This window comes from Brachyspira sp. G79, assembly GCF_002379365.1.
In the GTDB taxonomy this organism is placed as follows: domain Bacteria; phylum Spirochaetota; class Brachyspiria; order Brachyspirales; family Brachyspiraceae; genus Brachyspira.
This window is the reverse complement of the sequence record NZ_JQIU01000008.1, coordinates 1,340,909-1,398,579: the sequence shown is the minus strand read 5'-3', so window position 1 is coordinate 1,398,579 and position 57,671 is coordinate 1,340,909. Positions and strand designations below refer to the sequence as shown.

Annotated in this window: 52 protein-coding genes and 4 pseudogenes (1 of these 56 cut by a window edge); 22 read left to right on the top strand and 34 right to left on the bottom strand. The window is 28.7% G+C overall.

What is annotated here, in order from left to right; genetic code table 11:
* Positions 1 to 1,319, bottom strand: a pseudogene (locus KQ44_RS07555) (phosphoribosylformylglycinamidine synthase) (it extends 2,439 nt beyond the left edge of the window).
* A gap of 230 nt (positions 1,320 to 1,549) precedes the next feature.
* Here KQ44_RS07555 and KQ44_RS07550 point away from each other — a divergent pair.
* From KQ44_RS07550 to KQ44_RS07525, 6 genes are all read left to right on the top strand, one after another.
* Entirely contained in the window at positions 1,550 to 1,933 is a 384-nt protein-coding gene (locus KQ44_RS07550) for a VOC family protein (protein WP_096736899.1), read from the top strand.
* A gap of 10 nt (positions 1,934 to 1,943) precedes the next feature.
* On the top strand, positions 1,944 to 3,635 hold the full coding sequence (locus tag KQ44_RS07545) for an amidohydrolase (protein WP_096736898.1): 1,692 nt from the start codon (positions 1,944 to 1,946) through the stop codon (positions 3,633 to 3,635).
* A gap of 79 nt (positions 3,636 to 3,714) precedes the next feature.
* A complete protein-coding gene (gene cdaA / locus KQ44_RS07540) occupies positions 3,715 to 4,497 on the top strand; it encodes a diadenylate cyclase CdaA (protein ID WP_096736897.1) in 783 nt (260 codons plus the stop codon).
* The gene (locus KQ44_RS07535; protein ID WP_096736896.1) at positions 4,494 to 5,510 is read left to right on the top strand and encodes a CdaR family protein; all 1,017 of its coding nucleotides are present in this window, start codon (positions 4,494 to 4,496) and stop codon (positions 5,508 to 5,510) included. Before cdaA ends, KQ44_RS07535 begins: the two co-directional genes overlap by 4 nt.
* Before the next feature lie 3 nt (positions 5,511 to 5,513).
* Entirely contained in the window at positions 5,514 to 5,876 is a 363-nt protein-coding gene (locus KQ44_RS07530) for a NusG domain II-containing protein (protein ID WP_096737798.1), read from the top strand.
* A 9-nt stretch (positions 5,877 to 5,885) separates the two neighbouring features.
* On the top strand, positions 5,886 to 6,416 hold the full coding sequence (locus KQ44_RS07525) for a Gx transporter family protein (RefSeq protein WP_096736895.1): 531 nt from the start codon (positions 5,886 to 5,888) through the stop codon (positions 6,414 to 6,416).
* Between the two features lie 700 nt (positions 6,417 to 7,116).
* Here KQ44_RS07525 and KQ44_RS07520 read toward each other — a convergent pair.
* From KQ44_RS07520 to KQ44_RS07455, 14 genes are all read right to left on the bottom strand, one after another.
* Positions 7,117 to 7,605, bottom strand: coding sequence for a peptidylprolyl isomerase (locus KQ44_RS07520; RefSeq protein ID WP_096736894.1), 489 nt, complete (start codon positions 7,603 to 7,605; stop codon positions 7,117 to 7,119).
* 34 nt (positions 7,606 to 7,639) lie between these two features.
* Complete coding sequence (locus KQ44_RS07515) at positions 7,640 to 8,215, bottom strand: peptidylprolyl isomerase (protein WP_096736893.1); 576 nt, start codon at positions 8,213 to 8,215, stop codon at positions 7,640 to 7,642.
* An 81-nt stretch (positions 8,216 to 8,296) separates the two neighbouring features.
* A complete protein-coding gene (locus KQ44_RS07510; protein ID WP_096736892.1) occupies positions 8,297 to 9,805 on the bottom strand; it encodes a LysM peptidoglycan-binding domain-containing protein in 1,509 nt (502 codons plus the stop codon).
* A 62-nt stretch (positions 9,806 to 9,867) separates the two neighbouring features.
* Positions 9,868 to 10,458, bottom strand: a complete 591-nt coding sequence (locus tag KQ44_RS07505; protein WP_096736891.1) for a hypothetical protein — start codon at positions 10,456 to 10,458, stop codon at positions 9,868 to 9,870.
* Between the two features lie 217 nt (positions 10,459 to 10,675).
* Positions 10,676 to 11,137 carry an META domain-containing protein gene (locus KQ44_RS07500; RefSeq protein ID WP_096736890.1) on the bottom strand — a complete coding sequence of 154 codons (462 nt, stop codon included), beginning with the start codon at positions 11,135 to 11,137 and terminating at the stop codon, positions 10,676 to 10,678.
* A gap of 142 nt (positions 11,138 to 11,279) precedes the next feature.
* A complete protein-coding gene (locus tag KQ44_RS07495) occupies positions 11,280 to 11,714 on the bottom strand; it encodes an ankyrin repeat domain-containing protein (RefSeq protein ID WP_096736889.1) in 435 nt (144 codons plus the stop codon).
* A 142-nt stretch (positions 11,715 to 11,856) separates the two neighbouring features.
* The gene (locus KQ44_RS07490; RefSeq protein WP_096736888.1) at positions 11,857 to 13,392 is read right to left on the bottom strand and encodes a bifunctional UDP-sugar hydrolase/5'-nucleotidase; all 1,536 of its coding nucleotides are present in this window, start codon (positions 13,390 to 13,392) and stop codon (positions 11,857 to 11,859) included.
* 279 nt (positions 13,393 to 13,671) lie between these two features.
* Positions 13,672 to 15,213 carry a bifunctional UDP-sugar hydrolase/5'-nucleotidase gene (locus KQ44_RS07485; RefSeq protein WP_096736887.1) on the bottom strand — a complete coding sequence of 514 codons (1,542 nt, stop codon included), beginning with the start codon at positions 15,211 to 15,213 and terminating at the stop codon, positions 13,672 to 13,674.
* A 242-nt stretch (positions 15,214 to 15,455) separates the two neighbouring features.
* Positions 15,456 to 21,206, bottom strand: a complete 5,751-nt coding sequence (locus KQ44_RS07480; RefSeq protein WP_096736886.1) for an Ig-like domain-containing alpha-2-macroglobulin family protein — start codon at positions 21,204 to 21,206, stop codon at positions 15,456 to 15,458.
* Between the two features lie 176 nt (positions 21,207 to 21,382).
* A complete protein-coding gene (gene hemH, locus KQ44_RS07475) occupies positions 21,383 to 22,375 on the bottom strand; it encodes a ferrochelatase (RefSeq protein WP_096736885.1) in 993 nt (330 codons plus the stop codon).
* A gap of 711 nt (positions 22,376 to 23,086) precedes the next feature.
* Complete coding sequence (locus tag KQ44_RS07470; RefSeq protein WP_096736884.1) at positions 23,087 to 23,662, bottom strand: ankyrin repeat domain-containing protein; 576 nt, start codon at positions 23,660 to 23,662, stop codon at positions 23,087 to 23,089.
* 32 nt (positions 23,663 to 23,694) lie between these two features.
* Complete coding sequence (locus KQ44_RS07465) at positions 23,695 to 24,402, bottom strand: ABC transporter permease (protein WP_020004192.1); 708 nt, start codon at positions 24,400 to 24,402, stop codon at positions 23,695 to 23,697.
* A gap of 16 nt (positions 24,403 to 24,418) precedes the next feature.
* Positions 24,419 to 25,426, bottom strand: coding sequence for an ATP-binding cassette domain-containing protein (locus KQ44_RS07460; RefSeq protein ID WP_096736883.1), 1,008 nt, complete (start codon positions 25,424 to 25,426; stop codon positions 24,419 to 24,421).
* Positions 25,427 to 25,637: 211 nt separating this feature from the next.
* Positions 25,638 to 26,363, bottom strand: coding sequence for a HEAT repeat domain-containing protein (locus KQ44_RS07455; RefSeq protein ID WP_096736882.1), 726 nt, complete (start codon positions 26,361 to 26,363; stop codon positions 25,638 to 25,640).
* Positions 26,364 to 26,639: 276 nt separating this feature from the next.
* On the opposite strand from KQ44_RS07455, the gene dhaK reads away from it, so the two are divergent.
* From dhaK to KQ44_RS07435, 4 genes are all read left to right on the top strand, one after another.
* On the top strand, positions 26,640 to 27,635 hold the full coding sequence (gene dhaK / locus KQ44_RS07450) for a dihydroxyacetone kinase subunit DhaK (protein WP_096736881.1): 996 nt from the start codon (positions 26,640 to 26,642) through the stop codon (positions 27,633 to 27,635).
* Between the two features lie 42 nt (positions 27,636 to 27,677).
* On the top strand, positions 27,678 to 28,292 hold the full coding sequence (gene dhaL / locus KQ44_RS07445; RefSeq protein ID WP_096736880.1) for a dihydroxyacetone kinase subunit DhaL: 615 nt from the start codon (positions 27,678 to 27,680) through the stop codon (positions 28,290 to 28,292).
* Positions 28,293 to 28,328: 36 nt separating this feature from the next.
* A complete protein-coding gene (gene dhaM / locus KQ44_RS07440) occupies positions 28,329 to 29,780 on the top strand; it encodes a dihydroxyacetone kinase phosphoryl donor subunit DhaM (RefSeq protein WP_096736879.1) in 1,452 nt (483 codons plus the stop codon).
* Between the two features lie 79 nt (positions 29,781 to 29,859).
* Positions 29,860 to 30,333 carry an ankyrin repeat domain-containing protein gene (locus KQ44_RS07435; RefSeq protein ID WP_096736878.1) on the top strand — a complete coding sequence of 158 codons (474 nt, stop codon included), beginning with the start codon at positions 29,860 to 29,862 and terminating at the stop codon, positions 30,331 to 30,333.
* A 42-nt stretch (positions 30,334 to 30,375) separates the two neighbouring features.
* Here KQ44_RS07435 and KQ44_RS07430 read toward each other — a convergent pair whose 3' ends face one another.
* Positions 30,376 to 30,615, bottom strand: coding sequence for a hypothetical protein (locus tag KQ44_RS07430; RefSeq protein ID WP_013114642.1), 240 nt, complete (start codon positions 30,613 to 30,615; stop codon positions 30,376 to 30,378).
* A gap of 258 nt (positions 30,616 to 30,873) precedes the next feature.
* Between KQ44_RS07430 and KQ44_RS07425 the strand changes: the two genes are divergently transcribed.
* Both KQ44_RS07425 and KQ44_RS07420 read left to right on the top strand, forming a co-directional pair.
* Positions 30,874 to 31,311 carry a PepSY-like domain-containing protein gene (locus KQ44_RS07425; protein ID WP_096736877.1) on the top strand — a complete coding sequence of 146 codons (438 nt, stop codon included), beginning with the start codon at positions 30,874 to 30,876 and terminating at the stop codon, positions 31,309 to 31,311.
* Positions 31,312 to 31,537: 226 nt separating this feature from the next.
* Positions 31,538 to 31,976: pseudogene (locus KQ44_RS07420) on the top strand (PepSY-like domain-containing protein).
* 73 nt (positions 31,977 to 32,049) lie between these two features.
* On the opposite strand, the pseudogene KQ44_RS07415 reads toward KQ44_RS07420, so the two are convergent.
* The 4 genes and pseudogenes from KQ44_RS07415 to KQ44_RS07400 form a co-directional block, all read right to left on the bottom strand.
* Positions 32,050 to 32,894: pseudogene (locus KQ44_RS07415) on the bottom strand (hypothetical protein).
* Between the two features lie 8 nt (positions 32,895 to 32,902).
* Positions 32,903 to 33,703 carry a hypothetical protein gene (locus tag KQ44_RS07410; protein ID WP_096736876.1) on the bottom strand — a complete coding sequence of 267 codons (801 nt, stop codon included), beginning with the start codon at positions 33,701 to 33,703 and terminating at the stop codon, positions 32,903 to 32,905.
* 16 nt (positions 33,704 to 33,719) lie between these two features.
* On the bottom strand, positions 33,720 to 34,493 hold the full coding sequence (locus KQ44_RS07405) for an outer membrane beta-barrel protein (protein WP_096736875.1): 774 nt from the start codon (positions 34,491 to 34,493) through the stop codon (positions 33,720 to 33,722).
* A 48-nt stretch (positions 34,494 to 34,541) separates the two neighbouring features.
* Positions 34,542 to 35,327, bottom strand: a complete 786-nt coding sequence (locus KQ44_RS07400) for a hypothetical protein (RefSeq protein ID WP_096736874.1) — start codon at positions 35,325 to 35,327, stop codon at positions 34,542 to 34,544.
* 255 nt (positions 35,328 to 35,582) lie between these two features.
* On the opposite strand from KQ44_RS07400, the gene KQ44_RS07395 reads away from it, so the two are divergent.
* Positions 35,583 to 37,253 carry a sulfatase gene (locus KQ44_RS07395; protein ID WP_240516536.1) on the top strand — a complete coding sequence of 557 codons (1,671 nt, stop codon included), beginning with the start codon at positions 35,583 to 35,585 and terminating at the stop codon, positions 37,251 to 37,253.
* A 90-nt stretch (positions 37,254 to 37,343) separates the two neighbouring features.
* Here KQ44_RS07395 and KQ44_RS07390 read toward each other — a convergent pair whose 3' ends face one another.
* Both KQ44_RS07390 and KQ44_RS15575 read right to left on the bottom strand, forming a co-directional pair.
* Positions 37,344 to 38,768, bottom strand: coding sequence for a sodium/glutamate symporter (locus tag KQ44_RS07390; RefSeq protein ID WP_096736872.1), 1,425 nt, complete (start codon positions 38,766 to 38,768; stop codon positions 37,344 to 37,346).
* A gap of 50 nt (positions 38,769 to 38,818) precedes the next feature.
* Positions 38,819 to 39,638 (bottom strand): annotated as a pseudogene (locus tag KQ44_RS15575) (ElyC/SanA/YdcF family protein).
* A 435-nt stretch (positions 39,639 to 40,073) separates the two neighbouring features.
* On the opposite strand from KQ44_RS15575, the gene ilvB reads away from it, so the two are divergent.
* The 9 genes from ilvB (at position 40,074) to pgeF (ending at position 49,192) form a co-directional block, all read left to right on the top strand.
* Complete coding sequence (gene ilvB / locus KQ44_RS07380) at positions 40,074 to 41,747, top strand: biosynthetic-type acetolactate synthase large subunit (RefSeq protein WP_096736871.1); 1,674 nt, start codon at positions 40,074 to 40,076, stop codon at positions 41,745 to 41,747.
* Positions 41,748 to 41,766: 19 nt separating this feature from the next.
* Positions 41,767 to 42,294 (top strand): acetolactate synthase small subunit, encoded by a 528-nt coding sequence (gene ilvN / locus KQ44_RS07375; RefSeq protein ID WP_096736870.1) that lies wholly within the window; start codon positions 41,767 to 41,769, stop codon positions 42,292 to 42,294.
* Positions 42,295 to 42,329: 35 nt separating this feature from the next.
* Positions 42,330 to 43,322 carry a ketol-acid reductoisomerase gene (gene ilvC, locus KQ44_RS07370; protein ID WP_346426134.1) on the top strand — a complete coding sequence of 331 codons (993 nt, stop codon included), beginning with the start codon at positions 42,330 to 42,332 and terminating at the stop codon, positions 43,320 to 43,322.
* Between the two features lie 343 nt (positions 43,323 to 43,665).
* Positions 43,666 to 45,165 carry a 2-isopropylmalate synthase gene (locus tag KQ44_RS07365; RefSeq protein ID WP_096736868.1) on the top strand — a complete coding sequence of 500 codons (1,500 nt, stop codon included), beginning with the start codon at positions 43,666 to 43,668 and terminating at the stop codon, positions 45,163 to 45,165.
* Positions 45,166 to 45,233: 68 nt separating this feature from the next.
* A complete protein-coding gene (gene leuC, locus KQ44_RS07360) occupies positions 45,234 to 46,481 on the top strand; it encodes a 3-isopropylmalate dehydratase large subunit (RefSeq protein WP_096736867.1) in 1,248 nt (415 codons plus the stop codon).
* A gap of 44 nt (positions 46,482 to 46,525) precedes the next feature.
* Positions 46,526 to 47,014 carry a 3-isopropylmalate dehydratase small subunit gene (leuD, locus tag KQ44_RS07355; protein ID WP_008727503.1) on the top strand — a complete coding sequence of 163 codons (489 nt, stop codon included), beginning with the start codon at positions 46,526 to 46,528 and terminating at the stop codon, positions 47,012 to 47,014.
* Positions 47,015 to 47,020: 6 nt separating this feature from the next.
* Positions 47,021 to 48,109: a 3-isopropylmalate dehydrogenase gene (leuB, locus tag KQ44_RS07350; RefSeq protein ID WP_096736866.1), complete on the top strand. Its 1,089-nt coding sequence runs from the start codon at positions 47,021 to 47,023 to the stop codon at positions 48,107 to 48,109.
* Between the two features lie 143 nt (positions 48,110 to 48,252).
* Positions 48,253 to 48,489 carry a hypothetical protein gene (locus KQ44_RS07345; RefSeq protein WP_013114667.1) on the top strand — a complete coding sequence of 79 codons (237 nt, stop codon included), beginning with the start codon at positions 48,253 to 48,255 and terminating at the stop codon, positions 48,487 to 48,489.
* Positions 48,482 to 49,192, top strand: a complete 711-nt coding sequence (gene pgeF / locus KQ44_RS07340) for a peptidoglycan editing factor PgeF (RefSeq protein WP_096736865.1) — start codon at positions 48,482 to 48,484, stop codon at positions 49,190 to 49,192. Before KQ44_RS07345 ends, pgeF begins: the two co-directional genes overlap by 8 nt.
* Before the next feature lie 439 nt (positions 49,193 to 49,631).
* On the opposite strand, the gene KQ44_RS07335 is transcribed toward pgeF, so the two are convergent.
* The 12 genes from KQ44_RS07335 to KQ44_RS14575 all read right to left on the bottom strand — a co-directional run bounded on the left by KQ44_RS07335 (position 49,632) and on the right by KQ44_RS14575 (position 57,498).
* On the bottom strand, positions 49,632 to 50,129 hold the full coding sequence (locus KQ44_RS07335; RefSeq protein ID WP_096736864.1) for an NAD(P)H-dependent oxidoreductase: 498 nt from the start codon (positions 50,127 to 50,129) through the stop codon (positions 49,632 to 49,634).
* Positions 50,126 to 50,812, bottom strand: coding sequence for a DUF4405 domain-containing protein (locus KQ44_RS07330; protein WP_096736863.1), 687 nt, complete (start codon positions 50,810 to 50,812; stop codon positions 50,126 to 50,128). Before KQ44_RS07330 ends, KQ44_RS07335 begins: the two co-directional genes overlap by 4 nt.
* 45 nt (positions 50,813 to 50,857) lie before the next feature.
* On the bottom strand, positions 50,858 to 51,532 hold the full coding sequence (locus tag KQ44_RS07325; RefSeq protein ID WP_096736862.1) for a flavodoxin: 675 nt from the start codon (positions 51,530 to 51,532) through the stop codon (positions 50,858 to 50,860).
* A gap of 38 nt (positions 51,533 to 51,570) precedes the next feature.
* Positions 51,571 to 52,404, bottom strand: coding sequence for an SDR family oxidoreductase (locus KQ44_RS07320; protein WP_096736861.1), 834 nt, complete (start codon positions 52,402 to 52,404; stop codon positions 51,571 to 51,573).
* 11 nt (positions 52,405 to 52,415) lie between these two features.
* Positions 52,416 to 53,030: a flavodoxin gene (locus KQ44_RS07315; protein ID WP_096736860.1), complete on the bottom strand. Its 615-nt coding sequence runs from the start codon at positions 53,028 to 53,030 to the stop codon at positions 52,416 to 52,418.
* Between the two features lie 111 nt (positions 53,031 to 53,141).
* Positions 53,142 to 53,579 carry a cyclophilin-like fold protein gene (locus KQ44_RS07310; RefSeq protein WP_096736859.1) on the bottom strand — a complete coding sequence of 146 codons (438 nt, stop codon included), beginning with the start codon at positions 53,577 to 53,579 and terminating at the stop codon, positions 53,142 to 53,144.
* 102 nt (positions 53,580 to 53,681) lie between these two features.
* Positions 53,682 to 54,239: a flavodoxin gene (locus KQ44_RS07305; RefSeq protein WP_096736858.1), complete on the bottom strand. Its 558-nt coding sequence runs from the start codon at positions 54,237 to 54,239 to the stop codon at positions 53,682 to 53,684.
* 119 nt (positions 54,240 to 54,358) lie between these two features.
* Complete coding sequence (locus KQ44_RS07300; protein ID WP_096736857.1) at positions 54,359 to 55,201, bottom strand: carboxymuconolactone decarboxylase family protein; 843 nt, start codon at positions 55,199 to 55,201, stop codon at positions 54,359 to 54,361.
* Positions 55,202 to 55,220: 19 nt separating this feature from the next.
* Positions 55,221 to 56,066, bottom strand: a complete 846-nt coding sequence (locus tag KQ44_RS07295; protein WP_096736856.1) for an aldo/keto reductase — start codon at positions 56,064 to 56,066, stop codon at positions 55,221 to 55,223.
* Positions 56,067 to 56,179: 113 nt separating this feature from the next.
* On the bottom strand, positions 56,180 to 56,608 hold the full coding sequence (locus KQ44_RS07290; RefSeq protein WP_096736855.1) for a cyclophilin-like fold protein: 429 nt from the start codon (positions 56,606 to 56,608) through the stop codon (positions 56,180 to 56,182).
* Between the two features lie 38 nt (positions 56,609 to 56,646).
* Positions 56,647 to 57,168 carry a cupin domain-containing protein gene (locus KQ44_RS07285; RefSeq protein WP_096736854.1) on the bottom strand — a complete coding sequence of 174 codons (522 nt, stop codon included), beginning with the start codon at positions 57,166 to 57,168 and terminating at the stop codon, positions 56,647 to 56,649.
* Between the two features lie 141 nt (positions 57,169 to 57,309).
* Positions 57,310 to 57,498 (bottom strand): hypothetical protein, encoded by a 189-nt coding sequence (locus KQ44_RS14575; protein ID WP_205676556.1) that lies wholly within the window; start codon positions 57,496 to 57,498, stop codon positions 57,310 to 57,312.
* Between the last annotated feature and the right edge of the window lie 173 nt (positions 57,499 to 57,671).

Genomic DNA, 57,671 nt, shown 5'->3' with positions numbered 1-57,671 from the left:
CTTACTGGAACAGCCCCTACAACTGCACCTACTTCAAGCCTTTTTGCTTTATATCCTTCATCATATATTTCATTAACTAAACAAGTTGTAAGTCCTATTTGGTTTCCGTAAGAAGAATATCCTGCTGCTGCAGTAGTTGTAATTTTCTTTTGAGGAAGTTTTCCAGCCAAAGTATCTTCTAATTTTTCTAAAGGGTTGGCACTTCCTGTAACTCTTATTGCCTGATATACATAGCTTCTTCCAGATAGAGGATCCCTTATAGCACCTCCCAAACAAGTAGAAGCTCCTCCAAAAGGCTCAATCTCTGTAGGGTGATTATGAGTTTCATTTTTAAACATTAATAAATATTTTTCTGTTTTGTTTTTTCCATTTTCATCTATAGCATCAACATCTATATAAATAGAACATGCATTTATCTCATCTGAAATCTCTAAATCTTCAAGTTTACCTTTTTTCTTTATATATTTTGCTGATACTGTTGCCATGTCCATTAAGTTAATATCTCTTTTACTGTCAACATCTTCACCGTAAAGCTCTTTTCTCATATCATAGTATCTATTAATAGCGTTAAGTACAATTTCTGCAAAATTACTTTTATTTTCTTTTAATGATTCTTCTAACTGCACATCATTAATTTTTGTCATAAATGTTGTGTGTCTGCAGTGATCTGACCAATATGTATCAAGAACTTTTATTTCTGTTTCTGTTGGGTTTCTTTTCTCTTCATTTTTAAAATAATTCTGTACGAACTCTATATCTTTATATGTCATAGCCAAATCAAGATTATTTCTATACTCTGATAGTTCATCACTGTTGAAATTAATAAAGTTTTCTACATCTTTTATATCATCAGCTTTTTGAGATTCTTCTATTTCTAATTTGCTTAAATCTTTTTCTCTGCTTTCAACTGGGTTAATATAGAATTTTTTTATTTTTTCTATAGTGATTTCATCAATATTGCCTTCAAAAACTATTACTTTACCGCTTACTATAGAAACATTTTCAATATTATTATATATTAATTTAAGGCATTGAACTGCTGAATCTGCCCTTTGGTCAAACTGTCCTGGTAAATATTCAACTGCAAAATGTTTTAAGTGTTCAAAGTCTTTCTTTTCAACAATTTTATCAGTAGGGGGTTCTGAAAATATTACTTTAATAGAGTTTTGTAACTGACTTTCTTCTATATTAAATATATCATAAACATTAAGAAGTCTTATACTAGATTTTATTTTAAAATTTTCTTTTAATTGATTTTCTAATCTTTTAGCTTCCAAATTAAAGCCGTCTTTTTTTTCTATAAAGATACGATAATTCATTGATATAATTTCCTAATTAATTTTTTTAATATTATATATGCAATAGTTATTATATCAATAGTTTTGAAAAGTAGTTTTTGTTATAATTATTATTAATAGAAAATTTTATATAATTTTTAATCAATAGTTCATTATTTTTTATCTAATTACTCATATAAAAAGAAAATAACTATTTTTAATTTTTATATTAATGTTATAATAATATAAGAATTTTATTATGAGGCTATAAAATGAAAATATCTCATATTGCTGTTTGGGTTAAAGATTTAGAGAGCATTAAAAATTTTTATATTAAGTATTTTAATTGTAAATGCAATGATAAATATGTTAATGAAAAAAAAGGTTTTGAATCATATTTTCTTACATTTGAAGATAACTGCCGATTGGAAATAATGACTAGGAATAATGTAAAAGAAAGAAACACTAACGATGACATATACGGATTTGCTCATATTGCCTTGTCTGTTGGAAGCAAAGAAAAAGTTGACAGCCTCACAAAAGAATTGGAGAGTGACGGATTTAGAATAGCGTCATATCCAAGAACTACAGGAGATGGGTATTATGAGAGTGTAATACTTGATAATGAAAATAATAAAATAGAAATAACAATATAAGGGGATAAAAATGAAAAATATATACTTCTTTATCTTTTGCTTACTAATAGGCTTTATTATTAACTCATGTTATGATAAAACATCGCATAAAATAAAAGTTTATCATAACGGCAATATACTTACTATGAAAGGAGATGAAGCTTCTTATGCTAAGGCTATTGAAGTAAGAGATAATACTATTATGAAAGTAGCGTATACAGAAGAAGATAAAAAAAGTTTAGTAAATAATGTATATGCTGAAATAGTAGACTTAAAAGGAAAAACTTTAATGCCTTCTTTTATAGATGCTCATAGTCATATGGTGAGATTTGCTCAGTCACTTACTACAGTAGATTTAACAGGCTCTACTAATATGCTTGAGATTGCTCAGAAAATCACTAATTATATAGAAGTTAATAAATTAAAACCAGATGCTTGGGTAGTTGGTTTTGGATATGATAATAATTTACTGCCAAATAAAAAAAATCCAGACAGAGATGACTTGGATAAAATCTCAACTACTCACCCAATATTCATAACTCATGCTTCAGGACATGTCGGAGCTATGAACTCAAAGGCATTAGAAGAGTTTGGAGTTAATGAAAATACTCCAGATATACCCGGAGGTGTAATAGCAAGATATCCTAACAGCAGAAAACCTACTGGATATATGGAAGAGGCTGCATTTATGCATTATGCACAGAGTATCAAATTTTCTTTTACAGATGAGGATTTGATGAACTTTATTAATCAGGCAGAAGATGTTTATTTAGGATACGGCATTACAACAGCACAGGATGCATTAATTTCTACAGCAGAATTTCCTCTTATAAATAATATGATAACTAATAACAGATTTAGAATTGATGTTATAGGTTTTATAGATTTGAAAAATTCTTATTCGCTAGCCAAAACTAATAGCGATATGATAGGTAATTATAGCAACAGATTTAAGATAGGCGGATATAAAATATTTTTGGACGGTTCTCCTCAGGCAAAAACCGCATGGCTTGAACAGCCTTATGTAAGCGGTCCCGCAAGATACAGAGGATATGGAATATATAGTAACAGCGATGTAGAAAAATTTGTAGAAACCGCATTAGATGATAAAATGCAGCTTCAGGCTCATTGCAACGGAGATGCAGCAGCAGATCAGTATATCAATGCATTCAGCAATGTTATGATAAAAAGAGATACTACTAATAATTACAGGGCAGTTTTAGTACATAGTCAGATAATAAGAGAAGAGCAGTATACATCTATGTCAAACCTTAATATTATACCTTCTATATTTGTAGCACATGTATATTATTGGGGAGATGTTCATTTGGCAAATTTAGGTATGGAAAGAGCTTCTCAGATTAGTGCCTCAAAAACTGCATTAAACAATAATTTGGGCTTCACATATCATCAGGACACTCCAGTAATTAAGCCTAATATGCTTGAAACTATTTGGTGTGCAGTTAATAGGGTTACAAGAGACGGAGTACTTTTAGGAGAGAATCAGAAAGTTACTCCTTATGAGGCTTTAAAGGCTATCACGATTAATGCAGCTTATCAAAACAAAGAAGAGGATATAAAAGGAACTATTGAAGAGGGTAAATTGGCAGATTTTGTAATATTAAGCGATAATCCTCTAACATGCGAGCCTATGAAAATAAAGGATATAGAAGTACTTGAAACTATCAAAGAAGGAAAAACTTTGTATACAAAAAAGAATTAATGTTTTAATAAAATTAAACTTTTTATAAAGGTATAAAGTTATTTGCAAATCTTTACAGTTATGCTATAATATTATAGCTATGTTTTACAGTATTAGTAATTTTATATCAACAACAAATTGGCGATATTTCTTTTATGGTCTTGATATAATCTTAGTTGCAATACTGTTTTATATAATATATATGCTCATGTATAATACTAGGGCATACAGCATAGCAGTTGGATTTATTATTCTTTTTTTCATTACAATAATAGCAAAAATATTTGGACTTTCTACACTATCATGGATATTTGACAAATTCTTTCAGGTAGGACTTATAGCTATAGTTGTACTTTTTCAGGCAGAAATTAAACATGGGCTTAGAATATTGGGAGGGAGAGCTTTTTTAAAAAAGTCTTTCCGATATGATGAAGATCAAATTCAAAAGATATTAAGTGCTACTTTTAATTTGTCATATAAAGGATATGGAGCATTAATTGTTTTTCAGAGAAATATATCTCTTCACTCTTTAGTAGACAGAGCAGTTAAACTCAATGCTGATATATCTATGGAGCTTGTAGAGTCTATATTTTTTAAGAATAATCCTATTCATGACGGTGCTGCTATAATAATGGAAAATAGAATAGCTGCAGCAAGTGCATATTTGCCTCTTACAGAAATAGAGCCTCAGATAAAAAACAGAAGACTCGGTACTAGGCACAGAGCGGCACTCGGTGTTTCTGAGCAGACTGATGCTGTTGTTATAGTTGTTTCAGAGGAAACTCAGTGCGTATCTATAGTGCATAACGGAATATTGGAATATAATTTAAGCAGAGAAGAGCTTGACAAAAGAATAGGTGAGCTTTTAGAGATAAAAAAATGAGTGAAAAAAGAAAAACAGAGCTTAAAAAGTTTAGTTATAAAAAAGCGTTAAACTATATAACGAATAGGTTTTGGATAAAACTATTATGCCTTCTTATGTCTTTTTTGCTCTTTTTATTTGTAAGATATCAAAAGGAATATACTAAAGATTATATTACTAAAATAGAAATTAGAAATATACCTTCAAGGCTTCTTATAGCAAATCAGTTGCCAGAAAATATTACTATAACATTAAAAGGTTTTAAAGACAATGTTTATGAGCTTCCTACAGAGTTTAGTGCCTATATAGACCTTACAAATGCCGCAATAGGGAGTAATATGTATGAAATTTATTTAGCTGGCGATATAGATTATAGTAAAATGAATATTACAGTATCTCCGAATAAACTTCCTATAGTTTTAGATGAATTAGCATATAAGACTGTGCCTATAGAAGTGCCTACTATAGGAGTAGCTTCTCTTGGGCTTAGTGTTGATGATATCATAGTTAATCCTTCAAATACAATTATATCAGGACCTAAAAGTCTAATATCTGCTATAGATGAAATAAAAACTTATAATCTTGATTTAACTGATAAATATTTGGACTATTCAACAATATCAAGACTTAATTTACCTAGAAATATTAAATCTGATGTATCTAGGGTTAATGTTAATGTTATTTTTAATAAAGACGTTGAGAGAATGGAGTTTAATAATATTGCAGTTAATATAGATAATTTAAATAGCAGATTTAATATTAACAGCGACAGTGCCTTTATTGTTAATAAGGTGGTATTAGAAGCTAATAATATTTTACTTACAAATGTATTTGTGAATGATATTGTGCTTTCTATAGATTTGAAGGATATTACAAATGCAGGTATATATTCAAATATATCTGTTGAGGCAAATATACCTCTTCATACAAAATTGGTACAAATAGAGCCTTCATATTTTGATGTAGAAGTTATTGACAGAGAAGCAGTTATTAGTAATAGAATTGAATTAAACAATGAAGAGGCAGCTCAGTAATTGATGAGAAATTTAAGATTTGGGGATATTATTATATTTATTTTTATGATATTATTTTCTTTTCTTTATGCTAAAACTCTTATACAAAATAAAAGCAGTAAAATAATAATAGATTCATATAATAAATCATTAAGATATGATTTGAATACTGATAGAGAAATTATTATTGAAGGCTTGCTTGGTGAGTCTAAAATACTTATAACTAATGGTAATGTAATGTTTTCAGATTCCTGCTGCAGAGATAAATTATGTGTAAAGGCAGGTATTTTGAAAAATGCTCCTATAATATGTATGCCTAATGGTATATCTATAAGATTTGAAAAAAATGTTGAAAATCATATAGAGATAGATTCTATTGTTCAATAGGAATTGTTTATGAAATTTTTTAACAATATAAAAAATCATACTGGAAAAAGAAGAATATATGATGTAATATTTTTTGCTTTTATATCATCATTTATAGCTGCTGTTGAAAATATGTTTCCAAGACCTATACCTTATTTTAGAATAGGTTTTTCTTTTATTGTAATATTAATGGTAATAGATGTATTTAGTTTTAAAGAGCTTATTCTTCTTATAGTTATAAAAAATGTATCGGTTGCTTTAGTATTTGCATATATACTAACACCTCCTTTCTATTTGGGATTATGTGGAGGTATTAGCTCTATTATAGTGATGAAGATGATGAGCTATTTAAAAAATATATTTTCTATTTTTGGTATAAGTTTGGCTGGCTCTCTTGTTAGTAATTTATCGCAGGCATTTTTATCAAAGTATTTATTCAGTCTTCCAGATATTAGTTTTTTGATAGTACCTGTATTTATACTTTCTATTATAACTGGCAGTATAGTTGGTATTATCAGTATGATATTATGCAGTGATAAGTTTGTCATTAAAGATAATTAATTGAAATTTGATTATTTTAACGCATAAGTTTTTATGATATAGTTAGCTATGTTTATTTATAAAAAAGATGTTTATAAATAGTTTCATTATTAGTAATATTAATCACTTACAATTTTGCTGTTTTTCTATACTTAATCTTGTATTATCAGCTATGAATTTTATATTTAAACTATAATTTTTGCAATTTTTATCCATTAAGATTTTATTTGATAGACTTTTATTAATATATTTTCCTATTTTTAAAGCTCTTCAAGCGTTATATTTGTTGAAATTTGGTATATACTGGAACAATTTTATTTTGTCAACTAATACATTTTATACAGAATTATCAACTTTTTTACTGCACACGCATAGGTGGGCTTAGCCAAAAGTTACTTCATGAAAAACTCAATTGTTATAACTTTATATTTTTACATATGTATTAAATGTATGCTAATATTTGAAATTTAGCTTACCATAGAGCGTATTGTTATTTTATATCATGCCATATCTAACGGTATTTCTTTCGGTTGCAGGCGGACAGATGACATAAAAGAACTTGGGACTGGTTAAAGCTAAATATTAAAAACAAAATATGATTTTATTTTTGACAAACTTAAAAATTTTTTGATGTATTACCATTATAAAATTATTATAAAAAAGACGAAGTATACAAATAATATACCTCGTCTTTATTTTTATATAAAACTTTACAATAAAATTATTCTAATTCTTTTATATAAACTTTATTCATAGTAGAATTTTCTAAAGGATTGTCATTATGATCTCTTTTTAGAGAAACTATCTTATCAGCAACATCCATTCCATTAACAACATTTCCCCAAACTGTATACTGACCGTCCAAATGAGGAGCATCAGCAACACAAATAAAAAATTGAGAACCAGCACTGTCTGGGTGCTGACTTCTAGCCATAGAGCATATTCCTCTTTTATGAGGTTTATTACTGAACTCAGCAGGAATATTAAATCCAGGACCTCCAGTACCATGTAGATATCTTTTTGTAGCATCTTTGCTTACAGGATCTCCGCCTTGTATCATAAAGTTAGGTATTACTCTATGAAATCTAATTCCATCATAAAAACCTTCCTTAGCAAGTTTTTTAATAGCTTCTACATGTTTTGGTGCTAAATTTTCATAGAATTCTATTTCTATAGTACCATAATCTGTTTCTATAAATAAATGTTCCATTATACTTTCCTTTATTAAAAATATTATAACGATATTAATTAACTTCTTTTACATAAACTCTGTTCATTCTAGCAGGTTCTATAGGGTTATCATTAGCATCTCTTTTTAAGGCTGCTATTTTATCTGCAACATCCATTCCGCTTACAACTTCTCCCCAAACTGTATACTGACCATCTAAAAATGTACTGTCAGCTACACATATAAAGAATTGAGAACCAGCACTATTAATGCTCTGACTTCTAGCCATAGAACATATTCCTCTTCTATGCGAAACATCATTAAACTCAGCAGGTATAACAAAATTAGGACCTCCTGTACCATGCAAAGCTCTGTTAGGTTGTTTACTCAAAGGATCTCCACCTTGAATCATAAAACCTGGTATAACTCTGTGAAAAAGAGTACCATTATAAAAACCTTCATTAGCAAGTTTTTTAATAGCTTCTACATGTTTTGGTGCTTTATCTGGAAAGAAAGCTATTTCTATAGTACCAAAATCTGTTTCAATAAATAAATGTTCTTTTGAAGCTTTAGGTTTCTGTGCTATAAGTACAGCTCCAAACACTGCAACACAAACCAGTGAAATAAGAATAATTTTTAACTTTTTACCCAAAATATGTACCTCTTAATTTATTTTTTACTATTAAACAATTAACCGATCATAATGATAATAGTAATTTTTTATATAATTTTTTTATTGATTTTCAACTTCAGTAGTATTATCTATTTGTTCATCTATAACTGAATTTTCTGTTTCTTCTGTTTGTTCCTGAACATCTTCTTCATCTTCTACAACAATTTCACCTTCTTTAACAGCTGCTCTCTCTTCGGATGTGATGGTATCTTCTTCTCCCTCAATTGCTGTTTCTTCCTCAGTTACAGTTTCTTCTGCCATTTCTTCTTCTGTTACAACTTCTTCATCAGCAGTTACATTTTCATCAGCAGTCATAGTTTCTTCTTCTGCTATTTCCTCATCTACTGCTATATTTTCATTTACTGCTGAAGTCTCTTCATTAACATTTGTTTCAGGAGTTCTTTGATTATTTGTAGAGAAGTTTTTTATACTGCTGTAAGTTTGATTTGAGTTATAAGTACCTTCTCTAAGTTCACCTTTAAGGCTTGGTATAGTTAATATTTGTCCTGCTCTTATTACAGAAGGATCTTTAATTTTATCTTTATTTGCTTCATATATTTTTTTCCATAAATTACCATTACCATATATGAAATCATAAGAAGCTATACGCCATAAAGAGTCAGTATTAGCTTTTCTAGCCTGAACTGTATAATATTTAGGGAAAGCTCCATCTGTTATTACAACCTCTTCATCAATGTTATCGCCTGAAACACCCATTGAATTTACTAAACTAATAACATTTTTTGAATGCATTAAAGATTCTGAATAATTATTAGCTACCAAAGTTTCTCCAGCAGAAGATAAAGATTTTGAAGCTTCATTATATGTATTAGGTTTGCTTTCATTATAACCATCTTTTTTAGCTTTATCCATAGCTTTCTGAGCTTTTGCATACTCTAAAGGAGCCTCTAATCTGTCAAGTATATTCATAGCATCTCTTGATTTTGTTAGAGAGTTTGTGTAGTCATTACTTGCCAATAAGTTTGCAGATTCATCTCTTAAATTAGTTATCTGAGTATCATTAGCATCTCCGTTAGTTAATACTGATTCACTGATTAAATATTCTCTTCTCAAATCTATAGCAAGTACATTATAACCCAATTCTGACTTTTCAGCGGATTTATTATATTCAAGCATAGTATTTGTATAATCTGTACTGTTAGTAGCAGAATCAAACATATTATTTGCTGAATTAATATCATTAACTGATAAATTGTATAAGTTCATAGTAAGTTCATTAGTATCTCCGCCCACACCTTTAAATAAACTTAATTTTCTTTCAGCATCTCTCTGGCTATTTAAAACATATTCATAAACACCATATCTTGATATAATTTTATCTGAATACTCTTTACTTTGTTTTGAATATTCTATACTTTGATTATAATCACCAGCATCATGTGCTTCTATAGCCATTTCTCTGTATCTCTGTGCCAATTTATAATCATCACTTTCTTTTATAGACAAAGGTAAATCAGCAGGAAGTTCTGGCGGAAGTACTAACTCTTCCTGAGCATACAATAAACATGATAATGATAAAGTAATAAATAAAAATAGTCCTTTTTTCATTTTATAAACTCCAAAATATTTTATAAAATATAAGTTATAATAAAAATAAATATTGTTGTTTTTTATTTAGCAGATGTTTTCTCTAATTCATCAACTTGTTTAATTTTTTCTGATGCTTCTTTTATTCCTTTTACACTTTCATCATATCTTATTTTAGTTGTAAAGTATGCTTTATGATGATATTTTTTAGCATTTAAGAAACAACTTACAGCTCCTTCATAATCATTAGTGCTTAAAGCTGATAAGGCATTTATATAATTAAGTTCAGCAAACTCATAATTATCTTTATCTACTCTATAGGCTTTTATTTCTTTAGAATAAACTCTATCCAAAGATGTTTCTTCTTTCAATACTTCTGCATACTGAGGCAAACCTTCATTAAGCACTGTTTGATAACTATTTGATGCAGTAGTAAGAAGTTCTTTTACTTTTTCAGGCTCTTTATTTTCATCTATAAGAATTACAGCCTCTGAAAAATTTGCTTCAGCTATATCAAACTGTTCTTTGGAATAGTTCTGCAAATCATACCTAATAGCTTTCTCTCTTAAAGTAGAAGCATCTTTATATTCTTTTAGAGGCATAGTTTCTGAACAGGATATTACAAAAACTAAACTAAATAATAATGTTGTAGAAATATATTTTGTTAACTGCATAATTACTCCAAACTATTTTCATAAAAAAACTATAATATACTTTTATATTATACTACTAACTGTAAAAGTCAATACTTACTTACAAATTTATATTATTATAGTAAAACTATTTTTTATAATTAAATTATTTAAAAATAAAAAAGCAGGATAATAATAAAATATTACCCTGCCAATTAAGTTTAAATAATTATTAATTGTTAGTATCAGCAACAGGAAGCTATAAATTACCTTTAAAAGTATAAACTAAATTTGTTCCTGAAGCTGTAGTTATAGTTAATACATCTCCATTCAAAGAAATAGTATTTGCTCCGTTTAATATCTGTAAATATTCATTTTCTACAGCCATATCTTCTTCAGGACCTGCCATTTTAGTAGAAGCTAAAGCAGTTAATGTAATTTTGTCTCCGTCTAAAGAAAACTCTGTAGTATAGCTATTAACAGCTGATTTTCCGCCTAACATATTAGTTACTGGAAAAGCTATAGTAACTTCTTTTCCTTCATACATGTTAGTAAGAGAAAATTCTTTACCTACTAAATCATCAACTGTAATTACAGCTGCTGTTATAGCTGTATCAGTAGGTGCAGCATTATTAGATGATGTATCAGTTTTATTTCCTGAACATGATACTGCAAAGATTGTTCCCATACCTGCGAGAACTAGTGATAATAATTTTTTCATTCTATTTTCCTCAAAATTAAAATTTTGAACAATATTATATTATAATTAAATTTAATTATCAATGTTATGAATAGTAATAATTATAAAAACTACTAATATTTTTTATAAAAACACTTAAATAATCAATTAAAATCAATAATATTTATCTTGCTTCTGCGTTCTTTAATATCGATACTATCTCTTTATGATTTCTTTCAGATGCATAATTTAATGCAGTCTTACCATACTTGTCCTTGATATTAATATCAGCACCAGCTTTTACCAATATACGTACTATTTCTATATGACCTCTGGAAGAAGCTCTGCTTAATGCTGTTCTATTTCTAACATTACCTATATTAAGATTAACTTTTTTATCAACCAAAACCTGAACTACCTCTGTCAATCCCTCTTCTGCAGCTTCTATTAATGGAGTTTCACCCATTCTATCTTTTATATTAATATCAGCTCCTGAATTTATTAATTCTATTGCTTTTTTTACATCTCTTCTCTCTAAAGCCTCCATTAATGGTGAAGCATACTGTTTTGCAAATAAACTTACACTAAAAATAATTATAAAAATAATTATATTTTTCATAAAAAATCTCCAATTATAAAATAATTATGCTTTAAAAAATAGTATAACAAAAAAACAATAATTGTCAATTTTTTGTAAATAAATACATATTAATTTTACAATAAAAATAATAAACTTATTTAAAAATATTAATATTTTTAAGCTATTGAAATTTTACTCTAACTGTATTATCTATATAACTGCTGTCTATAGTTCCAAGAGCTTTAATTTTTGATATCATATCGTCTCTGCAGTCTTTACCTGTCATATTAATATTATTTCCATTCTGGGCTATAGAATTGCCGTTTTCATCAACATAACTTCCTCCGCTGTATATATATGTTGATAAAGCCACTCTGTAAGATTGAGACTCATTGATAGGCGTACCATTTAATTTAGCTGATATTAAATCTCCGCTGCTAGTGTATAAAACTTCCATTCCTCTTGACATTTGCAAAAATCCGCCTCCTGAGTTTGTAGGAATTACTGTGCTGTTTTTACAAGATATTTTAAGCAAATCAAGTATATCTTTTCCTGTTAATGATACTAATATTACCTCATTATCAAATGAGGAAACGGTCATTATGTTTGCTAATGTTATATCTCCTTTACTAAATCCTGCTCTAATGCCGCCTGAGTTAATGAAAACTATATCTGCTTTATCTCCTTCCTGATTAGAATCTAGTATCAAATCACAAACAAAATTTCCTAAAGCTGTAGACTGCTGTCTTATTGTCATAACATCATAATTCAAATCTTCAGACAATGTACCTATTTTTACATTAGATTCCTGTTCAACTTGAGCTTTCATTTCATTAATTAAAGCAAGCATATCAGTATCTTCTTCTATTGTTTCATCTATTGCAACTAATTTATAATTAAATCTTGAAATATTTCCATTATAGGTATTTAAATTTATATTTCCTAAATACTGTCCGTAACAGCCTGCCTGCACTATAGGAGTACCATTAACAGTTTGAGGTTTTTCCATCACCGTATGAGTGTGTCCTCCTATTATAATATCAAAAGTATTAGGTATAGCATTAGCAATTTCTACATCAATGTTATATCCTGCATGGCTTAGAAGTATTGTAATATCATTAGTTTTGTTTAAAGGAATTTCTGAGATGAATTTTTTTAATGCTTCTATTTCATCTTCAAATACTAAATTTTGAGTGTATTGAGGATTGTATCCTGAGTTTTTTACAGTTACTCCTACTACAGCAATTTTTATTCCATTGATATTTGTAACCATATAAGGTTTTGCATAATAGCTATTATTATTTTTTATATTTACTGAAAGAGTAGGGAAGTCTCTATCTTTCATTATTTGATTAAAATTATCTAATCCGTAATCTATAAAATGATTTCCTACTGCTGCTGCTCCTACTCCGAGTTTATTCATAATTTTTACTTCATCCATACCTTTGAAAACTGTTGAATAAATACTTCCAGTAATTGTATCACCAGCATGAAGAACTAAGACATTATTGTTAGTATCTCTTAGCTGTTTTATATATGATGCTCTTCTGGCTGCCCCATACTTTCCATTTTCTTCTTCATCTTTTCCATGGGTATCATTCATATGTATTATAATAATATCGCCTGATATATTTTTTTTTGGAGTTAATGTATTATTTCTGCATGATGAAATTATCATTAAAACAAAAATAAAAATATAATAAATTTTTTTCATCATAATTATCCTTATTAAAAATACAATATTATGATGTTATATTTATATAATACATTTGTCAATGTGTATTTTATAGTAAATACTAAACATATACACTTAAGAACTCTATATAAGGCTTGTTCTATAGTATTCATGTATCATCAAAATGTTGACGATATGTTTGGCTGATTAAATATGCTTAAACTATTAAATTTTGTTAAAAATAAAATTGTTTTAGTATATACCAATTTATTATACTTTAAAATAATTTTTGTTATTTGATAAAAATATTAATTTTTATATCTATTGCAATTTTACTCTAAGTGTATCGTCTATATAACTTGAAGGTATATTATTAAGAGATCTAATTTTTGATTCCATATCATTTCTAAAGTCTTTATTTGTATTATTTACATTCTTTCCTTTTTGAGCTATAAAATTTCCATTTTCATCAACATAACTTTTTCCGCTGTATATGTATGAAGATAAAGCCACTCTATAATATTGTTTTTCATCAATAGCTTTACCATTTAATTTAGCAGATATTAGTTTTCCATCACTACTGTATACAACTTCCATTCCTCTTGACACTTGTAAAAAACTGCCTCCTGAATTTGTAGGAATTATAGTGCTGTTTTTACAAGATATCTTAAGTAAATCAAGTATATCTTTTCCAGTTAATGATACTAATATTACCTCATTATCAAATGATGAAATAGTCATTATATTTGCTAATGTTATATCTCCTTTAGTAAATCCTTCTCTAATGCCTCCTGCATTAATCAAAACCATATCAGCTTTATCGCCTTCCTGATTGGAATCTAATACCAAGTCGCATATAAAATTTCCTAATGCTGTAGACTGCTGTCTTATAGTAACAACATCATAAGGCAAATCCATAGGCAATGTACCTATTTTCATATTAGATTTAATGTCAACTTCCTTTTTCATTTCATTAACTAAAGCAAGCATATCTGCATCCTGCTTTATTGTTTCGTCCATTGCAACTAATTTATAATTAAAGTTTGAAACCTTCCCATTATTTATGTTTATATTTATATTTCCTAAATAATGTCCGTAAGAACCTGCCTGTACTATAGGAGTATTATTAACAATTTCAGCTTTTTTCATTACAGTATGTGTATGACCTCCTATTATAAAATCAAATTTATTTGTTATGGCATTAGCAATTTCTACATCCATATTATATCCTGCATGGCTTAGAAGTATTGTAATGTCATTGGTAGTATTTAAAGGTATATCTTCCATGAATTTATTTAATGCAGTTATTTCATCTTCAAGTATCAAATTTTTAAGATCATTTGGATTATATCCTGAATTTTTTGATGTTACCCCTATTACAGCAATTTTTATACCATTGATATTTGTAACCATATAAGGCTTTGCATAATAGCTGTTATTATTCTTATTTTTTATATTTACTGAAAGAGTAGGGAAATTTCTATCTTTCATTATTTTATTAAAATTATCTAATCCATAATCTGTAAAATGATTTCCTATTGTTACAGCTCCTACTCCAAGTTTATTCATAATTCTTACTTCATCATCACCTTTAAAAATTGTTGAATATATACTTCCTATCGTTGTGTCACCCGCATGAAGAACCAAAACATTATTATTAGTAGCTCTTACCTGTTTTATATACGATGCTCTTCTAGCCGCTCCATACTTTCCGTTTTCCTCTTCATCTTTTCCATGTGTATCATTCATATGTATTATAATAAGATTTCCTGATGAAGCCTCTTGTGAGTTTAAAATATTATTTTGGCATAATAAAATTGTCATTAAAACAAAAATAAAAATATAGTAATTTTTTCTAAGCATGAAATTATCCCATTGTTAAATATAGTATAAAAATTATTTTTTAATCAGTTCTATTATAGCAATATAAAGCATCTAAAAAATAGTATTATTTAATATAAATTACTATATATTAAAATAAACAATATATAATTCCTAAATTATCGAATTTTGTAAATTATAATTGTTTAAATAATAAAAAAATGGCGATATCTTAAAAAAGATACCGCCCTGAAAATTTTATTCTAACAATTTAAGATATTAAATTATTTAGCATCAATTATTACTTTATACTGTCCATCATAACCAAATACTTCTGGATTGTACATCTCTTCAGCTTTAGTAGCAGGAAGCAAATATTCACCAGGTGTGGCTGCTCTAACTACATATTTGTACACATGTTCTCCCTTGTCAAGAATATCAGCAAATAATAATATTTTGTCATTGTAATTTTCAATATGATTAAATCCGCCCCACCAGCTTGTACCTTGATTACCAGTAATGTTTTTAACTTCGCTGCTTTCTGTAGCAAATGAAGAGTTTAATATTCTCATACCAGAAGCAATAGGAGTGTCAACTACAACAAAATGTCTCTCATAAGGAACTGTAACTTTCACTACAACAACGTATTCCTCACCTTGTTTGAATTTATCTTTTGTAAGGTCTAATACTTTTCCGTCTTTAGTTTGATACTCTCTTACAACTTTTATTCCAGCATCTCTATTAACAGCCAAATCACGAGGTGCATAAGTAAGTCTTACTCCGTAATAAAGTCTGCCATCTCCGTTTCTTTTAATACTTGCTAAAGCACTTCTAGTATTTAAATTACTTAATCTGTCATTCATAAACTCATCTAATGCATAATTTTTTGTTAGGCTAGGCTGAGTTCTTGAACTGAATGTTTCTGCAAGTAAGGTTTGTCCCTGATATATAAACTCTGCTTTGAAATTAGGACTAACATTTTCATATTTTTTATAATACATATTCATAGCAGCAAATACTGAAACATTATCCTGAGTATTTAAATATCTGCCGTTTTTTCTTGACTGAACAAGCCAGCGAACCACTTTTTCATTAATAGCATTATCATATCCTGTTTCTATTAATGCATATAAAGCAACAGAAGTATCTCTTACTGATGAAGAGTGTATCCAATAAAGATTAGCATATCTTCCTTCAAGTTCATAATGAGCAGTAGTAGGGTCTTCTTTAATAGTATTAAGTATATACTGTCTTACATTAGTAAATGCATTATTGTCGTATTTGTTATAATACATTGCTCTCATTAATTGAACTTGCCCATAGAAAGGAATATTATTAACTTCTGGGTATATTCTGTCTATTATGGCTTTTACATCGTTATTCTTGTATCCGCCCTCAGCAAGAACTGCCGCAATATAAGCTATAGAAGATAAATTAATGTATTCATCATTCCAGAAGCTAGGTTTTTCAGAATTTCCGCTTTTAGCATAATTGTTTATATATTCTAATGCCAACTGTAAAGAGTTTTCATCAATAGCATATCCCTCTTTTTTAGCCTTAATCATAGCATCAGCAGCATAAGCAGTAAGCCATGGTGATATCCAAGTTTTGCTAGGCCAGTATGAAAATCCTCCGTTAAGACTTTGATATGTCGGCATAGTTTTCAAGAAATCAGTTACTGTTTTATCTAATTCTGCCTCTGCTATATCAGTAAGTTTCATGTCTACTAATAATCTTTTGCTTGTTATTATAGGATAAACTCTTGATAACTGCTGCTCTAAACAAAGATAAGGATAATTAATAAGATAATTAATTCCTCCAGAAAGCTCACTAAATGCACTAGGCGACATATAAACTTCCAAACTTCCTGCACCTTTATACGCTTCTGTAATATTAGGTACTCTTATCATCAAGTCGGTATTATTGTTTGTAGTGCTTGAGAATACTGCAACTGACTCTGTAGTCATAGGTACATTAACTTCAAATGATTTCTCTACAGCATCAGTATATTCTCCGCCTTTAGCAAGTATTGTAACTTTAGCTTCCCCTCTGTTTGTAGCTATAATATCAAATCTTACATCAGCATTTCCGCCTTTAGGAATTGTTATTTTTTGAACATCATTTTCTATCATAGCATTAGAGGCAACGGCCTGAACTTCTATTTCTAAATCTTTATCAGAATAGTTGTAAACTAAAGTACCAGCTTTTAATTTATCTTCAACATAAGCAAACTCTGGAAGTGTAGGCATAAGCATAATATTTTTCTTAACTACAACAACATCATCAGAAGCACCAAAATAACCGTCTTTATTTATAGCAGAAGCCATTATTCTAAATGATGTAATATTGTCTGGTAAATTAAATGTAACTGTAGCTTTACCCTCAGCATCAGTTTTTACTCTTCCTTGATAGAAAGCAGTAGTAAGGAAATTTTTTCTTATGCTGAATACGTCCATACCCATAGCTTCAGCTTTAGCCATCAGTGAAGCATTAGCTCTCATACCATCTCCGCCCGGTGTATCTCCTTTCTCTCCGTAGTTACGCTGACCTATCAAATGTATTCTTGTATCGGCACTTGCAACACTCAAAGGTCTTTTTCCGTAGAAAGTATTAAACCAATTAGGAGTTTTGTATCCTATTAAATTTAATACTCCAACATCAACGACGCTTAACATTATCTCTGTTTCCATAGGTTTGCTTTCTTTTGTTTCAACATACAAATCAACTGTCATTTCATCGCGTGGCTCTAGGCTGTCAGCAGATTTTGTTATTTTTACATTAAGCTCTTTTTCACGCGGAGAAACTGAAAGTCCTGCATAACCTATTTTAAATGACGGCTTACCTTCATCAGTGGCATAATTAGTATAAGCCTCATTTTCAACTCTTCCCTTAACAAGTGAAACACCTACATAAACATTAGGTAAATATTCTGGTTTTATAGGTATTTCTATTAAAGCAGTAGAGCCTTCTATATTTGTTACAAAAGAATCTATTACATATTCCCTTTCAACTGTTACCAAAGCAGTAGCAGATTCATAAGGAGATTTTACCATTATTCTAGCTGTTTCATAAGGTTTATATTCTTCTTTTTCTGTGATAAGCTCTAGCAAATCATCATCAAACATAGCCCAAGGAGCATAATCTTTACCTATAACATACATATACTCATCAGAAGCAACTTCTCTGTTTTTAGAATCTTTTGCTCTTGCCAATACTATATAAAGTCCAGAGTTTGTAGGAGTAAAACTAAAAGCAACAGGGTCTTTAGATGTTGTAACTGTAGTAGTTTCAACAACATCATCAATTTGTTTAGATTCCCATTCAAATCTTCCGCCTGTTATAGCCTTTTTCACAGATTCCCAATGTCTTCTTATAACCTGTACTTCTATTTTTTTGCCTTCAAGTCTATTGCCTTCTGGGTCTGCTGCTATAAACTCTAATTGCGTAGGCTTGTCAGTTTCCAAGAAATAGCCTTGTCTTTTTATACCTATATAATAATCACTTCCATGAACTAATACACTTTTAGTTGTGCTTACTCTTTGAGAATCCTCGCCTGATACAGTTGACTCTATAGTAACATAAGCTGCATGTATTGAACGGCTTGCATCTACAGTAGGAGCATAAGCATATTCTCCGTTTTCATCTAATGAAGCTGTGCCGTTTGCTATCATAGAATAATAATTATTATAATACTCATCTTCAAACCAGCTTAATTTTGTAAATCTGAATCCTGCATTATTAGGCGGAGTAAAGAAAGTTTCATTCATAGATATATTATAATCTACCTGATTTGATATCATAGGCTCGCCGAATAAATACCAGCCAGACATTTTTATAGGCATAGTATCGCCTAAATAATAATTTTTATCTTCAACCCATAATCTGCTTTCATATTCTAAAGGTTTAAACTCTTCTACTCTAAAACTTTGCGATAAACTATATGAAGTGTTTTCTTCTCTGTCATTATTAGAATCGCTTTTAAACTCAGCATTTACATTATAATAACCAGTAGGAGCATCAGCTGGAAGAGTGAAATCTATCAAATAAGAACCGTATTCATTTAAAGTAATTGTTCCTTTATGTATCTCTTCGCCTCTTGAATTGTTGATTGTAAATGTTCCGTTTTTCAAATCATTAGGTATTTGCCAACTTCCTATTCTATTTTCTCTTATAACACCTTTTATATGTACCTCTTCTCCTGCTTTATAAATACCTCTTTCTGTAAACATAGAGCCGTTATAATCTTTAGTAGGAGGAGCATCATTATAGCTTATATCCATTCTCCAAGGTGAAACGCCTGTACCCCAATCACTATTTATAAAAGATACATCATCACCTTTTGTAACTATAGCCCATTGTCTTGGTGATGACCATCTGCTTACTCTGCTTATTCCTAAAGCTCTGAATCCTTTAGTAGTGGCTATTCCGTTTTCATCGGTAGTAGCTTTTTCTAATACTCTGTTAAAGTCATCTCTTATTTCTACAGTAGCTCCTTCAATAGGCATTCCTGTTTTTAAATCTGTTACGAATATTGTATTTGAATCTCCTGAGAATTTTCCTGTTACTCCCATAGATGTAATTTGTATCTGTGAAGATGATGAATAATCATACTGACTTTGATATCCAGTCTTACTTTTAAACTCTATTGATAAAAGTCCGTACTGTTTATTGTTCATATAGTTTGTTAAATAAAGTGCTGTTGTGATGTATCTGTTTCTTTCAACATCTGGAGTGTATTGTGTAGTATTATTATAGCCTAATAAGTTTTTATATTGATTTGTATAATTTCTAAACTCTGCACTTTCATCATATCTGTATACTTCTTTATTCACAAATAAAAATGGTATGATATTTTCTTTATCAACATATCTACTTTGTATATTAATAGTATTAGGATTCATTACCTGTACTGGAAGTTTTATTCCTTCATAAGATTCTACAACTCCCATTCCAGAAGGTATAGAAAGGCTTGGATTATAGTCTGTAACATTTAATGTAATGTTTTGTTCTTCTCCTAAAGTTTGACCATAAGCATCTTTAAGACTTCCGTTTATTTTTATATTGTATGTAACATTAGGATTAAATCTGAGTGAATAAAGTGAAAAACTTTTAGAGCTCCAAGAGTTTTGCTGAATATCCTCTTCTGTAGGAAGCTGAATTGCTGGAGTGATTTCAATATTTCTTATCAAGTCAGCCCATTCAACTCTTGTAGAAAAATTAATTCTAGGTGCGTCTGGAGAATATGATGCCGTTACTGTCTGCTCACTATCTCCATTGAAATAGAATTCATCATGTGTAGAAAAAGTAAAACTATCATTATCTGCAGTTCCTAAATTTCCATTAATTGCAGCAAGCCCCTCTTCTATATACACTGTTATTTTATCGTTCTTATCTAAAACACTTTTAGGCTTTATAACTAATACCTGTTCAAGTTTGTATTCATTAGTTTCCCATTCTCTTAAATCTTCTAATCTTGCATATCTAACATCAAAATCTATATTCTTGTAGGTATTGCTTGAAATTAATTCTATATTTTCTTTGGCACTTTCAAGATATATAGGCATATTATAATAAACAACTATATTAACATCAGTAGCCAAATCTGACTGTCTGTCATAAGGAGAGCTTTTCTGCATTATAGGTCTTAAAGTATTAAAACTCCAAGTATAATCATTTTCTAATACTTCTCCTGTAAGTTCGCTTTTTATTCCTTTTTTAAGTGTAACTTCAATAGCAGTATTATCAGGCAAAGGCTCACTAGGATAAAAAGCTAAAGTATTAATGGAAAGCCATCTATAAGTACCTTTAACTTCTACATTAAAACTGAAATATTCATTAGTTACTTCTTTTATAGACTGCAAAGCAACCATCTGCTGATTGAATGTTACAGTTATTGCTTCATAATTATATCTGCTCGTATTTTCACCTATTGGACTTGTTCTATCAATAGCAACAGCTGCAAACATACTTACCCCCATTATAAATAACATAATAACAGCATAATAAATAGTTTTCAATTTTAACATATTTAACATAAACTTCTCCGACAAACTATATTTTTAATTTTATAAAGTTATATCATATATAATTTAAAAGTAAACTATAAAAAGTAAAAATATTTTATACATATTGTACTCTAATATTTTTTATTTACTATAAAATTACATATCATTATATAAAACTAAAAAAATACAAAAAAAGTACTATGTTATTAAATAATTTTCTCATTATAACTAATATTAAGTTTTTTATTCATTTTTGATAATTCAATAATAGTTTTGGCAAAGTATGCTCTGTCATTTAAACAAGGGCATAATATGAAATCTTTAATATTGTATTTATTTAATGCTTCTTTTCTATATTCTATATCTATTTCATAAATTGTCTCAGAATTATCTATAGTAAATGCCAAGGGATATATTATTAATTTTTCACCGCTGTATTTTTTTATCATGTCTATCGTAGTAGGAGAAAGCCATTCTAATTTTCCTATTTTTGACTGATAAGAAAGTACAATATCTTTAAAATGTAATCCTTCTTTATGGAGTTTCTCTTTTAATATTTCTGCATTGCAATTGCATTCATATTTATAAGGGTCTCCTTTTTCAATGTACATTTTTGGTATTGAATGAGCAGAAAATATTAATATATATTCATTAATATTTTTTCCATATATACTATCTTTTATTAATTTTACTATAGCATTATTATAATTATCATCATAATAATATCTGTCAACTATATTGATTTTTGCTTTATATTTCAATTTCTTCATAGCTTTATGAATACTTTCTAATGATGATTTTACAGTAACTTCGGAATACTGAGGATACATGCTGAATAATGTAATTTCTCTCACGTTATTATCTTTTAGTTCTTTTAATACATCATAATATAAAGGATTACTATAATTCATTGCGTATTTATAATCTCTTGAACTGTCCAATTCATTAAGTTTATTAACTAACATTTCTGTGTATTCATTTATTGGAGATTTTCCTCCTATAGCTTCATAATGTTTTACTACATTAGCTTTAATCTTATTTACTATCTTCTTTGCTATGATGCCTCTCATAAAACTATTTTTTATATTTAATATATGATAATCATTAAACATATTAGTTAAAAATGTATTTACTTCTTTTATGCTGTTAGCTCCTCCCATATTAAAAAGTATAACTGTTTCTTTTTTATCATTGTTCATAATATATCCTTATTAATAATAATTACTTATTAGTATAATTTGTATTTCATAATTAGTCAAATTTAAAATAAGATTTTTATTAATAATATAAAAATATTTTTATCAACTAATAAAATATATCTTAAACACATAACGATAGAGTTGTTTAAAAAGTACTTGACAACATTATATATAAAATTTTTATAATTTAGCAAAAATAATGTTTATATATTGTATAAATTACATATTTAAACAGGATTAAATGTAGTTCTTTCATAGAATGTGTACAGTGTATGGTTCTCGCATGCAAAGGTACGCACAGAGAGGCGGGCTGCCATTATACCAATACACAGGACTTCCCACGGTCGTAAAATAACTGTGGGTCGACTGTGTGCTTAACAAGGCTAGTCACTACAAATACTAAAAATTTATTTTTTGACAAACTGTAGGTGTTTAGGTATATATTAATAATAAAATTCTTTTTAATTAACTTTTTTAATATAGATATAAAATTATTAGTCAAACTTCATATAATTTTATTTATAATTAAAATATTAATTTCTTCTTAGTTACTTATTTCTTTATTAGTATTTTATATTATGTAAATACTCATGCATTAGTTTTAAATACATTTATAGATAATCAAGTATGTTTTATAAATATAATATTTACTTTTTCTTTGATATTAGAAAGTATAATTATTTATTTTATTTGTGTATTAAAAATACAAAGTTATTTAGAGAGAGTTTTTAAATAATCTGCTGCTTCTTTCTGCTCTTTACGAATAGCAAATTCCAAAGCCCTTTCTCCGTCTTTATTTTTATGCTCTATATCAGCACCATTTTTTATTAAAAGTTTAATAGTATCAATATCACCAATGCCAGAAGCAAACATTAAAGGTGTTACAAGTTTAAAATTTTTAGCATTAACATCAGCCCCAGCATCAACTAATGCTTTTATTATATCATACTCTTTTGTGAGAGAAGCATATAACAAAGCTGAAAATAAAGGCTTATCTCTTAAATTAATATCAGCACCAGAGTCTATTAAATACTCAGCGATATCTTTATGTTTTTCTGCACATGCAAACATCAATGCAGTTATACCAGTTTTGCTTCTTGCATTGATATTAGCACCCTCTTCTACCAAAAGTTTGGCTATATCAAAATAACCTTTTTTAGCACATATCATAAGTAATGTAAATCTAGACTCTTCATCTCTAGCATCAGATAAACTACTGTCAGCCTCTAAACATTTTTTTACATTATCAAAATCATTATTTTTCACATACTCAACTATATCAGACATTTTGACAAAGCCTTTTTTAATAGATTTATAAATTACTGCCATTTATAAGATTCTACAAACATAGTAGATATCGCTATACAGGCAACAGCCCAAATAAAAAAGAATATAACATTCTGTATATCTATCATACCTTTAGTAAAATCTGAAAAATATGTGGTAATGGAAATAGCATTTAATATTTTGCTAGCCCCCGTAAACATTTCACTAAGCCAATTGATTATATAGGCAAATACTCCCATAGAAACGCCCAAAATGGCAGCAACTAATTGACTCTTAGATATACTTGTAGCAATAAGACCAAGTCCTAATATAGCTGTTCCAAGAAGGAATAATCCCAAATATCCGCTGAATATAACTCCTATATCTGGCTTTCCAAATATCATAAGAAGTATAGGATAAACAAAAGTCATAACAAGAAGAGAAGCATAAACAACTAGTACGGATAAATATTTACCCAAAACATACTGCAAAGAAGTAATAGGAGCAGTCATTATAAGTTCAAAAGTACCAGAAGCACGTTCTTCAGCTATAAGTTTCATACAAAGAATAGAAAGAAATAATATTGTAAAAAAACCTATATTATACATAGTGTTTTCCATAACTGCCAATCTGCTATAATAAACTTCTATAGTAAAGAAATATCCAGTCAAAGCCAAATATATAAATCCCAATATGTAGTATAAAGGCGATACATAAAAGGATTGAATCTCTCTTGAAAATACAACATATATATTTCTCATTTTAACCCCTTAAACATTAATTATCAGTTTTTTCTTTATCATTATAAGAAATTATTTCATCTCTTATATATTTAGATTTATCAAAATCTTCATTTTTCTTTTTATCTGTGAAGTAAATAAATACTTCTTCCAAAGATCTCTCTTTAGCCCTTATTTCTAAAACATCAAAATTATTATTAACTAAATGCTTAACTATTGCAGCTCTAGAATCATTACCTCTTTCACATTCTATAAGTATATCTCCGAAAGCGTTAGCTTCAGCTTGTACTACTCCATTAACTTCTCTCACACATAAAAGAGCATCATTATATCTTCCAGCCACTTTAAGTTCAATATTTCCTCCTAATATTTCTCTGTCCATAGCCATTTTTAAGCCTTCAATAGTATCTTCAGCTATTAATTCCCCGCTGTCTATAATCAAAGCCCTTTCGCATGTATCTTCTACTTCGCTTAATATATGAGTAGAAAGTATAACAGTTCTAGTTCCGCCCAAACTTTTAATGAGGGATCTTACTTCTATTAACTGATTAGGGTCAAGTCCGCTTGTAGGCTCATCTAATATTAAAACTTCAGGATCATGAATTATAGCCTGAGCTATTCCAGTACGCTGTTTATAACCTTTTGATAAATGACCTATTATTCTATTTCTGTATTTTGTAAGTCCAGTAATTTCTATGGTATTTTCTAAAGCAGTTTTTATATGTTTTCTAGGTATGCCTTTTAGTTTTGCACAAAATCTTAAATAATCTATTACAGTCATTTCTGTATATAAAGAAACATTTTCAGGCATATATCCTATTCTTTTTTTTATTTCTATAGGGTTATCATACACTTCATAATCATCTAAATAAACGTATCCGCTTGTGGCAGGAAGATAACCAGTAATTATACGCATCATAGTGCTTTTACCAGCTCCGTTAGGACCTAAAAAACCTACTATTTCTCCTTTATTTATAGAATAGGATACACCCTTAAGAGCAAGATGTTCTCCATAATATTTAACTATATTATCAACTTTTATCATCAATAATCCTTAAAATATTTATTATAAAAATTAATGCGGTATTGTAACAGCTAAATTTTTATTTATCGAGTTATAATTATTATATTATCGCAAAATAATATTTTTACAATAACAAAAAATTATTAAACATCAAGTACAAGAAGTAAAAAGCATAAAAAAACCTATCATTTTACTGATAGGCTTTTTTATTAAAATAAAATTAATGTCTTAATTATTGAGCTGCAGTATCATCAGTAGTAGTGGTAGTTGAAGAACTGCCATTATCACCTGAAGCAGGTTTAATGTTTTTTATAGCATCAACAGCAGCCTGTCTAACAACTACAAAGTATTGATCATTTTGAGCTAAATCTATTAAATCGCTTAAAGCAGCCTGATCGCCTATTTTACCTAAAGCAACAGCAACTTCATAAACAATAGCCTGAGTTTTAGCTAATCTTAATTGAAAAAGCAAAGCAGCTACACCTTTAGGACTTCCTATTTCACCTAATGCTTGAGCAGCAGCTATTATATTAGAAGTTTCTTGTTCAGAATATAACATTTGAGATATATATTCTACAGAAGTTTCTGATTTAGCAGCTTTAGCAGCCTGTAAAGCCTGATAACGAACCATAGAGTCAGAATTGTGAGTAGTAGGAGCATTCAAACCATAGCTTACATATCTATTAATTGCTTCTAATAAAGTTTCTGAATTAGCACCTTTTTCGCTTAAAGCTTTAAAACATAAAGCCTTAACTTGAGGAGAGCCACCCTCTATAGCTGATATTAAAAGTCTTTCATCTTGACCAGCTAAGGCATCTACAAAATTTTGAGACAACTCCTCTCTTGGTTTATTACCTTCAGATTCTGTTGTTGTTTCAGCAGCAGTAGTGTCTTGAGCAAAAACAGATGATAAAGAAAATGCAAACATTAATGTTACGATAAATATTTTCTTGAGCATTATACAACCCCTTAATATATTAAGTTCTATTAATAATACTATTATTAGCCAATAATTGCAAGCAAATTTAATAAATTTATAAAAAATAATTATACCAAAAACAGCATACAAATATATAAAATGAATTTACATATTCTTTTTATTTTTACATTATATTTGTTACAAATTCTTTAATAATCTCTTGCAAAAAGATGTTTTATATTTATAATTATTAGTATACATAATACAACATATATGCCCAAAAATAAAAATACATAAGTATGTAAGGGAGGATATATGAAAAAAATCATCAATAATATAAACGATATAATAACAGAAGAACTTTTGGGAATGCAGAAAGCATATCATAATTTAATAAAAGTAAATTATGATCCTATATTTGTAACGAGAGTCTCTAAAAGCAGTAAAGTGGCTTTAATTTCTGGAGGTGGATCTGGGCATGAGCCTTTGCATGCAGGTTTTGTAGGATACGGAATGCTTGACGGAGCATGTCCGGGAGAAATATTTACTTCTCCTACACCAGATCAAATGGAAGAGGCTGTTAAAGCTGTAAATTATGAAAAAGGGGTTTTATTTTTAGTAAAAAACTATACTGGTGATGTAATGAACTTCCAAATGGCTGAAGATCTATGTAAAGCTGAAAATATTGATGTTAGAAGTGTTATTATAGATGATGATGTCTCTGTAAAAAATAGTCTGTATACAACTGGAAGACGAGGCGTAGGTGCTACAGTATTTTTTGAAAAGATTTGCGGAGCTTCTTCTGAAAGAGGCGATAACATAGACAAAATTTTGGAATATGCTAATTACTGCAAAGAAAATGCACGTTCTATGGGTATGGCTTTAACTTCATGTACTGTACCTGCTGTTGGAAAACCTACTTTTGATATATCTGATGATGAAATAGAAATGGGAATAGGAATACATGGAGAGCCCGGAAGAGAAAGAATAAAATTAATAAGTTCTCAAAAAATCGCTGAAACTATGATGGAGGCAATATGTTCTGATATACCATACAAAAACGGAGATGAAGTTATATGTATGGTTAATGGTATGGGGGCTACTCCTTTGATGGAACTTTATATATTATACAATGATGTTCAAAAAATAGCTGAAAAAAAAGGCATAAAAATAGTAAGAAATCTTATCGGAAATTATGTTACTTCTATAGATATGGCAGGAGCTTCTATAAGTTTGATAAAAGTTAATGATGATATACTGAAATTATGGGATTATCCTGTTCATACTGCAGCTTTAAGATGGGGTATGTAGTATTAGAAAATAAATGAATCTTAAATAAAAAAGGAGATATTGATGTATAACAGCATAAAAATAAAAGAATGGCTTATTAATCTCTCTAAAGTTTATGATGAAAATAAGGATTATCTCACAAAGCTAGACGCTGATATAGGAGATGCTGATCATGGTATAAATATAAGCAGAGGTTTTGGTTTTGTAAGAGATGCTCTTAATAAAGATGAAAATGCTTCTATATCATCAATATTCAAACAAACAGCCACTATGCTTATAAAAAATGTAGGCGGAGCTTCAGGACCTCTATATGGCACATTCTTTCTTAATGCTGTAAGTGTATCTTCAAATAAGGAAGAATTATCATTAAATGACATAACAGAAATATTTAATAAAGGAACAAATGCTATATCTGCACTAGGAAAATCAAAAGCTGGTGAAAAAACTATGCTTGATACTCTTTATCCTGCTTTAGAGGCTATGAAAAATAATACTGATAATTTAGAAAATTTCAAAAAAGAAGTGCTAATATCTGCAGAAAATGGAATGAAATCTACAATTGATATGATAGCTACTAAAGGAAGGGCTAGTTATTTGGGGGATAGAAGCAAGGGACATCAGGATGCGGGTGCTGCTTCCTCTTATATGATGATAAAAGAATTGATAAATATATTATAAAATATTAACAAAATAAAAATATTAAAAGGAATTAATGTGGTTAGTTTAATATTTGTTTCACATAGCTATGATCTTGCTAAAACTACAGCTGAATATATAAAAAAAGTTACAAATACGGATATACCTATAGCTTTTTCTGGAGGAAGCGGAGACGATCATAAAGAGCTTGGTACTGATGCTGTAGAAGTTTTTAATGCTATAGAAAGTGTGTATTCTTATGATGGGGTTATAATATTCTGTGATTTGGGAAGTGCATTGATAAGTTCTGAACTTGCTTTATCTATGCTTGATGAAGAAAAAGCAAAAAATGTAAGAATGACTTCAGCCCCATTTATAGAGGGAGGTATTAATGCTGCTATACAGTCATCTTTGGGCAAAAATATTGATGATGTTATTAATGAATCACTTGAAAGTTTGACTCCTAAAATATCATATGTTAAAGACAAATTTGATTATTCTATAAATAATAATGATTTGCTTGAAGATATAGAGTTTAAAGATTATATAAAAGGCGAATATAAAATACTTTTGGAAAATGGTTTTCATGCAAGACCAGTGTTTATGTTTATTAATATAATAGCTAACTCAAAAAGTAAGGTATTTATTTCTAATAAAACAAAACATAAACCGCCTGTATCTGCTGACAGTATAACCAAAGTAACATTGCTCAATATAGAATACGGCGATGTAATGGAGATTTATGCTAAAGGTCCAGATGCCGAAGAGGTATTAGAAAGATTTGAATATTTGGTAAATGGAAAATTTGAGACAAAATACAAAACTCAGCAGTCAAAAGATAAAGATATAGAAAGTGATTATAAAGTTGTATGTGATGGATTTGTAAGCGGTAAGGCTGTATATATGTATTTTGATATAAATGTAAAAAAAGAATATGTAAAAGATATAGAGTCCGAAAAAGAAAAATTTAAATCGGCAATTGAAAATGTAAAAAAGGATCTTCTCGAACAAAAAAGTATTATAGAAAAAAAGAAATTGCAGAACAATGAATATTTAATATTTGAAACATATATATCAATGCTTTTTGATGATTATGCTCTAAAAGAAGTTTACAACTTAATAGAAGATAAAAAATATTCAGCGGCTTATTCATACAATAAAGTTATGAGAAATATATTCAAAAGTTTTGATTCATTAGATGACGGATATATAAAAGAAAGAAAATATGATGTAGAGGACATACTTTATCAGGTATTAAAATACTTATTGGATGTAAAAATAAACTTACCAGAAGAAGATGATGTAATACTCATAGTAGACAATATATATGCTTCTATAGTAACAGAAATAGGCGAAAATATAAAAGGTGTTATATCTATTAATGGAAGTGCTATGTCTCATGCTGCCATATTATTAAAATCATTGAATGTACCTTATATAATATTTCCATATGCTATGCAGTTAAAGGGTAAAGAAATAGTAATAGATACCAAAAATAAAGAGGGTAAAGTTATTTATTTAAAAAAATAGATAAAAAACCATATTTTACATTAACAAATGTCTATTGTTATTATATGTATGTAATGTCATATAAAAACTGGAATAAAAAATGAACATCAATATCAATACTCTGATTATAGTAATAATAGTAGCTGTTGTTATATTGTGGCCTATTATCAAAAAAATTACCAAAAATATAAAGATAGAGAACTCTGAAAGCATACATATAGCTTGCCTTTATGGTGATTTGTCTAAAATAAAAAGACTTCTTGCCTCTGGAATAAATATTAATTCTAAAGATTTTAGCAATAAAACTCCTTTAATGTATGCAGCAGAAGATGGTGCGGTAGACACTATTGACTTTTTAATAAGAAACGGTGCTAATATTAATGATACTGATGTTAGAGGCGACAGTGCCTTAATTATAGCTGTAAAAAACAATAATATAAAAGCATCTCAGTTACTGATAGAAAAAGGGGCAGATTTGAACATCAAAAATGAGGATAATAAAAATGCTTTAAATATTGCTAAAGATTTGGGATATAAAGAAATTACAGATTTTATAGAAAATAAAGCAAACTAAAAGAGGTATTTAAATAGATATAAATACCTCCTTAAAAAATTGTTAATTATTGTTATTGCTTCTAGTTATATTAGTAGAGCCGCATATAGGACAATGTGATACTGAATCCTCTATTATATCATCAATCTGAGTTATATCATCATCTTCGGATATATTGATTTCTTTATCATCTACTGCCCAGAAATTTGAACAGTCTTTACAGTAAAAATGAATTAAATACTCTCTGTATGTAGGGTAATTGCCCTCTATTTTTCTATATCCGTCTATAATATTGTGAGCCATACTTCCTCCAATTTTTAATATAAACAGAATTTAAGAATTTTTATAAAAAAGTCAATTAAATATATTAATCAAATAATACATAAATTCTCTTTTTTGTATAAAAAAATCATAAATAGCTATTTATTTCTATTTTTAATTACATAATACAAACAAAACATACATAAAATTGTAAAATATATTATATTTTTTATGTACTAATTTTACTTTTTATGTAGCTATATGTTTTATTATTATCCAAAAACAACAAGGAGGTAAAGTATGATAAAAAATACTAAACTTTTCATCTCTATACTATTTCTAACTATCTTGCAAGCTTCAATACTAACAGCAGCCGACATGCCTATACAAGCCAATCAGCTTCCAAAAAAAGCTCAGGATTTTATAAGTGCTAATTTTACTAATGACCCTGTTGTATATGCTGAACAAGACAGAAATAGTTTTAAAGCAGAACTACAAAGCGGAATAGAAATTGATTTTGATAGAAATGGTGACTGGACTGATGTAGCTTCTGAACGTACTCCTTTGCCTACAAAATTTATACCTGCTAATATTATAAATCCAGTACAAGCAAAATATCCTCAAGTCCCTGTACTAGAAATAAGTAAAGAATATAATAGTTATAAACTAAAACTAGGAAACAACAGGGAAGTTTATGTTGATAACAGCGGTAAAATAGTAGGTGATAAATTAGACTAATACATTTTACTAAAAAATAATAAAAGCTGGTATTTTTATACCAGTTTTTTTATTGCAAAAATACATACATAAATATTTACTTAATAGTATATTTATTTACCTTTTATTTACTTTTCATATAAAAAAGTAAATTTTTATTGATTTTAATGTAAAAAATATTGACAAAAATCTGTTTTTTTACTATACTGTAGTTATAATAAAAAAATAAAAAAAGGAGCGATTTTTTATGAAAAGAAAATTAAAACAAATTATTTTACTAGCATCTGTGATGATGTTATCAATAGCGAGTGTATTTGCTGCTGACATGCCTATACAAGCCAATCAGCTTCCAAAAAAAGGCTCAGGATTTCATAGCTGCTAACTTTGCAAATGACGCTATAGTATATGCAGAACAAGACAGAAACAGTTTTAAGGCAGAACTTCAAAGCGGAGTAGAAATCGATTTTGATAGAAATGGCGACTGGACTGATGTAACTTCTGAACGCACTCCTTTGCCTACAAAATTCATACCTGCAAATATAATGAAAGCTGTTGAAGGAAAATATCAAGGTGTTGCAGTGCTAGAAATAAGCAAAGAATATTTAAGCTACAAATTAAAATTAGGAAATAACAGAGAAGTTTATGTTAATAATAATGGACAAATAGTAGGTGATAAATTAGACTAATAGTTTAAATATTAAATAATTAAAAAGGACTTATGGAATAATCATAAGTCCTTTATTTTTTATAAATATTTAATTATTTTATATTAGGATCAAAAATAGTATCTTCATTTAATAAATCTTTATATTCTGTAAGATAATAAGCGATAAGTTCATCAATCTGTTTTTTATATTTATTTTTTAAATTTGGCGTAGTCCCGTTTATTGCATCTTTCCATAAGATTCTATTCAAAATATCTCTTACTACACCATCAAGAGTATAAGGAACAGCATATTGTCCTACATGATGAAAACCTATATTATGCATATGCTCATGAAACATTAAAGCTGCTACATTTGCATATTCCTGACTCTTCATATATGTATAATAGTCGCCATACAAAGGATCGTCTAAACTGCCCCATTTGCCGCTACTAAATCCTACCCATCCGCCTGTAGGTATTTGACTTTCTGGCTGAAGTCCATAACGTAAATATCTTGATTTTCCCATTTCACCTGTACCAGCACCTGCTGCAGTATTCATTTTTCTGTATACAAAATCGTATTTAAGAGAACGAACACAGTCTATAACTTTTTGGGCATCATATTTATCTCCTATTTTTAATACATGCCCGTCATAGCTGTCATTTACAGAAGAGCCTAATTCATTCTTTTTTGCATTTACACCGTTTACAAACTCTTCAGTATTAACTGCCAGTCTAATAAGTGCCATACATATTAACATATATTTTTTTCATCTACTGTAATAGTAGTATATTTTGTCAATCTGCTGTCTATTTCAAAACGATCTATACCTACCTGCCAGTAAGGATATTTTTTATCAATAGTTTCTTTACTAAAATCATCTGGTTTTAATGCACTATTAGTACACCCTAAAACAGATAATAACACTAAACTAAATACAAATAATTTTTTTATCATATATTCTCCTATTTCAAATTAGGGTCAAAAACACTGTCTTCTGTTAATAAATCTTTATATGCTGTATAGTAGTAAGCAGTAAGCTCATCTAATTGTTTAGCATATTTATCTTTCAAATCTCCAGCCAATATTCTATTTAAAATATTCTGCACTATACCCTGAAGTACATATGGAACCTGATTTTTTCCAACATGCTGAAAGCCTATATTATGCATATGTTCATGAAAAAGCAATGCTGCCGTACTTGCAAAGCCTCCTATGGTATTTCCGCCCGGCCAAGTTGACCAAGATATCCAGTTGGCATTTACAAACTGTACAAAATCACCAGTTTTTACTGTAGTATATCCGTAACGTACATATCTTATATCTCCAACAGCACCGCTTGCACCTGCAGGATTAGAATTTGATTTTCTATATAAAAAATCATATTTAAGAGTTCTTATTATTTCTATAAGCCTGTCTGGATCATATAATTCATCTTGTTTTATTTTATAAGCACTTGCTGCAAACTGATCTGTTACCGAAGATCTAAGCTGATCTTTATTTTTATATATCTCTTCTACAAACTCTTCAGTATTGACAACTAATCTCATATATGCCATACATAATAATATAAAACGTTTTTCTTCAACTGTTATTGTAGTATATGTTTTCTCAGAACTTGCAATCTCAAAACGTGATACTCCTACCTGCCAGTAAGGATATTTCTTATCTATAGTTTCCTTACTGAAATCATCTGGTTTTAATGCATTGTTAGTACAGCTTAATACTGATATTAATAAAATAAAAACAAATAATTTTTTTATCATATATTTCTCCTTAAAATTAATTGTTAGGGAGTATTTTCACTCCTACTTGAAAACCTATATCAAAACTAGATATAGTCTGTTTAGTCATTTTAGCAATAGTTTGATTATTAATTAAAGGACTTTTTAATGACATGCCAAAATTTCCGCCTATATATCCTCCAAGTACTAGAGCAAATTTTTTATCTGTATAAATAGAATAATCTACTGAAAATCTCAAATAAGCCATTAAAGGAACATTAAATACTTCTTTCATCTGAGAAACATTATAATGTTCTATATTTCTATCTATAGTTTCTGCTTTATAATCGGTATACGCTGACATTGATTTTGCATATAAAGGAATTTTCATGCCCACATTTAATCCAAATGAAAACTTCTTCCAATTAAATTTAGGATATATTCCAATAGCCAAACTCTCAAACATATATGTGTATGTATTTTTATAGTTTTTATCAGTACTTTTTCTATAAAAAACAAATTCATCATGAGAATATCCCAATTCCCCGAGGACACTGACACTCATATCTTTGTTTATTTCAAACCTGTAGCCTATATGAAATAAAGCTCCTGCATCAAAACCTACACCCGAATGTCTGTTGGCTTGTTTTACAGCTGCCTCAAAATCATTTGTCTGCTGCTTAGTTGCTTTTTTATTAGTAAGAGAATAGCTATTTATACCTATTCCCATTCCTAAAGGTACAAATATACCTATCTCTATACCGCTTTTAGCAAAAAGACTGCTTCCTGCAAATAGTAATACTATTATCAATATATAAAATAATCTTTTCATAATTTTCTCTGTTATTATTTTTTACTTATATCCTTTTTTACTTAAAAATTAATTCATAGGTCTTATTTTAGTGCCTATCTGAATTCCTAAATCAACACTAGACATATTTCCTATAGGGACATCTACCTGAGTATTATTGATCTTTCCCACATTATTAGGATATTTTAAAGCAAAGTCATATCCTAAATATGCTCCTACAACAAAATCAAATTTAGCAGATGTATATACTGCATAATCAAGTGTTATTTTTAAATATGGTATTATATTAGAAGAAAAATAATTTTTATAATTTTTCGTATCAATCATTTTAATAGTTTCTGTAGAATAGCCCAAAAGTTTATTATAGCTGGAATCATTAAACGTACCGCTTACAATAATTTTCATACCAAATCCTATACCTATAGAAAATCTCTGATAATTAAATTTAGGCAGTAATCCTATAACAATACTATCAAAATTATAGTATTTATATTTCTGCATCCTTAAAGCAAGAGAATTAGTATTAATATCATTGCCTCTGTAGTTAAGAGTATCTCTGCTGTATCCAAACTCACCCATAAAACTAAAACTCATATCTCTATTAAGCTCTAGTCTGTATCCTGCCTGAAACAAAACGCCTGCTTCAAAGCCCACCTGTGAAGTCATTGTATTATTGCTTATATAGTTATTATATGTATTGCTCTGAGCTTTATTTAGTGTTGAAGGAGGTTTATTATAATAATGAATTCCTACACCTATGCCGAGCGGTACAAAAACACCTAATTCTAATCCGCTTTTTGCAAACGAAACAGAAGTAAAAGCAAATAATACTAGTAATATTTTTAATGCTTTCATCTTTATCCTTTCTTTTAGTATAAAGTTATATTATCATATGTTAACATATTATTCAAGCATTTTTTTTACATTTCAAACAAATATGCATATTATAATATAAACAATTAAGCAAAAATAAACAAAAAATAAATTGTGTAAAAAAAATTATATTGTATAATTTAACATTGATATATTTTATACTTCGGATAATAATATGAAAAGCAATACATTAAAAAATAATAGTTTTTTATAATATCATTAATATTGATAACAGCAATGTACTATTCTATAACTCAATTAATATTTCCAATGTTCTCTGTAAATAAAATGAATTTCAGCATTATAGATATAATTTATGTATATGTGTTTTCAATAATATCATATATACTTTCAAATAAAAATAAATTAATTTCATACTTTTTTATAATAGTTGCAGTATTTTCTTTTTTTACTATAGAACCATTAGGAATGACAATAGAAGCAAAACCTTTATTTTTTACTGACATGCCAGACATGTATCCTTCTCTTATAGAGGTACTTCCGCTATATATGCAGATAATAACCATTACTGCAACAACCCTTTATTTCGGACTATTACTTGCTTATGCTTTGTACTTTATATACGTACTTTATAAAATGTATAAAACAAATATAATAAAAGCTATCATAATGACAATAATAGTTGCTCTTGTAACTTATATATCATTTTTCAGACCTGTAAAGATTAATTCAATATATGCTGACTATAATGATATAGCAAATAAATACGGCATTATCAACACTATAAGCTACAGAATATCATACGATAAGTCTGTAGAAGCAAGAGACAATAAAGAAAGTGTTGAAGAGGCTTTGAAATTATTAACAGACATTCAAAATAAAAGAGATGTATCAAACTTAATACTTCCATATGATACCGATAAAAAAAGAGATGTATTTGTAATATTTATGGAATCATTTTATGACTATGAACATTTTCTCCCTCTTATGGATAAAGACCCTTTTCCAAAAGAGTATAGGGAATGGGCAAGCAATTCTACAAGAGTGGGACCTAATGACAGTCATGGAAGTTTATTTGCAAGAACATCAGGTCTTATAGCTTCTTCTCCTTTATTTCCTAAAAAACAAAAAACTCCTATATATTCAGCTTTGCCTTATATTATGAAAGATAACGGATATCATACAATAGCACTAGAAGAATCGGGAGTAACTTATTATCTTGATGCATTACTTCCAAATATTGGAATGGAGGAAGTAGTTTTCAGCTTGGGACTTACTAATATAAAAAATTATATAAAAACTAATAATTATGATAAGCCTATATTTTTGTCAGGTTTTACATTTATGGGGCATGCTGGAAGCCATGTTTCAAATGATTTAAACGTATATAAAAACAACAAAAGATTGATGGATAAAATAAGTAAAAAAGATATACCAGTACTTATAGAGACTATGGAAAACTCGGCATTAGCGGCTAAAGATATAATAGATACAAAAGATACTATATTAGAAAAATATCCTGATGCAATTATAATATTTAAACATGATCACTTATACCCGTATTTAAAAACAATAATAGAAAACTCATCTATAGATAACAACATAAAAGAAGATTTCTTAAATGATAATACAGTATCTCCAATGTTAATATGGAATGGTACAAACGGAGCTTATAAATTTGAAGAAAACGGATTTCCTCCAGAAAATATCCCTATGTTTGTAGCAGTAAATACAAAAGCAAATTATACTAACTCTATAATATCGCTTTTATATAAGGATAAGATAGATAATATTATAAGATATTATAATGCTTTCTATACTAATGATAATGGAAACATAAAAAAAATAGAAGTAAAAAAAGACAGCACTTCATATATAGTAAATCATGCTCAAAAAATATTATCTGAAGATATTTTAAGAGGAAAAAAATATATATATAATAAATAATGAATATTTATAGTATTTTATTTTTTATTTATGTATGATATAAATCTCAATTATAAATAAAATTAGTTTTGAAACAAGTCTAATATATTTTTATGCTTTTACCTTTCTTTGAAAAAAATACACTATAAATGCAAATGCTAAATAAAGTGCTGAACTTATTATAGCAGTAATAAAATTATCCCAAGTAGAACCTACAGCAAGTACAGTATTAAGTATAGGTACTATTAAAAGACCAGTAACTGACATAAGAGAAAACCCAAGAGAGAACTCTGTCAGAGCAGGACTTTTATATTCTGGATCGCATATTTTTAGAAGAGTCATTCCAGTTATTAATACTCCTGTTAAAGTACCCCAAGAAATTATTGCTCTTTCAAATGCATAATCATTTTTAAATAGCATATTATTAAATATAAATACTATTAAGTAAGTGAATATAAATCCCGCTATACACATAACTATTATAGGAGCTATATAATGTATTATAGCTTTTATAGGAAGGCTTGTTATTGCAGATACTATAGCAAAGTCGCTTAATGTACCAATTATTTTTGCCTTTACTTTTGAATCTACCATCCATTCAAGTTTTAATTTTTTTATGAGCATATTTAAAGCAAACATTATTATCATAGAATAAGTCCATACTGGAAGAACATCTAATCCAGCTACACCTATTTTTTTTATAAAGTTTAAAACTACATAGGCAATACCGCATACTGCAAATATAATAGCCAAATGAAAAGTAATAGTTTCTATAGAACTGCTTAAAAAAGTCTCACGTCCTAAACTTGCTTGGGTATTTATATCACTATTATATCCTCTTTCCATATTTTTATCTATTTTATTTATATTTTCAGTATTTTCATTAACTATTTTTTTTATAACGCTTGTTTTATTTGTCCTAACTGCTATGTTTATAAATATAATACCGAATATCATTCCCCCTACAAGACCTATAGTAGCGGTAGTTAAAGCAACACCCTGAGCTATTTCCCATTGAGGTATTCCAAAACCTTCAAGCAGTTTTCCAGTAGCGGCCGCAAGTCCATGACCTCCTGCAAACCCAGCTGAAAGTTCGTATCCAAAAGTTCTGTACATTCCTATTTCTGGATTTATTTTTGTAAATAACATATTAGTAGCATATCCTATAGCTGACTGAAACATACTTGCACATTGAAATATACCAAATGCTATTAATACTTTTGTAGGATATAAAGATTTGATATTTTTCTTTTCATTTAAAAACATTCCTAAAGGTACAGCCGCAAATATAGGAACAGATAAGATACCGGGAAGAAGAGAATAAGTTTTTATATATTCTTCTGATATTGATATGCTTGATAATCGCCCTAATATTTCAGGAGATATTAAAAGCCCTATAAAACCTCCTATTACTGAGGCTGGAAGATATAGTTTTTGAAATAGTTTTACTTTAGCCCTTAAAAATACTCCCAAAAGAAGAAGCAGTGAAAGCAAAGATAAAGCCTGAAGTAATTGAGTTAAGATTTGAGATGTCATGTTTGTTTCCTTAAAAATTGAATTGTTTTTATTTTTTTATTATTTATTTGTTATGATTTTATTTTTGATTTATCGAGTTTATTGCTTTTATTTATAATAGTATTTTCATGCTCTTCTATTTTTATAATGTCTCCATAGAATTTCGGAGGTCTGTTTAATATAATATCAATAAACATCAAAACCCTAGCTCCTATTTCTCTTGGAAATTGTCTTAATCTATATAGTTTTCGTACATTATGTGCATTATATGCTATTGCATCAATTTTTTTCTGCCTTGCTATAAGTATTGCTCTTTCATTGTGAAAAGGCTGAGAGACTATAGTAAAATTAGTTAGTTCAAAAACTTTATTAGCTCTTATAATGGAATCTCTAGTTCTAAACCCAGCAAAATCAAGAAATATATGTTTTTTATCTACGCCTAATTTTATTAGATCAAGACGCATTTGTCTAGGTTCATTGTAGGATCTGTGTCTGTTATCACCGCTTACAAGTATATACTTTACTTTTCCGCTTTTGTATAATTCATAAGCAGCATCCATTCTAAATTTGAAATACATATTTATTTTCCCATTATATAAATATTTACTTGTGCCAAGTACTAAGGCAACATCATTGTATGGTATTTTTTCTATAGAAGAGTATATATATTTTTTTTGAGTATAATGATACTGATAAATACAATGCTGATATAAAAAAAATAGAAAGTATTATAATTTCAGGTATAAATTTATATACGGATAAAAATATAAAAATGATATAATTAATAAATTTATTAAAAAAAGATTTGTTTTTAACAGTTTCTTTTATAAGAGATTTATTATTTTTTATTTCTAATATTTTTTTCTTGTATCTGTTTTTTAATATCTTCATAAATCCTGCATTATTAGCTTTATGAATTAGTATACTAAAATAATTTATATTGTCAATTATAATAAACATTAAAAGTTAATAAAAAAATTGTTTTTAAGTATTGCAATATTACTCAAAAATATTATAATATGTATCAAATATCGAAAGGAGAAAGAAGATGAAAATGTCACCTGCTTACAGTATGACCTATGATTCTGTTTTTATTAAACAAATCTCATCTGCAATTAATTTTAATAATTCTAATAAATCAATAAAAAATATTATTCTCAATATTCTCCTCTCTATTCTTGTCAATATCCTGTTATAATTAATCCAATATCTAAAAATATAATACAATTTTATTTAAGTTAACATAGTTTTATAATAAAGTTTCTATGAATAGAAATACCAATGATAAAATTTAAAAAGGCTATAAAATAATTTAAGGAGTTTGTTATGAAGTTGAATGGTTCAGAAATAATAATGGAAGTTTTAATAGAAGAAGGGGTAGACACTGTATTCGGATATCCGGGCGGTGCAGCTTTATTTATATATGATGCTATCTATAAATATAGAGATAAAATAAAACATATAATGCCTGTAGATGAAGTAGGGGCATGTCATGCTGCTGACGGTTATGCCAGAGCAAGCGGAAAAACAGGTGTTGTAATTGCTACAAGCGGACCTGGAGCTACTAATTTGGTAACACCTTTAGCTACTGCTTATATGGACAGTGTACCTTTAGTTGCAATAACAGCTAATGTTCCTGAAAGTTTGATAGGAAAAGATTCATTTCAGGAAGTTTTTATTGCAGGTATAACAATGCCTATAACTAAACATAATTTTGTTGTCAGAGATATCAATGAACTTGCAAACACTATAAGAAAAGCATTTGTAATAGCAAATAATGGAAGAAAAGGACCTGTTTTAATAGATATACCAAAAAATTTCACATTGGCAGAAACAGAGTTTATTAAAAGAGAAAAGTTTTCTCCAAAACAAGCAGAGATAAGTGCAGAAGATGAAAAAACTATAGAGTTAGTTGCAAAATTAATAAATGAATCTAAAAGACCTATTATATATTTTGGAGGTGGGGCAAAAGACTCAAGCAATAAATTAAGAGAGTTTATGATTAATTCTAATATACCTTCAGTACATACATTAATGGGGGCTGGAGTATTAGGATATAATGAAAAATTGAACATAGGACTTTTAGGAATGCATGGATCTGCTACTGCAAATAAAGTAATGAATGAAGCCGATTTGATACTTGCTGTAGGTACAAGATTCAGCGACAGAGTTGCTTTAAATACTTCTAAATTTGGAGGAGTTGCTAAAAAGATTCATATAGATATTGACAGAAGCGAGATTAATAAGAATGTTAATGTTGATTACAGTATAATTGGTGATTTGAACGATGTATTAGATAGATTTAATAAATTAGTAAAAAGAGTAGATGATGATGAATGGGTAAAATATCTATCAGACTTAAGAGCTAAAGAGATGAAAGAGGATTCTGACAGGAATACCAATAAAGACGGAATTTATCCTAGTAAGGTTATGGATATAATAGGAGAAAAAACTAAAGACGAGGCTATTTATGTTACAGATGTAGGTCAGCATCAAATGTGGGCTGTTCAGTATATAAGGCATACTAAACCTAGAAGTTTTATAACGAGCGGAGGTTTGGGTACTATGGGATTCGGATACGGTGCTGCTTTAGGCTGTCAGTTTGCTAAACCAGATAGAAGAGTAATACATATAACAGGGGATGGCTCTTTTTATATGAACTTAAATGAAGTAGCTACTGCTGTTGAATATGAATTGCCTGTTATAACAATAATACTCAATAACAGTACATTAGGTATGGTTAGACAATGGCAGACTATATTTTATGATAAAAGATATTCAAGTACTGATATAAATAAAAAAATGGATTATGTAAAAGTTGCAGAAGGTTTTGGAGCCAAAGGTTTTCGATGTGAAACTATAAAAGAATTTGAAGAGGCTTTTGAAGAGGCTTTAAAATGTAAATGTCCTGTATGGATAGAATGTATTATAGATAAAGATTTAAGAGTTTTGCCTATGATACCAGCTGGCGGAACTATAGATGATATAATAGTAGATTAATAAATATTAGGAGTAAAAAATGGATAAGAAAGAAAGAAGAGTTTTAGTTTTATTTGTAGACAATAGTGCTGGGGTATTAAATAGAATAACTTTATTATTTAGTCAAAAGGGTTTTAATATAGAAACTATTACATGTTCTGTAACTTGTGTTCCTAGTATTTCAAGAATGACTATAGTTACGGAAGGTGATGATTCACATATAAATCAGATTATTAAGCAGACTTCAAAACTTATAGAAGTTCATTCTGTTCATTTAATAGATCATTCTAATAATATAATAAGAGATTTGCTTTTAGTAAAAATAGAAATTAATAATAGTAACAGACGTAAAGCCTGCGATATAACTAATTCATATAATGGGCTTATACTTGATATTGGAAATAAAAGCATTACAGTAGAAATAACGGCACCTTCTTCTATAATAGATGGATATTTAGAAGCATTAAAAGACTTTAATATTTTAGAGCTTTCAAGAACAGGTGTAACATCTATACAGCTTGGCGATGATGTTCCAAATATGAATATAATCAATAATTTTGAATATTAATAAATATAAAAAAGAAAAAAGGAGAAATTAAAATGATAAAAAAATATTATGATGCTGATTGTAATCTAGGAGTACTAGACGGTAAAACTATAGCTATAATGGGATACGGCAGTCAGGGACATGCTCACGCTCAAAACTTAAAAGACAGCGGTATGAACGTTATAGTAGGACTTAGAAAAGACAGTGCTAACTGCAAAAAAGCAGAAGAAGCAGGTTTTAAGGTAATGGAAGTAGAAGAGGCTGCTAAGGCTGCTGATATAGTTATGATGCTTGTACCAGATGAAGTAGCTGCTGATATATATAATAGTCAGGTAGCTCCTCATATGAAAGAAGGAAATGTACTTATGTTTGCACATGGATTTAATATCCATTTCCATTTTGTAATGCCAGCTGATAATATAGATGTTATTATGGTTGCTCCAAAAGGACCTGGACACACTGTAAGAAGTCAGTATTTGGAAGGAAGAGGTGTTCCTAGTTTGATAGCAGTTTATCAGGATAAAAGCGGAAGAGCAAAAGATTATGCTTTAGCTTATGCTTCTGGAATAGGTGCAGGACGTGCTGGTATATTAGAAACTACATTCAGAGAAGAAACAGAAACTGATTTATTCGGGGAGCAAGCTGTATTATGCGGCGGCGTTACAGAATTAATGAAAGCTGGTTTTGATACTTTAGTAGAAGCAGGATATGAACCAGAAATGGCTTATTTTGAATGTATACATGAAATGAAATTAATCGTTGATTTAATATATTCTGGCGGTTTTGCTATGATGAGATATTCTATTTCAAATACTGCTGAATACGGCGATTACAGAACTGGAAGAAGAATGATAACTGAAGAGACTAGAAAAGAAATGAAAAAAGTATTAAGAGAAATACAAGACGGTACTTTTGCAAGCGAGTTTATTCAGGAGTTTAGTGCAGGACGCAAAGCTAAATTTAATGCTACTAAAAGATTAGAAAGAGAGCATAAATTAGAAAAAGTCGGTGCAGAATTAAGAAAAATGATGAGTTGGATTAAAAAATAATAATATATGCTGAAAATTTTTAAGTTTGTAATTTTTTATTCAACTTTTTCTCACCGCACACCACTGACGGAATTCGTAAAATGCAGTTCTTTCGCTGCAGGCGGGCTGTGCCTGTACCACGCCTGCCTATGGCACGGACAGTGTCCAAAAGAACTGGGGTTACTGACACCAAAGGTGGACTTCGTCGGCATGCAGAGCGGGGGCAAAGCCCCGCAAATATTTTGAATTTAAAAAATATTTTTTGACAAACTATAGTTGTTTAGTTATATATTATAATAAATATTTTTTATAATCCAAAGCATCTTTAGTTATAAATGATGTTTTTATTATAAGGGTTTTAACAATGAGAAAGATTAAGATTTTTGATACTACTTTAAGAGATGGAGAACAATCTCCTGGTTGTACTATGAATTTAGAAGAAAAATTAGAGATGGCATCCGAGCTTGATAAATTAGGCGTTGATGTTATAGAGGCTGGTTTTGCTATATGTTCTGATGATGACTTTAATGCTATAAGAGAAGTAAGCAAGGTTGTAGAAAATGCTAAGCTAGCTAGCTTGGCAAGATGCAATAAAAAAGATATAGATAGAGCCTATGAAGCACTTGCTGAGGCTAAACACCCGATGCTTCATACTTTTATAGCTACAAGTGATATACATTTAAAGCATAAATTAGAGATGACCAGAGAGCAGGTATTGGAAACAATAAAAGAATCTGTTTCTTATGCTAAAACAAAATTTGAGTTTATAGAGTTTTCTGCTGAAGATGCTTCAAGAAGTGATAAAGACTTTTTAGTTCAGGCATATTCAGCAGCCATAGAAAATGGAGCTACTACAATCAATGTTCCAGACACTGTAGGATATACTACTCCTTTAGAAATGGCTGAACTTATTAAGTATTTAAAAGCTAATGTTAAGGGTATAGATAATGTTGATATATCTGTGCATTGTCATGACGATTTGGGACTTGGTACTGCTAATTCTTTATCGGCTGTTTTGGCTGGTGCTACTCAGGTGGAATGTACTATTAATGGTATAGGAGAGCGTGCGGGTAATACTAGTTTGGAAGAAATTGTAATGGGTATTAAAACCAGAAAAGATTTTTATAATGCTTATACTGATGTTAATACAAAACGTATTTATAAAATTTCAAAATTATTATCTACTATATCAGGTATGGTAGTTGCTCCTAATAAGGCTATAGTTGGTGCTAATGCTTTTGCTCATGAGGCTGGCATTCATCAGCATGGAGTATTAAAAGAACGTTCTACTTATGAGATTATGAATGTTGAAGATATAGGAATACCTCAGAATAAAATGGTATTGGGTAAACATTCTGGAAAGCATGCTTTTAAAGACAGAATAGAATCTTTAGGTTATGATATTGATGATAAGACTTTGGAAGAGGCTTTTATCAAGTTTAAGAACTTAGCAGATAAGAAAAAAATAGTTACTGATACTGATATAGAGGCTTTGCTAATAGGAAATAATGCTAGTATAGAAAACCCTATGTATACTTTAAAAAGTTTTATGGTTAATGACAGCGATTCTATATCATCTTTTGCTTCAGTATCTATACTTGACAATAAAGAAAACATTGTTGAGGCTATAGGTAAAGGAAACGGTCCTATAGATGCAGCATTTGGAGCTATAGATTCTCTTACTTCAAATAGAGCTAAATTGGTTAATTACAGTATTAATGCTATTACAGAGGGAGAAGATGCTTTGGGAGAGGTTATTGTCAGATTGTCTTCTGATGATAAAACAGTTATAGGAAGAGCAGTTAGTACAGATATTATAGAGGCCAGTTTGATGGCTTATATTAACGGCTTGAATAAATTATAATAAATATATAATAGGGCTTATACGATTAAAATATTGTAAAAGCCCTTTTTTAATTTAAGGATAAAATTATGACTATTACTCAAAAAATTTTAGCAGCACATGCAGGTGTTGATAAGGTTGAAGCAGGCGAGCTTATTATGGTTAAAACTGATTTGGTTTTAGGAAATGATATAACAAGTCCTGTTGCAATTAATGAATTTGAAAAATACGGTTTTGATAAGGTTTTTGATAAAGAAAAAATAGCTTTGGTTATGGATCACTTTGCTCCTAATAAAGATATTAAAGCTGCAGAACAATGCAAACAATGCAGAGATTTTGCAAATAAATATGATATTACCAACTACTATGATGTAGGCGATATGGGAGTTGAGCATGCTCTTTTACCAGAAAAAGGATTAGTTGCTCCAGGAGAGGTTATAATAGGTGCTGATTCTCATACTTGTACTTACGGAGCTTTTGGGGCTTTTTCTACAGGTGTTGGAAGCACTGATATGGCTGCTGCTATGGCTACAGGTCAGGTTTGGTTTAAGGTGCCTTCTGCTATTAAATTTAATCTTAAAGGTAAATTAAAGCCAAATGTATCTGGTAAAGATGTTATACTTCATATTATAGGTATGATAGGTGTTGACGGTGCTTTATATAAATCTATGGAGTTTAGAGGAGAAGGTGTTTCATCTCTTACTATGGACGATAGGGCTTGTATTGCTAATATGGCTATTGAGGCAGGTGCTAAAAACGGAATATTTGAAGTAGATAATCAAACTATAGAATACTTAAAAGATATAGTAAAAAGAGATTATACTATTTTTAAAGCTGATGATGATGCGGTATATGAAAAAGAATATGATATTGATTTATCTTCAATAGAGCCTACAGTAGCTTGTCCTCATTTACCAGAAAACACAAAAGATGCTAAAGAATTAAAAGATATAAAAGTTGATCAAGTTGTTATTGGTTCTTGTACTAATGGAAGATTGTCTGATATGGCTACTGCTGCAAACATCTTAAAAGGAAAGAAAATAGCTAAAAATGTAAGATGCATAATTATACCAGCTACTCAGAAAGTATATAAAGAATGCATAAAATTAGGCTATATGGATATATTTATTGATGCAGGCTGTGCAGTATCTACTCCTACTTGCGGACCTTGTTTAGGCGGATATATGGGAATACTTGCCCATGATGAGGTTGCTGTTACTACAACTAATAGAAACTTTGTAGGAAGAATGGGAGATAAAACTTCTAAAGTATATTTAGCTAGTCCAGCTACTGCTGCATACAGTGCTTTGACTGGATATATAACAGAGCCTAAATAATGATTATAACAAATGATTATAATAAAATAGGAGAGATTAAGTAAATGAAAGCTAGAGGTTTCGTTCATAAATATGGAAATAATGTTGATACTGATGTTATTATTCCAGCAAGATATTTAAATACTGCAAATCATAAAGAGTTAGCAGCTCATTGTATGGAAGATATTGATAAAGATTTTGTAAGCAAGGTAAAGAAAGGCGATATAATGGTAGGAGGAGAGAATTTCGGATGCGGTTCTTCAAGAGAGCATGCTCCCATTGCCATTAAAGAATCTGGTATATCCTGCGTTATAGCTTCTTCTTTTGCCAGAATATTTTACAGAAACTCTATTAATATAGGGCTTGCAATACTTGAATGCGAAGAGGCAAGCAAAAAAATAGATAATGGAGATGAAGTTGAAGTTGATTTTGACAGCGGCGTTATAACAAATATTACTAAAAATGAAAGCTATAAAGCAGAGCCTTTCCCAGAGTTTATTAAAAATATCATTAACTCTAATGGGCTTTTGAACTCTATAAAGAATAAGGGGTAATTATTTATGGAAAAAAATATTGTTGTTATTAAAGGAGATGGAGTAGGTCCTGAAATAGTAGACAAAGCTATTGATGTATTAAATAAAATAGCTGAAAAATATTCTCATAAGTTTAATTTAGAATATGTTGATATGGGAGGCTGCTCCATTGATAAATACGGAGTTCCTCTTACTGATGAAAATTTAGAAAAATGTATTAAGTCTGATTCTGTGCTTTTAGGTTCTGTTGGAGGTCCTAAATGGGATAAAGTAGCTCCAGAAAACAGACCAGAAAGAGGTTTATTAAAACTTCGTAAAGGTATGGGATTATATGCCAATATAAGACCTATAAAAATATTAAAATCTTTAGAATATGCTTCTCCTCTTAAAGAAAGTATATGTAAAGATGTAGTTGATTTTGTTATTGTAAGAGAGCTCACAGGAGGCGTATATTTTGGTGAGCATAAATTTGAAGTAGTTAATGGAGTAAGACAGGCAACTGATCTTATGGTTTATAAAGAAGATGAGATATTAAGAATAGGAAAAGTAGCTTTTGATTTGGCTAGAAATCTTAAAAAACCTTTAACTTCTGTAGATAAAGCCAATGTTCTTCATACTTCAAAATTATGGCGTGAAATTATGAATAATCTCTCTAAAGAATACAGCGATGTTCAGTATAATGACATGTATGTTGATAATGCTGCTATGCAGATAACTGCTAATCCTTCGCAGTTTGGAGTTATAGTTACAGAAAATATGTTTGGAGATATACTTTCTGATGAGGCAAGTATTATAAGCGGTTCTATAGGAATGGCTCCTTCTGCTAGTCTTTCTGACGGATCTGTTGGTATGTATGAGCCTATACATGGTTCTGCTCCTGATATTGCAGGTAAGGATTTGGCTAATCCTATAGGTACTATACTTTCTCTTGCTATGATGTTCAGATATTCTTTTGGTATGTTTAATGAAGCAGAAGCCATAGAAGATGCCGTTTATAAGGCTATAGATGAAGGATATAGAACTGCTGATATTATGCCTAAACATAATATGATGACTTATTTGTATAAACAGGTAAGATGTTCTGAAATGGGTGATATTATAGTATCTAATATATAATAAGTTTGTAAATATAAATTATTGCAGTAATTATGATTTTATTTTTAATTACTGCAATAATTATTATTCAATTATACTTGACAATCGTTTTATAATGTACATAATAGATAATATGATATTAAATAATTGAGGACTTTAGGGAAGTGGAATACAGCGATAAAGACATCATTTTAGAACTACAGGAAGATAATAAACTGCTTTCTTCTAAAATTGATATTTATAAAGAAGAGATAAATGAATTAAAACAAAAACTAGAGTATGCCCAAAAATTTTTTACTTTATATGAAAATATTATGGAACAATCAAGAAATGAAACTAAAGAATTAACTAATAGGGTAAAAGAATTGGAAGCTGAGATAAAAAGGCTTAAAAATGCCTGATATTTTTTATCCTTCAAAAAATGATAACATATATATAGCAGTACTTGCCAAAGGTGCAAATATTGAAGCTAAATATGTGACTATCGAATACAGAAGAAAAAAAGAAGATGAGTTTTTTAAGTATATAAATCTTGATATAAATAAATCCATTTTTATGCGTCAAGTTCATCAGGTAAATATAGAAAAGATAGATGAAAATAATATTAATAAGTTTGGCGGAAGAGAAAAACTTGTTGAAAATACCGATGCTTTAATAACAAATCTTAAGAATGTACCTTTAGTTGTACAGACAGCAGACTGTGCTCCTGTTATTATATATTGTAATAAAACAAAGTCTATGGCTGCTGTTCATTCCAGTTGGAAAGGAACACGCGATAAAATAGTACCGAAAACTATTGAATTAATGATAAAAGAATATAATGCTGAACCTTCAAAAATGTATGTTTATATTGCTCCTTATATAGCTTTAAAAAATTATGAAGTTGGTGAAGAGGTTGCTGTACATTTTAATAATAAAACTATGATTAACAATAGATGGCATTTTGATAATGGTCTTGAAATAAGAGATCAGATGATTAATTTAGGCGTTTTAAAAGACAATATAGAAATTTCTTCACTCAATACTTATGATAAAGAGTTTTATTCTTATAGGCGTGATGGTGTACAGGTGGGGAGAATGATTACTGTTGGGGTTATTCTTTAGTTTTTAATAAAAATATTATATATAAACAATTATATTTGTCAATTTTTATATTTTTGTAAATTTATTATTAACTTTTTTATCTGACCTTGTTAAAGCTGCTGGCATACATAATGACTTCATTTGCAAGACTGATAGTGTAATCAAGTATGGTTTTGCTATAATACTCTGTGTGCTTCATACGGCAGCTATAAATAATAATGTTAATAGGCTTGTTTCAAAACTAATTTTATTTATTAATTGTGGGGACTAGCACCCACGCCACCACTTATTTTGCCGTCTAGGCACCTACTCAGTGGTGACCCAAAGAAGCAGGCACAGCCCGTAGTCGCGAAAGACTGCATATTTATATACCAAATGTAAAACATAATATTTATAATTTTATACTAATCTTATCAAGTAGTTTTGAAACAATCCTAATTATGAAATAACTTTATTAATTTTATCTTAAATACTTATGATATTCATTTATATCTAAATTATCAGAATTAGCATGATATATACATAATGGATTTTCTACTCTTAAGCCTAAATATTTAAAACTTGTTGTTATAGGAGATAGTATAGTGTTAATACCAAACTCCAAAGAATCATAAAAAGATTTTTCTCCGCCTGCTGTAGTAATTATTTGAAAAGTTTTACCTTCTAAACATTTGCTTTCACTTCCATAAAGTATATCGGTTAAAACAGTATCCTCCCATTCTTTTAGTAGGCTCGGAGTGCTGAACCAAAATAATGGAAATTGAAATACTATTTTTTCATGTTCCTTTAATAAAGATATTTCTGATTTTACATTGTCTTTACTTATTTTATTATCTTTATATGTTTCATTTAAATTATGAATTGTGATATCTTTAAAATCTTTTATTGATTCTAATAGTTTACGATTAACTTTTGAGTTATTCCAATAGGTATGTGAAAAAATTATAAGTGTTTTCATTTTCTTTTCTCCTTTGATATATTAATTTTTATTTTATTATTATTTTTTCTAATTTTTGGTAAATAGTAGCTTATAAATATGAATAAACCCATTATAGATAAATAATCCGTAAAGAAAAGTATTACAGGCTCTTCATAATTAAAAAAAGCAAACTCTACAAGCAAAAACATTTTATTATATAATTCTCTTTTTATAAATGAAATAATACCATATACAGCAATTAATGAAGCTATTATTAATGCTGTTTGTTTTTTTATATTGATAAACTTCTTACTCATATTGATAAACATACCCCAATGCATTCCCAAATGTGCCGACATAAATATAAATCCCCAAGAGCTTGAAATCATATGAAGGCGTCTTGTAAACATTCCGCTGTTATGAATATTCAAAAATCCAAGTACCCTTTGAGAAAATAATATTCCGCTTATCATTAATCCTATCATACATAAAAAAAGCATAGTATTAATAAATGTACTTAAAACTCTATTAAAACTATATTTTCCTTTAGGCAAGTTTTTATACCAATTAAAATTAAGTATATGATGAAGTATAAAAAATATAAAAAGAAGAAAACCCAAATATTCATGTACGGCATCTCCAGTGAAATGATATGCCATCAAAATAAAAAATAGTAAAGTCATTATTATATCTACTGTTATTTTTATTATTTTTTTAGTCATATATATTTTTACTCCTTTTTATATTATTATATTCATCATAATTTCTTAATAATCCAACTTTCTAAGCCAATCTAAAACCTTATTTTTTGATGTTTTTACCTCTGGTCTGTATATTCCTATAGGCTCTAATACTTTGCAGTCATCTGGAAGTAAGTTTTTTAAATCTCTTATAGTTCTTGCGAGTCCTCCTGTTCCATGCGTACAAAATGGTATTATAGTTTTTCCAGATAAATCATAGCTTTCAACGAATGTAAAAACTGCCATAGGGCAAGTATACCACCAATTAGGAAAGCCTAAAAATATAACATCATAATCATCTATATTACTAATTTTTTCAGTAAGTCTTGGTCTTTCATTGTTATCCCTTTCTTTTCTAGCTTGATTAAGACATTCATCGTAATCGCTTGAATATTTATTTTGTGTTTTTATGCTGAATAAATCGCCTCCTGTTTCTTCTTGTATCCAGCCTGCAATTAACGCAGCATTTCCGATAGGAAGCACGCTTGCAGAAGTTTCAGCATCTGGGTCTATAGATGAAGGATTTTCCACTACAGTATTATCTGCCCAAGTAAAATATGCTATTAATATTTTTGAATTGCTTTGAGTATAATTAATATTAACATAATTATTTGTATAATTATTTGTATCTTCTTTATTATTAGAAGTATTATTACTGCATGATATTATAATTAATAAAAGTAAAAATATTAAATTTCTCATATAACCTCCTTAAATATTATTTTTTAATAATATTCATATTATTTATTATTTGATAATTCTCCATACCACCAAGAAGCTGTTACACCTCCGTCCATAAGAAAATCACTTCCAGAAATAAAAGACCCTCTATCACTCATTAAAAGTTCAGCTACATTTGCTACATCATCTGGAGTTCCTGCTCTTTTTGAAGGGCAAAGTTCAAGCATTTTTCTGTAGCTTTCTCCTCTTGGTCCGTTTAATTCATCATTGGCTAAAGGTGTAATTATTATACCGGGACTTATTGAATTTAATCTTGCTCCTCTTTTACCCCAATTCCCAGATTCATACATTACTCTTAAACAATTACATCTTTTTGATAATTGATATGCCTTTAAAGTATCTGCTGCTTTATCAAGTATAGGCAAAGATAATAATTTTTCAGTAGGAGTAGTTGCGAGTATTTTATTTTCTTCATCTGTCAAAGAACCTAAACGGTAGCCAGATTGCGAAGATATTGTTACGCCGCTTCCTCCTTCTTCTATTACTTTTCCAAACTCTTCAAGAAGTACAGCTGTTCCGTATAAATCAACTTTTAAAATATCCTCAATAGATGCTTGAGACGGCGAAACTCCTGCAGCATTAACAAAATATTTTATTTTTCCAAAACTTTTTGCAAAATCAATAAGTTTTAATATAGATTCTCTTGAAGAAATATCTGTTTCATATACAGAAGTTTGAAATCCTGCATTATATAATATTTGAGATTCTCTTTCAGCATTTTTTATGTTCAAATCTGCAAGTACTATATGCTTTCCTATTCCCATTCTTCTGGCTATTGCAATTCCTATAGAACCAGAACCTGTTAAAACAAATACATCTTTTTTATTGTTCATTTTTATTCTCCTTAATTATTTATTTTTAAATTTCTTATCCAAGATTTTATTCTATCGTCCTCGTATTGTATATTAGAAGCGTTTAATGCCAAGCCATCTAGTATATTGGCATTTTTTATCATGTTTCTAATAGTATTATATGATCTTCCAGCACCGTATCCATCATGAGTACAAAATGGGACTATAGTTTTTGATGATAAATTATAATCTCTTATAAATGAACGCACTGCCATTGGTACATCAGTTGCCCATACAGGATATCCTATAAAAATAGTATCATATTTGTTTATATCAATATTTAATGGCTTTATTTTCGGAAAATAATTGTTACGCATCTCTTCATGATTTTTATCCACTAAATCATCAAAGTTGTCAGTGTATTTATCAACTGTTTCTATTAATCTTATATCAGCATTTAATTCATTTTTTATTATATTAGCAGCATATTCTGTAGTACCTACTCTGTTGTTATTAGCTATAATGCTTGCTGAAGTTGAGGCATCTATATTATCTTTAAACAAAGTGTTTCCTACTCTTGAAAAATAAACAATCAGAATTTTTGAATTCTGTCCATACCCTATGCATGTAAATACTAGATAAAGCATTATAATAATATATTTTTTCATGTACACTCCTTTTATAATAAAATTAATTTCTATGTTTTATAAATGTATTGTCAGCTTTCGCAGAGCGAAGGCGGTAAAAGAATAACAAAAAATTTACAAACTTAAAAATTGTCAGTATAAACTAAAAGTTATATCTGCTATCCTTTCTCCGTTGTTATATAAATCATGAAAAATACTTAAGTCTGATGTAACTTTTCCAATTGGTATAACTTCCATAGTAAGATTAGGATTAGATGACTGTGAGTAGAATATGGCAAGTGAATTATTTCTGGCACAGTATGTTATATCTCCATTTTGAAAATTTAATTGTCCTTTTGTTACATTTTTGGGTTTATAATCTATTGAGCCGTAATATTCTCTGCTGCCATAACCTACCATAGAAACAGTAATTGGAAATATATTCATTATCTCTTTTGATAGTTCTGTATCATAAATAACTCCTTCCAATACTTGATTGTTTATAGTAATTTTGATTTTTGTATTATTATTGTTTTGAGCATTACATAGACTAAAGAATATAAAAAACATCATTATACTAATTTTTTTCATAATATATAAACTCCGTAATTAATTTTATTATTATTTATTTTTTACTTGCTTTCAGTTAAAAAATATTTACTAATTTATCAACTGAAAGCAAGTTTACAATTTTTATAGTATGTTTATATTTTGAAGCCATGTTCTTATATTATTTTCTGAGCCATTGACACCTCTTCCAGATATACTTAAATGATTTAATATCTCAGAGTTAGGGCATAAAGTTTTTATATCATTTAAACTTCTTCCCATACCGCCTCCTCCATGTGTGCATAAAGGAGCTATTTTTTTACCGCTGAAATTATGAGTTTGTAATAATTGTTTTACTGCCTGAGGAATAGTACCCCACCAATTAGGATAACATAATATTACAGTGTCATAGTTAGCCAAATTATCTATATTAGCACTTAATCTAGGTAAAACATTATTATTTAATTCATCTCTTGCCTGATTTATAGTTTCATTATAATCAGTAGGGTAGTTTTCTGCGGTTTTTAGTTCGAACATATCTGCCTGTGTCAGGTTCTTTATCATATTGGCAGCTGTTCTGGTGTTTCCTCCCCAAGAGAAATACACTATTAAAGTTTTTGAGCTTTGAGCGTATAAACCTCCTATTAATAATGTTGATGAAATAAGTGCATACATTAATATTGTTTTGATAATTTTTCTCATATTTAAACTCTCCTTTTAATTAATTTTTTCATTAGATTTTATAAAAAATGTATAGTTATTTTGCATTTTTATTTATGTTATTATCAATGTATATAATAAGTATTATTCTTATTTATTTTTTATTGTATATTGTTAATTACAGTTATAGCATTCAATGTTCTTGGGTATCCTATATAAGGAAGACATTGAGTTACAGCTTCTATCAACATATCTCTTGTGTTTCCCATCGCCATATTAGCATTTGCATGTGCTATAGCCTGAGGTTCAGCACCTCCCAAAGATATTATCATTATGAATGTTAAAAGCTCTCTTGTTTTTAAATCCAAACCTGTTCTAGTATAGAAATCTCCGAAACAGTTAGCTGATAAATAGTTCTGAATATGTTTTTGATTAGGAGCCGCATTTGAATGAGCAGTGAGTATTGCATTTCCAAATATGCTTACCTGAGTTTCTAATCCTATATCAAATCTTGTTTCTTCTGTAACAGTTGATTGAGATTCTATAGGAAGTGATATATTTTTTGCTTTAAAAACTTCATTTGCTTTTTCTAATGCAGCAAATACTCTTGGAAAACCTACATAAGGCGAACATTGATATAATGCCTCTTTTATCTCTATAGGTGTAACTCCTACATTTAAAGCTATTTCTACATGATCTTTTATAAAGTCAGTTCCTTGCGAAGCTGTTAAAGAAACTAATGTTACAAGCTCTCTTAATTTTGCATCTAATGATCCATGATTATAAACTTCGCCGTATAAAAAGTTATTGAATATACTTTCTAATTCTTCATCATTGGGTTTTGTAGAAGCGGCATCTCTTTTTAATAATTCATTATATTTACTGTTTGCTTTTTCTGTCATAGTTAAATTTTCTCCTTTGATATTGGTATTATTGTTTGCCTGACAAGATAATATTGTCATTAATAAGAATATTGATAAACTTAATTTTAATATTTTTTTCATTTAATAATCTCCTTATATTTTAATATTTCATATTTAATAATTTTTTTATAAACTTTTCATCTTCATTGAGAAATATTATATTTTTATTATTGTCTAAAGTTTTTATAAGATTCATATCATTATCATCTAATATAAAATCAAATATTTTAGAGTTTTCTATTATTCTATCTTTATTAACACTTTTTGGTATAATAGGTATATTTCTTTGAGTAAGCCATCTTAAAATAACTTGAGCAGCAGTTTTGTTATATTTTTTTCCTATGCTTTTTAATATTTCATTATTGAAAATATTATTACTGCCTTCTGCTAAAGGACCCCAAGATTCTAATGTAATATTATATTCTTCCATTAATTCTTGGTCTTCCCATCTTTGAAAAAATGGATGAGTTTCTATTTGATTAATAGCTGGAATTATTTTATGATTATATACAAAATCAATTAATCTTTCTTTATAGAAGTTGCAAACCCCTATGGCTTTTATATGTCCTGCTTCGTATAATTCTTCCATTGCTTTCCAAGCGGAATAATAATTACCAAAAGGCATATGGATCAAATATAAATCTAAATAATCTAATCCTAATTTTTCCATAGATATTTGAAATGCTTTTTTTGCCTTATCATAATCCGCATCTTGTATCCATAATTTTGTTGTTATGAACATCTCTTTTCTATCTATACCGCTTTCTTTTATAGCATCTCCTACCGCTTTTTCATTCATATATATAGATGCTGTATCTATGTGTCTGTAGCCAGCTTCAATAGCGTAAAGACATGATTTTTTGCATTCTTCGTAATTATCTATTTGGTATACTCCAAATCCAAGAATAGGCATTTCAACACCATTATTCAATTTTATATTATTCATAATCTCTCCATTTTTACTATACATAAATTATTTTTTTATTTTAGCATTAGAGTTTACTCCAATGTCAATAGCAAAATTCTAATTTTTTATTTAATTTTATAAATTAATAATTTTTAATTTGCTTTCTCTATACGAATTTCAAAATCTCCTTTTATATTTGAAAGTTTTGATATATCAGAAATATTTTCAAATCTTCCTAAATAAATTAAATTATTTGAATACCTGAAATTTTTATAAAATATAGCCAAATTACCCCAAGGAGAATAATAAGTTATATCACCTGCTTTTGGAGTTATACCATCTGGTTCATTTTGAGTATTTAGTTTTTTACTCAAATATGATATTTTCTCTGTATCATTAAAATCTTCAATCTTCAAATTCATAGGCAGAAGTGATAAAAAATCATTTCCAGCATTTGAATTTGTTATTAAAGCATAAATTTCATTATCATTAAATGTTAATTTTATTTTTGTGTTTTGTGTAAAAGCGTTCATTGTAAATATACTCAATATAAGTAATATAAAAGTAATAGTATTTTTCATAAATAAATCTCTAGTAAAAATATTTTTATTGTATATTATTAATTAGTATAGCTGTAATATTCCTCATCAGTAACATGTTCCATCCAAGTAACATTGTTGCCATTAGAATCACCTGTTATAGCAACATGTTTCATATAAGAATTTGGAGAAGCACCATGCCAATGTTTAACATTTGAAGGGCAGTATAAAATATCTCCTGCTCTAAACTCTTGAATAGGTTTTCCTTCTTCCTGAGTAAGTCCTATACCTTCAACTACTATTAAATGCTGTCCAGCTGGGTGAGTATGCCATGCACTTCTTGCTCCTGCCTGAAACGTAACATAGGCTACTGAGAATTTAGATGTTTCATTAGGTGCTGCTATACTTTCAACTTCAACATCGCCTGTAAAATAGTCTGCTGAACCTTTATATTTCTGACCTTCTCCATTTTTTGTCAATACTGTTTCTGTTGGTGATTTTGCATATTCATAACCGTTTGAAACCTCTTTATTTCCTGCATTACATGATATAGCAGTAAATATTATTGATAAAGTAAAAGTAATTAGTAAATATTTTTTCATTTTCTCTCCTTATTTGTAAAAAATGTTTTCTGATTATAGCATTAGAGTTCACTCCAATGTCAATATATAATTATGAGAAATTGAAAAAATTTTTATTAAATTTTTTAGTTATTGTTTTATTTAAAAACTATTTAATGCTTATTAAGCAGTTTTTTTCTCAGCATTAATTTTGTTTATTTTTATTCTTATGATTATTCCTATCAATGCTATTATGAATGTAATAAACAATGCATGATATAAATTTAATTTTACATCATATTTTAAAAAACTTATATTGCTGAATTTGTATGCTAAATCTATTAATAGTGAAGAGCAAAATTCTACTGTCAAAGCAGGATAAACTGATATGGGACTAAATATTATATATGAAACTATGGTTATTATTGATGATGAAAGTATTATAAACGATAAAGGCACTGCAAATATATTAGCTATTATAGAAGTTAGATTTAATATTGAAAAAATGATATATGCTCAGTGGAAGAACTATTATAAGAGCGAAT

Excerpts from the sequence above, each read along its gene's own strand:
- dhaK (WP_096736881.1), top strand. The coding sequence starts at position 26,640 with ATGAAAAAAATCATCAATAATATAAACGATATAATAACAGAAGAACTT.
- KQ44_RS07520 (WP_096736894.1), bottom strand. The coding sequence starts at position 7,605 with ATGGAACATTTATTTATAGAAACAGATTATGGTACTATAGAAATAGAA.
- KQ44_RS07410 (WP_096736876.1), bottom strand. The coding sequence starts at position 33,703 with ATGATAAAAAAATTATTTGTTTTTATTTTATTAATATCAGTATTAAGC.
- ilvN (WP_096736870.1), top strand. The coding sequence starts at position 41,767 with ATGGATAAGAAAGAAAGAAGAGTTTTAGTTTTATTTGTAGACAATAGT.
- KQ44_RS07505 (WP_096736891.1), bottom strand. The coding sequence starts at position 10,458 with ATGCAGTTAACAAAATATATTTCTACAACATTATTATTTAGTTTAGTT.
- KQ44_RS07490 (WP_096736888.1), bottom strand. The coding sequence starts at position 13,392 with ATGATGAAAAAAATTTATTATATTTTTATTTTTGTTTTAATGATAATT.
- KQ44_RS07335 (WP_096736864.1), bottom strand. The coding sequence starts at position 50,129 with ATGAAAACACTTATAATTTTTTCACATACCTATTGGAATAACTCAAAA.
- KQ44_RS07510 (WP_096736892.1), bottom strand. The coding sequence starts at position 9,805 with ATGAAAAAAGGACTATTTTTATTTATTACTTTATCATTATCATGTTTA.
- KQ44_RS07425 (WP_096736877.1), top strand. The coding sequence starts at position 30,874 with ATGATAAAAAATACTAAACTTTTCATCTCTATACTATTTCTAACTATC.
- KQ44_RS07550 (WP_096736899.1), top strand. The coding sequence starts at position 1,550 with ATGAAAATATCTCATATTGCTGTTTGGGTTAAAGATTTAGAGAGCATT.
- KQ44_RS07535 (WP_096736896.1), top strand. The coding sequence starts at position 4,494 with ATGAGTGAAAAAAGAAAAACAGAGCTTAAAAAGTTTAGTTATAAAAAA.
- KQ44_RS07395 (WP_240516536.1), top strand. The coding sequence starts at position 35,583 with ATGTACTATTCTATAACTCAATTAATATTTCCAATGTTCTCTGTAAAT.
- ilvB (WP_096736871.1), top strand. The coding sequence starts at position 40,074 with ATGAAGTTGAATGGTTCAGAAATAATAATGGAAGTTTTAATAGAAGAA.
- KQ44_RS07305 (WP_096736858.1), bottom strand. The coding sequence starts at position 54,239 with ATGAGAAAAATTATCAAAACAATATTAATGTATGCACTTATTTCATCA.
- KQ44_RS07285 (WP_096736854.1), bottom strand. The coding sequence starts at position 57,168 with ATGAAAAAATATTTACTAATTACTTTTACTTTATCAATAATATTTACT.
- KQ44_RS07480 (WP_096736886.1), bottom strand. The coding sequence starts at position 21,206 with ATGTTAAATATGTTAAAATTGAAAACTATTTATTATGCTGTTATTATG.
- leuC (WP_096736867.1), top strand. The coding sequence starts at position 45,234 with ATGACTATTACTCAAAAAATTTTAGCAGCACATGCAGGTGTTGATAAG.
- KQ44_RS07330 (WP_096736863.1), bottom strand. The coding sequence starts at position 50,812 with ATGACTAAAAAAATAATAAAAATAACAGTAGATATAATAATGACTTTA.
- KQ44_RS07470 (WP_096736884.1), bottom strand. The coding sequence starts at position 23,662 with ATGTCTGATATAGTTGAGTATGTGAAAAATAATGATTTTGATAATGTA.
- KQ44_RS07310 (WP_096736859.1), bottom strand. The coding sequence starts at position 53,579 with ATGAAAAAAATTAGTATAATGATGTTTTTTATATTCTTTAGTCTATGT.
- KQ44_RS07320 (WP_096736861.1), bottom strand. The coding sequence starts at position 52,404 with ATGAACAATAAAAAAGATGTATTTGTTTTAACAGGTTCTGGTTCTATA.
- dhaL (WP_096736880.1), top strand. The coding sequence starts at position 27,678 with ATGTATAACAGCATAAAAATAAAAGAATGGCTTATTAATCTCTCTAAA.
- KQ44_RS07295 (WP_096736856.1), bottom strand. The coding sequence starts at position 56,066 with ATGAATAATATAAAATTGAATAATGGTGTTGAAATGCCTATTCTTGGA.
- KQ44_RS07315 (WP_096736860.1), bottom strand. The coding sequence starts at position 53,030 with ATGAAAAAATATATTATTATAATGCTTTATCTAGTATTTACATGCATA.
- KQ44_RS07495 (WP_096736889.1), bottom strand. The coding sequence starts at position 11,714 with ATGAAAAATATAATTATTTTTATAATTATTTTTAGTGTAAGTTTATTT.
- KQ44_RS07500 (WP_096736890.1), bottom strand. The coding sequence starts at position 11,137 with ATGAAAAAATTATTATCACTAGTTCTCGCAGGTATGGGAACAATCTTT.
- KQ44_RS07455 (WP_096736882.1), bottom strand. The coding sequence starts at position 26,363 with ATGCTCAAGAAAATATTTATCGTAACATTAATGTTTGCATTTTCTTTA.
- KQ44_RS07400 (WP_096736874.1), bottom strand. The coding sequence starts at position 35,327 with ATGAAAGCATTAAAAATATTACTAGTATTATTTGCTTTTACTTCTGTT.
- KQ44_RS07525 (WP_096736895.1), top strand. The coding sequence starts at position 5,886 with ATGAAATTTTTTAACAATATAAAAAATCATACTGGAAAAAGAAGAATA.
- cdaA (WP_096736897.1), top strand. The coding sequence starts at position 3,715 with ATGTTTTACAGTATTAGTAATTTTATATCAACAACAAATTGGCGATAT.
- KQ44_RS07300 (WP_096736857.1), bottom strand. The coding sequence starts at position 55,201 with ATGAAAAAAATATTAAAATTAAGTTTATCAATATTCTTATTAATGACA.
- KQ44_RS07530 (WP_096737798.1), top strand. The coding sequence starts at position 5,514 with ATGAGAAATTTAAGATTTGGGGATATTATTATATTTATTTTTATGATA.
- KQ44_RS07545 (WP_096736898.1), top strand. The coding sequence starts at position 1,944 with ATGAAAAATATATACTTCTTTATCTTTTGCTTACTAATAGGCTTTATT.
- KQ44_RS07460 (WP_096736883.1), bottom strand. The coding sequence starts at position 25,426 with ATGATAAAAGTTGATAATATAGTTAAATATTATGGAGAACATCTTGCT.
- KQ44_RS07430 (WP_013114642.1), bottom strand. The coding sequence starts at position 30,615 with ATGGCTCACAATATTATAGACGGATATAGAAAAATAGAGGGCAATTAC.
- KQ44_RS07435 (WP_096736878.1), top strand. The coding sequence starts at position 29,860 with ATGAACATCAATATCAATACTCTGATTATAGTAATAATAGTAGCTGTT.
- KQ44_RS07390 (WP_096736872.1), bottom strand. The coding sequence starts at position 38,768 with ATGACATCTCAAATCTTAACTCAATTACTTCAGGCTTTATCTTTGCTT.
- hemH (WP_096736885.1), bottom strand. The coding sequence starts at position 22,375 with ATGAACAATGATAAAAAAGAAACAGTTATACTTTTTAATATGGGAGGA.
- KQ44_RS07325 (WP_096736862.1), bottom strand. The coding sequence starts at position 51,532 with ATGAGAAATTTAATATTTTTACTTTTATTAATTATAATATCATGCAGT.
- KQ44_RS07465 (WP_020004192.1), bottom strand. The coding sequence starts at position 24,402 with ATGAGAAATATATATGTTGTATTTTCAAGAGAGATTCAATCCTTTTAT.
- leuB (WP_096736866.1), top strand. The coding sequence starts at position 47,021 with ATGGAAAAAAATATTGTTGTTATTAAAGGAGATGGAGTAGGTCCTGAA.
- KQ44_RS07485 (WP_096736887.1), bottom strand. The coding sequence starts at position 15,213 with ATGCTTAGAAAAAATTACTATATTTTTATTTTTGTTTTAATGACAATT.
- KQ44_RS07290 (WP_096736855.1), bottom strand. The coding sequence starts at position 56,608 with ATGAAAAATACTATTACTTTTATATTACTTATATTGAGTATATTTACA.
- pgeF (WP_096736865.1), top strand. The coding sequence starts at position 48,482 with ATGCCTGATATTTTTTATCCTTCAAAAAATGATAACATATATATAGCA.
- leuD (WP_008727503.1), top strand. The coding sequence starts at position 46,526 with ATGAAAGCTAGAGGTTTCGTTCATAAATATGGAAATAATGTTGATACT.
- KQ44_RS07365 (WP_096736868.1), top strand. The coding sequence starts at position 43,666 with ATGAGAAAGATTAAGATTTTTGATACTACTTTAAGAGATGGAGAACAA.
- KQ44_RS07405 (WP_096736875.1), bottom strand. The coding sequence starts at position 34,493 with ATGAAAAGATTATTTTATATATTGATAATAGTATTACTATTTGCAGGA.